This window comes from Qipengyuania sp. ASV99 (assembly GCF_047872805.1).
Taxonomy (GTDB): domain Bacteria; phylum Pseudomonadota; class Alphaproteobacteria; order Sphingomonadales; family Sphingomonadaceae; genus Erythrobacter.
The window spans coordinates 1-52,429 of record NZ_JBLQUK010000016.1 but is presented as its reverse complement, the minus strand read 5'-3'; the positions used below and the strand labels follow the sequence as shown (position 1 = coordinate 52,429).

The window sequence follows — 52,429 nt, the reverse complement described above, 5'->3', positions numbered from 1 at the left end:
GGGGGGGGGGGGGGGGGGGGGGGGGGGGGGGGGGGGGGGGGGGGGGGGGGGGGGGGGGGCGGGGGGGGGGGGGGGGGCGGGGGGGGGGGGGGGGGGGGGGGGGGGGGGGGGGGCGGGGGGGGCGGCGGGTTCGCCCACTGGGCCGCCCCCGCGCGGGGGGGCACCTCCCGCAGGATGGCGCTCTCTCGCCTGAGGCCCCCGCCTGCGCGGGGGATCGCAATCTTTTGGCGCTGGCGGTGGACGCTGCCCGCCACGACGCGACCCTCGGAGAAATCTCCGCCGCGATGGAAGAGGTCTTCGGCCGCCACGATGCTACGCCTGCGCCGGTGAGCGGCGTCTATGCCAGCGCCTATGAGTTCGACCGCCGCTGGGCGCAGGTGACGGACGGCGTGGAAGCCGTGGGCCGCCGCCTGGGCCGCAAGCCGCGCATCATGGTCGCCAAGATGGGCCAGGACGGTCACGACCGCGGGGCCAACGTGATCGCCTCGGCGTTCTCCGACATGGGTTTCGACGTGATCTCCGGCCCGCTGTTCCAGACGCCCGAAGAAGCCGCCGCAATGGCCTCGGAGAAGGACGTCGACGTGGTCGGCGCATCGAGCCTTGCGGCGGGCCACAAGACCCTGATCCCCGAACTGATCCGCCTGTTGAAAGAGGCGGGCCGCGCGGACATAAAGGTGACGGCAGGCGGCGTGATCCCGGCAAGCGACTACGATTTCCTCCGGGAGGCAGGGGTGCAGGGGATTTATGGCCCCGGTTCCAACGTGGTCGAATGTGCGGCGGATATCCTTGTGTTGCTAGGCCACAACATGCCGCCGCCCGGAGACTTGGGGGGCGAGGGGCTGGACGAGGCGGCGGAGTAGGGTCACCCCGCTCCCTCTTGCCGTCACCCTGAACTTGTTTCAGGGGCCATCCCGCCCCGAAAGCCGCAGTGCGAGAGGAAGAATGGATGCTGAAACAAGTTCAGCATGACGGGAGTAGGTATGGAGACGCTCTGGATTGCCGCGTCGCCTGCGGCTCCTCGCAATGACGTAGGGGTGGCTGAATGATTGTTGCTTATGTCGCTCATGAATGCGGCCCCGATGATTTGATGGGCCCACAGGAGCTTCCGGCTCTTCCGACGTTGGGGGCGATCATCAGCGGCCTTGACCGCAACTCAAACAGTTATCGCTTGAAAGTCACGTCTATTGAACTTTTGGCGGTTTCAACCGACTCTCAACGAAAGGAAATGCAACTTGCGTTGGGGGGTGACATTCGAATCCGCATTACCGGAACCTCATTTTATGACTGAAATCCGCACCGACTGGACCCGCTCCGAAATCGCAGGCCTCTTCGACCTGCCCTTCACCGAACTGCTGTTCCGCGCAGCCTCCGTGCACCGTGAGTTCCACCCGCCCACACAGGTCCAGCTCTGCACTCTGCTCAGCATCAAGACCGGCGGATGCCCGGAGGATTGCGGCTATTGCTCGCAGTCGGTTCATGCCGACAGCGGGGTCGAAGCGACCAAGCTGATGGACGTGCAGGCCGTGCTCCAGCGCGCGGCGCATGCGAAGGATGCAGGCTCGCAGCGGTTTTGCATGGGGGCTGCGTGGCGCAACCCCAAGGACCGCGACATGCCCGCGATCGTGGCGATCGTGAAGGGCGTGGCCGCGATGGGGCTGGAAACCTGCATGACGCTGGGGATGCTCGAGCCGCATCAGGCCGCGCAGCTCGCCGAGGCCGGGCTCGATTACTACAACCACAATATCGACAGCTCGCCCGAATACTACGAGCGCGTCATCTCCACCCGCGATTTCCAGTGTCGGCTCGATACGCTGGGTCACGTGCGCAAGGCGGGGATCAATGTGTGCAGCGGGGGGATCGTCGGCATGGGCGAGACGCGCGAGGATCGGGTGGGCTTCATCCACACGCTCGCCACCCTGCCTCAGCATCCCGAAAGCGTGCCGGTCAATGCGCTGGTGCCGGTCAAGGGCACGGTGCTGGGCAATATGCTGGCCGATACGCCGCCGGAGGATCGCGTCAAAAAGTGGGAAGCGGTTTTTGACACCAGCGATCCGACCACCAATAACACCACCCCGATGGCCAAGATCGACGATATCGAGTTCGTTCGCACCGTTGCGGTCGCGCGGATCACCATGCCGCGTTCGATGGTGCGGCTGTCGGCGGGGCGCGAGTCGATGTCCGAGGCCACGCAGGCGCTGTGCTTCCTCGCGGGCGCCAATTCGATCTTCACCGGCGACAAGCTGCTCACCGCACCCAACGCGGGCGATGACAAGGACGGCGCGCTGTTCGCCAAGCTGGGGTTGACGGCGCTGAAGGGTGAGGAGCCTGCTCGGGCGTGCAAGGCTGCGGTGGCGGCGTGACTTGTAGCAGAGCTCGTCATTGCGAGAAGCCGAAGGCTTCGCGGCAATCCAGAGCGTCTCGCGTGCCGCTCTGGATTGCCGCGCTACGCTCGCAATGACGAGCAAGGGATGACCCTCGGTTTCTCCGTCGATGCTCTGCTGCCCAAGGCGCGCGGGGGTGGGCAGTTGCGCATGGGGTTGGTGAAGCTGGAGGATCGCGACTGGCTCCAGCCTGCGCCTGATCTGGCCGCGCGGGCGGCGGGGTTCGCTGACTGGCCGCAAGGGGTGCAATTGACCCCGCAGGCGGACGCGCCGGGGCGCGAACTCGCCGCGATGCTTGGCGTTGAAGGCGCGCTGCCCGTAGCCGCGCTGGCGGCGCACGAGGACATGTGCCTGCTCACCCGGCGTGACGGCGAAGAGGTCTACCGTCTGATCGGAGCGGCAGTCGCGTGGCCGTCCGACTGGCACCCCGCCGAGAAAATCGGCCTGCCCCTGCGCGCGCTTCACGCCCCGATTGCGGGTTACGAAAAACAACTCGCCACGGGGGTTGATCGATTCATGGAGACGCTCAAACCCGGCCCGATTTACGCCCGCTGCAATTGGTTCATCGCGGCCACCGGGGAACGCCGCTGGCTCCCCGGCCGACTGCCGCAGGAAGCCTTCGCCCACGTCACGCCGGAAAACGCGGGCGAAACGCTGTTCGTGCGTTCGGAACGCCAGACGCTGCGGCGGCTGCCACAGACGGGTGTGATCCTGTTCGGCATCGGGATCTATGTCGAACCGCTCGGCAGCCTCTCCCCCGCCAACATCGCGATGCTGGGCAAGGCGGTGCAGACCCTCGTCAGCGGCGAAGGTGACCGCCGGGGCGCGCCCGCCTATGCTGCCAGCCTGATCGCCTATGCCGCCGCGCGAGCCTGACGTTGCCCCAAATCCGCTAGCTTGCCTGCCAGCGAAACCCCCGGCATAGCCAAACCAAGGAATTGCTATGGAGAGAGGTTTTCCCCGCTTGTCTGCGATGCTGCTGAACAGGGGTCACGCCGCGCTGCTGCGGAGCGCCATTATGGCGCTTGCGGCGGCGGCGGTGACTGTTGCGCCGGTCGAAGCTTGCCCGACCTTGCCGCGCGAGGTCAGCAAGCGAAACGCCGAACAATGGCGGCAGGATCGCTTGAGGGCGGATGTGGTCGTCGTCGGCACCTTTTACCGCGCTGAAAGTGAAGGTGAATGCGGGACTTACATCACAAAGTCCTGCACGGGAAAGATTGTGGCCGAGAAGGTTCGCCGCGGTGCTAAGCTAGCCGAATACACCGTTGGATATTATCTGGAATTCAACATGTGTGACGCGCGAAACATGGCCCCTCACGATGGTGCGCGCGCCAAATTCTATATCAATGGCTCCCCCGAGGCCGGATATTACCTGATGGAAACGGTCTGGATCGAAAGAGAGTAAATGTTCAAGAAAATCCTGATTGCCAACCGCGGCGAAATCGCCTGCCGGGTTATCACCACCGCTCGCAAGATGGGGATCAAGACCGTCGCGGTCTATTCCGACGCTGACGCCCGCGCGCCCTTTGTGGCGATGGCGGACGAGGCGGTGCATATCGGCCCTTCGCCCGCGGCGGAAAGCTATCTGATCGCGGACAAGATCATCGCCGCGTGCAAGCAGACCGGCGCAGAGGCGGTGCATCCCGGCTATGGCTTCCTGTCCGAACGCACCAGTTTTGCAGAGGCATTGGCGGCAGAAGGCATCGCGTTCATCGGTCCGCCAGTCGGCGCAATCGCTGCAATGGGTGACAAGATCGAATCGAAGAAGCTCGCCATGCAGGCGGGCGTCAACGTCGTCCCCGGCTTTGTCGGCGAGATCGACGATACCGAGCACGCGGTGCGGATTTCGGAAGAAATCGGTTATCCGGTGATGATGAAGGCCAGCGCCGGGGGCGGGGGCAAGGGTATGCGGCTCGCCTATAGCGAAGCCGACGTGCGCGAAGGGTTTGAGGCGACCAAGCGCGAAGGGCTCAACTCCTTCGGCGATGACCGCGTGTTTATCGAGAAGTTCATCCTCAACCCGCGCCACATTGAAATCCAGATCCTCGGCGACCAGCACGGCAATATTCTTTACTTGAACGAACGCGAATGTTCGATCCAGCGGCGTCACCAGAAGGTGGTGGAGGAAGCGCCATCGCCCTTCGTCACGCCCAAGATGCGCAAGGCGATGGGCGAGCAATGCGTCGCTCTGGCACGCGCGGTCGGATATTACAGCGCGGGCACGGTCGAATTGATCGTCAGCGGCGCGGACCCGACGGGGGAGAGTTTCTACTTCCTCGAAATGAACACAAGGCTTCAGGTCGAACATCCCGTGACCGAAGCGATCACCGGCATTGATCTGGTCGAACAGATGATCCGCGTCGCGGCGGGCGAGAAGCTCGCCATGACGCAGGACGACATCGGGATCGACGGCTGGGCGATCGAAAACCGCGTCTATGCCGAAGACCCCTATCGCGGCTTCCTGCCCAGCACCGGACGGCTGGTCGAATACGCACCGCCGGAAGCAGCATTCCGTCAGGGCCCTTACGCCCCTGATGTGAACCCCTGCGAAGGCGGGGGCCTCCCTCAGTCAGGCGAAACCGAAGATGGCCTGAGGTCCCCGCCTGCGCGTGAACTCGCCAAGGGCTACATCCGCGTGGATGACGGCGTGTTCGAAGGCGGCGAGGTGTCGATGTTCTACGACCCGATGATCGCCAAGCTCATCACCTGGGCCCCGACCCGCGACGCAGCCGCCGATTTGCAGGTCGAGGCGCTCGACCGGTTCCGGATCAAGGGATTGGGCCACAATGTCGATTTCCTCAGCGCGATCATGCAGCACCCGCGCTTCCGCTCGGGCGAACTCACCACCGGCTTCATTGCGGAGGAATATCCCGAAGGATTCAGCGGCGCGCCCGCCAGCGATGCGTGGCTGCGTCAGTTGGCCGCGTTGTTTGCGGGGGCAGAATTTACCCATCAGGTCCGCGCCCGGCAAATCTCGGGCCAGCTCAACGGCGCTGAAAACCCGCCGTCGCGCTGGATGGTCAGGATCGGCAAAACCAATTTCGACGTGCTGCTCGAGGTTGGCGGTGCCACCGTCGACGGCGAGCGGATCGACGGCACGTGGGATTGGGAAGTCGGCGAGACCTTTGCGTGGGTCACAGGCGACAATGAAATGGTCGTGCAAGTCGAGAAGATCGGGGTGCGCTGGCGCATGACCACGCGCGGCGCGGCGCATGAGGCGCTGGTGCTGCCCGCAGATCTGGCCCCGCTGGCCGCGCATATGATCGAAAAAGTGCCGCCCGATCTGTCGCGGATGCTGATCTGCCCGATGCCCGGAATGCTGATGAAACTGCACGTTGCCGAGGGCGACGAGGTGCAACCGGGTCAACCGCTCGCCACGGTCGAGGCGATGAAGATGGAAAACATCCTGCGCGCCGAAAAGGAAGGCGTGATCGCCAAGATCAACGCCGCGGAAGGCGAAAGCCTTGCGGTGGATGCGGTGATTCTGGAGCTGGAGTAGCTAACGCGGTAATCGATATTCGATTGTTAGGCTTGCGCCTTTGCCCTTTGGTGGTTGCGCGATAATGTTGTCTGTCGCCCGTTTGGCTTCAATCATTGCGTCACATCATCCCGGCATATTGTGTGTCTTGCCTGGATAGCCTCCAAGATCGCGATGGAGTTCGCCTGCGTTGAGGCGTTTCACGGATTCTCCTCGTCCCGTTGCGTCCCGCAACCGCTCAGCAATCAGTCTTGAGAAATCGGCTTTCGTTGGCATTTAACCCTCCACCATCGCCACCGCTCTGATCCAACCGGCGCTGGCACGTTCGATCTTTACCGGGAAGCAGCTGAACATGAAGCCGTGCGGCGGTAACGCCTCTAGGTTGGTCAGTTTCTCGATCTGGTAATAGGGGCGGATGCGGCCGGCCTTGTGGCCTTCCCAGATGATCGCGGGATCGCGCGTCTCGGCCCAGCGGCGCGCGGTATGGCTGAACGGCGCGTCCCAGGTCCACGCATCGGTGCCGACCACTTCGACGCCTTTTTCGGTCAGCCAGAGGGTCGCCTCAGCGCCGAGACCGACGCCCTGATCGGTGAAATTGTCGGTGCCATAGATCGCGCCTGACTGGACAAGCACGATGTCGAGCGGTTGCAGGTCGTATCCGATCCGCTCCAATTCTGCCTCGACCTGCGCCGCGCTGACAACATGGCCGTGTGGCAATGCTGAGAAATCGAGCTTCACGCCTGGACGAAAGAACCGGTCGAGCGGCGCCTCGTCGATGCTCGGGGCAGGAGCGGCTCCGGCATCGGTGGTTGAATGGTAATGCCACGGCGCGTCCATATGCGTGCCGTTGTGAGTGGACAGTTCCAGCATCTCGACCGCCCAGCCTTCGCCATCGGGCAAATCGTCCTTTTCCAGACCGGGGAAGAACATCGCGATCTGCGCCCAGGTGTCCTGATGCGTCATATAGGTGATCTTGGGGCGCATGACCTCGGGATCGGAGATCACGTCATTGGTGATCGGGATCGACAGGTCGACGAAGCGGGTCATGCCAGTTGCCCAAGCAATTGCTCATCCAGAAATGCGGCAATATCCGTAAGGTTCACGTCGCGCGCCAGATAGGCTGCGCCGATGCCGCGCAGCAACAGGAAGGGCAGGGTGGTGCCCTCGGCCTTCTTGTCGTGGCGCATGTGTTCGGCCAGCCGTGCGCCGCTGCAATCCATTCCCAGCGCGGCGATTTCAGACGGCAGGCCCGCCCCCGCCACGGCGGCGGCAGTGCGATCCGCATCGGCCCCCGACATCTTCCCGCGCCGCGCCGAATAACGCGCCGCCAGCACCATGCCGAGCGCCACCGCTTCGCCGTGGAGCAGCGCTTGCGAAAAGCCCGTCTCGGCCTCCAGCGCATGCCCGAATGTATGCCCCAGATTGAGCAGCGCGCGGCGGTCCAGTGTTTCGCGCTCGTCCTCGGCGACAATGCGGGCTTTGGCGCGGATGCTGGTGGCGATGGCGTGTTCCAGCGCGGCGGGTTCGCGCGCCAGCACGGCTGCGCCATTCGCCTCCAGCCAGTCAAAAAACTCGGCATCACCCAGCAGGCCGTATTTGAGCACTTCGGCATAGCCTGCGCGCATTTCGCGGGGGGGAAGGCTGTCGAGCACCAGCGGGTCGATCAGCACGGCTGAGGGTTGATGGAACGCCCCGATCAAATTCTTGCCCGCGCGCGTGTTGATCGCGGTCTTGCCGCCAACCGACGAATCGACCTGAGCCAGCAAGGTTGTGGGGATTTGCACAAACCCGCAGCCGCGCTTTGTCACGGCGCATGCAAAGCCGGTGAGGTCGCCCACCACCCCGCCGCCCAGTGCAAAGACATGGTCGCTGCGGGTGACGCCAAGCGCCAGCAACCAGTCGCACAGCCGCTCCAGCACCGCCCAGCTTTTGGCGCTTTCTCCCGGTTCGATCACGAACCAGTCGGCTTCCCACCCTTCGGTTCCGAGCGCCATTGCAACCTGGCCGGAAAAATGCCGGTGCGTGTTGGTGTCGGCCACGATGGGCACCTTGCGGCCCGCGCCGGGCAAATAGCCAGCCGCCGCCATATCCAGCCGGTCCAGCAGACCCGCCTCGATCGTCACATCATACCCGCGCCCTGCCAGCGCCACGGGGATCACAGCCATTCATCTATCGCCTTGATAATCGCCAGAGCGGTGTCGGTGTGGGGGTTGTTTTCGCCCCGCACCCGCAATTGCGCCTGTTCATAGAAGGGTTGTCGCCTTTCCAGCAATCCGGTGAGGATCGCCTTCGGGTCGCCGCCGCGCAGCAGCGGGCGGGTGTTGCGCCGCGCGGTGCGTTCCACCAGCGTATCAATGTCGCAATCAATCCACACCGCCAGCGCGCGTTCTAGGATCAGCGCGCGGGTCTGCGCATCGACGAAAGCCCCGCCGCCGGTGGCGATCACGCCGCGCTCTTCCTCGATCAGCCGGGCGATCACCCGGCGTTCGCCATCGCGGAAATAATCCTCGCCAAATTCGTCGAAGATTTCGGGGATGCTGCGCTGCGCGGCCACTTCGATGGCGTCGTCGGCATCGACAAACTGGCGCCCGAGCATATTGGCGAGCCGCCGCCCAACGGTCGATTTGCCAGCCCCCATCAACCCGACCAGCACAATCGGGCGGTCGAGCCGCGCGGCAATCGCGGCAATATCTGTTTGCGTCAAAGGAGCATCTGCGGTCATTGCGGCAAGGCCTATAGATGGGGTAGAGCGCGCGCAATATGTCTGACCGAACCCGCACACCGCTTTCACCGCTTGCCAATGCGCGCCGCCGCTGGCCGCTTTATGCGGCGATTGCCGCGTTGGCGATCCTGACGCTGGCGTATATTGATGGCGGCGAAGAGCCGATCCGTCCGATTGCGCAGGATATCGCGGCGCCTGCCAATAACGGGACTTTGGCTGGCAATACCAAGGGCGGGGTTGAGCGATGACGAGGCGCAGCTACTGGATCGGCGGCGCGGCTGCGCTGGCTTTGGTCGGGGCGGGTGCCGGCGGGACGATTGGCACGCTGGCAACCGCGCAGAACGCGCCCGAATCCTTGTTGCCGCCGGGTTTTGACGATCCGGCGCCTGCGCCCACGCCGACCCCAAGGCCGAGCGCGCTGCCCACTGCCGCGCCCGCTGGCCCCGCGTCTGGTCCCGCCCCGCAGGGCGGAGCGCAATCCCCCGCAACCGTGCAGCCCCTGCCGCCGGGTCCGCAGGTTTCCCAAGAGGAGCTGTCGGACCTGCCCTCGCTCGAAGAACTCGAAGGGCTTTCCACCGATCAACTGGACGATCTGCTTGGGCTGAAACCCAAATTCGACATTCCTCCCGCCGCGCGGCGATCCATGGCGCAGGCCGGAGTGCTGTCCATGGCAGAAGGCGGTTTGCCGACCCGCGCGCTGGCCAAACAGCCACCTGCTCTGGTGCGCGCGATCCTGACCGGCACCAATGGACCGCTGGTCTCGCGTTGGGGTCATATCCTGCTGCGCCGGGCCATGGCGAGCCGCCTGAACGCGCCAGAGGGCATGGACCCGATCGAATTTGCCAGCTTGCGCGCAAGGGTGCTCAATTCCTTGGGCGAGTTTGCGGTCACGCGCGCGCTGGCGCAGGATATTGACACCAGCAATTGGTCCACCGCGATGACCAGCCAGGCGCTCGCCGCCTACATCGCCTCGGCTGATCTGGTCGGCGCATGTCCGGCGGTGCGGTTGCAAGGCGGCGCGCGCGACAATCCGCGCTGGGTCATGATGCAGGCGATCTGCAATGCCTATGCAGGCGAAGGCGCGCTGGCCGGGTCGCAGCTCAACGCTGCGCAAAGCCGGGCAATCGCGCCCGAAATCGACCTGCTGCTGGCACAGCGCTACGCCGGGGCGGCGGGGCGCGGGCGCGGCGGCACTACGGTGAGCTGGGAAGGCGTGGAGGAATTGACCCCGTGGCGCTTTGCGATTGCCAATGCGGTGGGAGAGGACATTCCCGAAGGCCTGATCGAACGCGCCATCGCTGCGCCGCGCGGGATCTATTATCCGCTGTCGGCTGCGACCGCGCCGATGCTGACCCCGGCGCAGCGCGCGCTCTATGCCGATGTAGCGGCAGGCCAAGGTGTGCTGTCGGCGGCGGCGATGGTCGATATTTACAGCCAGGTTTATTCCGATGATGCCGGGGCCAGCGAAGTCTCCGCGCGCGCAGCCTTGCTGCGCGACGCCTATGTCGGATCCGATCCGGCGATCCGCATCACCGCCATGCAATCGCTCTGGGCGCAAGGTCTGACGGCGGAGGGTGCCGCAGTCGCGGCGGGTGACCCCGGATTTGCCGGCCACATCCTGACCGCCTATGCCGCCGCGCGCATCCCGCCTTCTGCTGATCATGCGGCGGCGGCGGGCGATCTGATTGCCTCGATGTTGACCGCCGGACTTGACCGCGATGCTGCCGCTTGGGCGGAAGTGGCCGAGCCGGGCTCGCTGGCATGGGCGCTGGTCGCGCTCAGCAATCCGCAAGGCGGCGACGTTTCCTCCGATGCGGTGCAAAGTTTCGTCAGCGGTGATGACAGCGCAGCGGGGCGCAAGGGCGCGTTTCTGCTCGCCGGACTGGCAGGGCTGGGGCGGATGTCGACGAGCGACGCGAGCGCGCTGGGCGCAGACCTGACCCGGCAGACGCGCTGGACGCGGATGATTGCCCGCGCCGCAGAGGTTGAAAACCCGGCGATGGTCGCGCTGCTCGCCGGATTGGGGATGCAGGGGACAAGCTGGGCGCAGATGACCCCGCTGCATCTGTATCACCTCACCTCGGCGCTGCGCCGCGTCGGGATGGAGGCCGAAGCCCGGATGATCGCCGCAGAGGCGGTCGCGCGCGGCTGACGCCCGGTGTCGGCCGCCACTCAGGCGTTTCTTGAAATGCTCGCAGCGGAACGCGGCGCGGCGGCCAACACGCTGGCGGCCTATCGCCGCGATCTGGACGGGGCAGAGGATGCGCTGGGCGATCTGGCAAAGGTTCCGCGCGCGGCGGTGGCACGGCTGGCGGGGGAATGGGCGACGCTGGCCCCTTCCACTGTGGCGCGCAAGGCATCGGCGCTGCGGCAGTTTTTCGGGTTTGCCGTGGACGAAGGCTGGCGCGGCGACGATCCGTCGGGGGCGCTGCCCAATCCGCGTCAACGCCGCCCCTTGCCCAAGGTGTTGGGTCACGATGCGGTGCGGGCGCTGCTTGAACGCGCCGAACTCGAAGCCGCAACCGGCAAAAGCGCGGCGGTGCGGCAATTGGCGCTGCTCGAAATGCTCTATGGTTCGGGGCTGCGGGCGACCGAGCTGGTCGGTCTGCCGTTATCCGCTGTGCCCCGCGATGCGCCGCTGATTACGGTGACGGGCAAGGGTGGGCAGGCGCGCATGGTCCCGGTGAGCGAGCGGGCGCGAGAGGCGTTGACCCGGTGGACCGCGCTGCGCCCATCCGATCCGCCGTCGAAATTCCTGTTTCCCTCACGCGGGGGCAAACATCTTTCCCGCGTGAGGCTGTTTCAATTGCTCAAAGAACTGGCTGCGCGTGCCGATCTCGATCCGGCGGGGATCAGCCCGCATGTCCTGCGCCATGCCTTTGCCACGCATCTGCTGGAAGGCGGAGCAGACCTGCGGGTGCTGCAAACCTTACTCGGCCATGCCGATATTTCGACCACGCAGATTTACACGCATGTCGATGCGGCACGGCTGGTGGAACTGGTAAATTCGCGGCATCCTCTTGCCCGCCGGGGCCGGACAGACTAGCGCCGTGACCATGATTTCTTATCTCGAATTCGAGAAGCCGATCTCCAGCCTTGAACAGCGCATCACCGAATTGCGCAGCGTCGATGCGAATCACGAGGTCGATGTCGCCGCCGAGATTGAGCGGCTGGAGGCCAAAAGCGCAGAGCTGCTCGCCAGCACCTATGCCTCGCTCACTCCCTGGCAGAAAACGCAGGTCGCGCGTCACCCGCAGCGCCCGCATTTCCGCGACTATATTGCGCATGCCTTTACTGATTTCATGCCGCTGGGCGGAGATCGCTATTTTGGCGAGGACGAGGCGATCATCGGCGGGTTTGCCCGGCTGGCCGGGGCCGATGGGACGAGCCGCCGGATCATGCTGATCGGGCACGAAAAAGGCCACGATACGCACAGCCGCATCAAGCACAATTTCGGCATGGGTAAACCCGAAGGGTATCGCAAGGCGATCCGGCTGATGGAACTGGCCGGACGGTTTGGCCTGCCGGTGGTGACGCTGGTCGATACTTCGGGTGCCTTTCCCGGAATCGAAGCCGAAGAGCGCGGTCAGGCCGAAGCCATCGCCCGATCGACCGAGGCTTGTCTGGCGCTGCCGGTGCCAATGGTCGCCGTGATCGTGGGCGAGGGCGGTTCGGGCGGCGCGGTGGCGCTGGCCAGCGCGGAACGGGTGCTGATGCTGGAACATGCAGTCTATTCGGTGATCTCACCCGAAGGCTGCGCATCGATTCTGTGGCGCACAGCGGAAAAGGCCGCCGACGCGGCGCAGGCGATGAAGATCACCGCACAGCACCTCAAACGGCTGGGGGTGATCGACAGAATTGTAAAAGAACCTGTCGGCGGGGCACACCGTGATGGCGCGGTCATGGCGAGAACACTTGGCAAGGTCCTGAGCGAAGAGCTTGATCTGTTAGACAAAATGGACAGTGCGGCATTGATCCGGCTGCGCGAGGAGCGGTTCCTGCAGATCGGCGGATAACCATCGCGGGGGTTGCTTGCTCCGCGGGATTTCCCGATAGTTGATCCTGCAGGGAAACACCCCCGGGAGAGACGCCATGGCCAAACATCTTCGCAGAATTCTTATCGCAGGCAGCGCGCCGCTGGCGCTAGCGCTGAGCGGCTGCACTGGCGCTCCGGTGCCATCAGCGTCAACCCCGATCACCACCAATGAGGCGCAGCAGGGCGCCGAATATCACCCGCAATTGCTCGCCCAATTCGGCGGTGCGATGAGCGGGTCGCAGGCGCAATATGTCGAACAGGTGGGCAAGAATATCGCGGTGCAATCGGGCCTCGGCGCGGCGCGTGAAAATTTCACCGTCAGCCTGCTCAATTCGCCGGTGAACAACGCTTTTGCAGTGCCGGGCGGCTATATCTATTCCACGCGCCAGTTGGTCACCTTGATGAACAACGAGGCGGAACTGGCGGGTGTGCTGGGACACGAGGTCGGCCATGTCGCCGCGCGCCATTCGCAGCGCCGACAGCAGACCGCGCAGCGCAATTCGATCCTCGGCGTGCTGGGCGCAATTGGCAGCTCGATCCTGCTGGGTGACAGCGGCCTTGGCGAGACATTGTCGCGCGGGTTTCTGCAAGGCTCGCAATTGCTCACGCTCAGCTTTTCGCGCAGTCAGGAAACCCAGGCGGACGATCTGGGGATTCAGTATCTGACCCGTGCCGGATACGATCCGCGTGCCATGGGCACCGTGCTGGCCAGTCTCGCCGCGCAGAACGCCCTCGACGCGCAATTGCAGGGGCGCGCCGATGCCAGCGTGCCCGAATGGGCCTCGACTCACCCCGATCCCGCCAGCCGGGTGCAGCGCGCGCTGAGTGCGGCGCAGGGATTACCGGGCAGCGTAACCAACCGCGACACGTTTTTGCAACGCATCGACGGCCTGCTGTATGGCGATGATCCTGCTCAGGGCGTGATCGAGGGGAGCACCTTCATCCACCCTGAACTGCGCCTGTCTTTCACCGCGCCGCAGGGTTTTTACATGGTCAATTCGGCCACTGCTGTCAGCATCAACGGGCAAGGCGGTCAGGCGCAATTGACGCTTGCCCCCTATGCCGGGGATCTGGACAGCTATGTGCGTCAGCAATTCACCAAGCTTGGCGGGCAGAATGCCAATCTTGCGCCGCAAAGCCTTGAACGCACGACGGTCAACGGCATCCGTGCCGCCTATGGTCAGGCGCGGGTGAACAACGGCAATTCACAGGTCGATGTGACGATCTTTGCCTATGAATTTGCAGGCGACCGGGCCTATCATTTCGCCGCGATCACGCCCGCCGGGCAGGTCAACCCTTTTGCTTCGATGTTCCGGTCAATGCGGCGGATTAGCGCCAATGAAGCGGCGCAGGTGATTCCGCGGCGGTTGCAGGTGGTGACGGTGCAGCGCGGCGATACCGTCGCGGGCCTCGCGCGGCGCATGGCCTATGACAGCGCACAGGTCGAACGTTTCCGCGTGCTCAATGGGTTGGGAGCCAGTGACCAATTGACCGCTGGCCAGCGGGTAAAGATCGTGGTGCGCGGCCGGTAATCGGGTTCCAGCAAAGCGCGAAAAAAACGGCGGGGAAAATCCCCGCCGTTTTCTTTTTGCGAAAAGTCTTGCGACTTAGGCAGCCATTTCGGTCTGAACTTCCGAGAAAGTGTCGCTCAGGGTGTTGCCCAGCGAACCCATTGCAGTGATTGCTGCAACAGCGATCAGAGCTGCGATAAGGCCGTATTCGATTGCAGTTGCGCCCTGCTCGTCACGAGCCAGCTTGTTGAAAAATTTCATGTGTAGTCTCCTGGTTTGGTCTTCGGTACCCGTGCCCGTCCACGATAAACGAACAGACAGTTGCAGTTTTAATTGGCAGCCATTGAGAAATTCCTAACTCGGAACCTTTCAAATTTATGAACCGTTCATTGCTGCCACAGACGCAGTCTCAACTTCGCTCCATGTTTCGATGGTCGCCTGGGCAACGCCCTGGAGAGCACCGATCATGGCAATGACGATGAGGCTAACGATCAGTCCGTACTCAACGGCAGTGGCACCTGAATTGTCGTTTCCAATGTGCTTAAGGAATGTCGTCAAATTCATGAGATCACCCGTCACTACGTTCCTGATGAACAGATAATTCGGCGCATCGCGTTAAGAAAAGGTTGAGAGCGGGCACAAAGATGGAAAAAATTCCGACATGACTATAGGTGCAGCAGGGGAACCGATGTGGGTGGTTGCAGGGGCGCTCAGGGCTTCAGAAGACACATGGCTTATGCACCGCAGACCTTTGGAAAAGGAACACGGGGGCCTATGGGAATTCCCGGGCGGCAAGGTCGAACCCGCTGAAATCCCAGTAAAAGCCCTGATACGCGAATTGCACGAGGAACTGGGCATTGTGGTCGCCGAAACCCACTGCAGACCCGCCGGATTTGCGCAGGAAGACCCGCAGCAATTTGTTGGAAAGAAGCGCGGGCCAATTGTCATCCTGCTTTACACAATCACCGCCTGGCAGGGTGAGCCTCGCGCAATCGAGGGCGGGCGAATCGGCTGGTTTACCGCGCAGGAGATCGTATCCTTGGCCAAACCGCCGCTCGACCGCGAGCTGGCACGCAGCCTGTTTGGCGGTTGACGGCGCTGCCCCGAAGAAAGGGCAAAGAACTATTGCCAAGCCGCGCACACCTGCCTATGTGCCGCCCCCTGACGCGCACCCGTAGCTCAGCTGGATAGAGCACCAGACTACGAATCTGGGGGCCGGAGGTTCGAATCCTTCCGGGTGCGCCAAACAAGCCCGTCCCCCTTGGGGCGGGCTTTTTTGGTCCGAACGCGCGCTATTCCGGTGCGATCTCTTCCAGCGCGTGCATATCCTCATCCGAAAAACCGAAATGGTGCCCCGCCTCGTGGATCACGACATGGTGCACCAATTCGTCAAAGCCGATGCCCGTCTCGCGCATTTCGCGCAGCAAGGGTTGGCGAAACAGCGAAATGACCGGCGGCATTGGCGCGTGATCCCAGACCGATTGTTCGGGCAGGGGCGTGCCTTCATACAGGCCGGTCAGGTCCCAGCGATTACTCAGATCGACCGAAGCAAGCTGATCGGGCCGGGCAAATTCCTCTATCCGCACCACGAGGCCGGATAATCTGTCGCGGAACTCCGGCTGCAACCGCGCCAGCGACCGGCGCGCCGCCGCTTCAAATTGCGCGGCATCCGGATCAGGTCGCTGCGCGGGGGTGAAATCTGGCTCCATGTCACCGCCCGATATGGGAACGCCCCGGCCCGCGCGCAATCCTGCGACCAAAGGCAGGGCAATGGTCAGCCTGACCAGAGTTGCAAATTTTTGCCGGAACCCTTTGATGCCACGCGGATTTTCACACCTGAGCCCATCAAGACCAGCCGCGTTGACCCGCTCCGCGCAAATTTCGACTGCTAGGAAAACCAGTGCCATGAATTACATATGCGCGCATGATGACGATGAATTTGACCCGGAGAACCCTTTGAACAAGCCTGATGTGCCCGATGAAGTCCAGGAAGCGGTCCGCACTTTGCTGCGCTGGGCCGGCGATGATCCGACCCGCGAAGGGTTGATCGACACACCCAAACGGGTGGGCCGCGCGTGGCTTGAATATTGTCAGGGCAATCAGGAAGATCCCGCGATCCATCTCAGCCGCATCTTCGAGGAGGTCGGCGGATATGACGAGATCGTATTGCTCAAAGGCATTCCCTTCCATTCGCATTGCGAACATCACATGGCCCCGATCAAGGGCAAGGCGCATATCGCCTATCTGCCCGATCAAAAGGTCGTGGGAATTTCCAAACTGGCCCGCGTGCTGCACGGCTTTGCCAACCGGTTGCAGGTGCAGGAACGCCTGACCGCAGAAGTCGCGCAGTGCATCTGGGACAATCTGGAACCGCGCGGCGTCGCCGTGGTGATCGAGGCCGAACATGGCTGCATGGCCGGACGCGGGGTCAAGGTGCACGGGGTCGAAATGCTCACCAGCCGGATGATGGGCTGTTTCCTTGAAGACCACCGTAGCCGCAAGGAAGTGATGAGCCTGATGGGGTATTGATCGCGCGCCGCCGCCTGCGATTTTCCTACACGAAACAAATCGGTTAAACGCACAGCGCCCCCGATCCCAAGGGACCGGGGGCGCGGTTGATTGGTTTTCGCTCTTTCTTATCGTCCGGCGCCAGAGACACTTGAGAAAGTGATTCTTGTAGGAAAAGTGTCAACCGCGCGTCTGAGCATGGGAATGGCGGTTTTCCGCCATCTATCGCCCGAAAACGCCCGGAAATCCGGTTGACACATGGGCGAATGTGTCAACCGGTTCCGCCCATTCTTCACAGGGCTACGATCAAAGCTGACCCAGCATATGTTCCGCGCTCGACACTTTGAAATCGCCGGGGGCTTCGACGTTGAGCTGTTCGACCACGCCGTCATTCACCACCATCGAGAACCGCTGACCGCGCGTGCCCATGCCGAATCCCGAACCGTCCATGGTCAGTCCGACCGCTTCGGCAAAGCTGGCATTGCCATCGGCCAGCATTGTAATGTCGTCGCTGCCTGCGGCCTTGTTCCATGCGCCCATCACGAAGGCATCGTTGACCGCGGTGCCGACGATTTCATCAACGCCTTTCGCTTTGAGTTCGGAGGCCTTTTCGACAAAGCCGGGCAGGTGCTTGGCCGAACAGGTCGGGGTAAAGGCACCAGGGACCGAGAACAGCGCAACCTTTTTGCCCGCGAAATATTCGCCGGATTGCACCTGTTGCGGACCTTCGGCGGTGGCTTTCACCAGCGTCACATCGGGGAGTTTGTCGCCAACTGAAATTGTCATCACGCAATATCCTTTCAAACAGGGGGTTCGTCCGGGGCCGATATAGTCAGCCTGTCGTTCGGGGCAACAATTACAGATATAAAGATAAGTTTATATTTGCTTGTCAGGGGGCGCGCGGCTAGGGCGAGGCGCAAGAATTCAAGGAGACATTGACATGGCAACCATCGCCCCGACTGACATCGCCCCGACTCAGGAATATATCATCAAGGACATCGGCCTGGCGCAATATGGCCGCGATGAAATCCACATTGCCGAAACCGAAATGCCCGGCCTGATGGCCTTGCGCGATGAATATGGCGCAGCGCAGCCGCTGAAAGGTGCGCGCATCACCGGGTCGCTGCACATGACGATCCAGACCGCGGTGCTGATCGAAACGCTGGTTGCGCTGGGGGCAGAGGTGCGCTGGGCGACGTGCAACATCTTCTCCACACAGGATCACGCCGCCGCCGCCATCGCTGCACAAGGCATTCCGGTGTTCGCAATCAAGGGCGAAACGCTGGCGCAATATTGGGATTATGTGGGCCGCATTTTTGACTGGTCGACCGAGGAAAATCCCGACCTCACCACCAACATCATCCTCGATGATGGCGGCGATGCGACCATGTTTGCGCTGTGGGGTGCGCGGATCGAAGCGGGTGAAGAAATGCCTGCGCCGGGCAATGCCGAGGAAATCGAATTTCAGCGCGCGTTGAAAGCTTTTGTCGCCGCCAATCCGGGCTACCTCACCAAGAGCGTGAAGACCATCAAGGGCGTGTCGGAAGAAACCACCACCGGCGTAATGCGGCTTTACCAGATCGCCAAGCAGGGCAAACTGCCGTTCCCCGCGATCAATGTGAATGACAGCGTGACCAAATCGAAGTTCGACAATCTCTATGGCTGCAAGGAAAGCCTTGTCGATGCCATCCGCCGCGCGACCGACGTGATGCTGGCAGGCAAAGTCGCCTGCGTTGCCGGTTACGGCGATGTCGGCAAGGGCTCTGCCGCTTCGCTGCGCGATGGCGGAGCGCGCGTCATGGTCACCGAGATTGACCCGATCTGCGCGCTTCAGGCGGCGATGGACGGGTTTGAAGTCGTCTCGATGGACGAAGCCTGCAAGCGCGCCGATATTTTCGTCACCGCCACCGGCAACGAAGACGTCATCACCGGCGAGCATATGAAAAACATGAAGAACATGGCGATCGTCTGCAACATCGGCCATTTCGACAGCGAGATTCAGATTTCCGCGCTCGACAATTACGAATGGAAGGAAATCAAGGAGGGCACCGATATGGTGACCCTGCCCGATGGCAAATCTTTGTTGATCCTTGCCAAGGGCCGTCTGGTGAACCTCGGCTGCGGCACCGGCCACCCGAGCTTTGTGATGAGCGCGAGCTTTACCAACCAGACTTTGGCGCAGATCGAATTGTTCACCAAGTCGGACGAATATGAGAATGACGTCTACGTCTTGCCCAAGCATCTCGATGAAAAGGTCGCCGCGCTGCATCTGGAAAAGCTGGGCGTGCAGTTGACGCAGCTCAGCCAGAAACAGGCCGACTATATCGGCGTGCCGCAGTCTGGCCCGTTCAAACCGGATCATTATCGCTATTGATCGGGAGGAATGACCCCAAATTGCCGGGGTTTTAGCCGAGCGAAGCGGTTGCAAGCCGCTCACGCTCGGCATAGCTGACGGAAATGGAACTTTCGCCGCTGGCCCTGATTGCGATTGCCCTGCTGCTGGCGGGATGGACGATGGCGGCGGCGGTGATGGTGCTGAAAGCGGGGGCCAGCATCCGCCGCGCCAAGGCGCTGCAATCCACGCTCAAGCGGATGCAGCACATGCTCGACGTGGCGCCCGCGATCCCGCTGCTTGTGCGGGTCGATGGGCGGATCGAAGCGCCAGAGCGGCTGGCACGGTGGCTGGGCCTAGAAGCGGTGCCGAGCTATCTGAGCGAGCTTGCAAGCGCCGATGGCACTGGCCTGTCTGCCCGGCAGGTCGAGGAACTGAACGAAAAGGTCCGGGTGACGCAGAAAAGCGCGGCGCCGTTTCAGATGGTGCTCACCCCTCCGGGTTCGCGCCGCAGTCTGGCCTTGCAAGGCGCGCTGGCCGATCCGCAGGTGTCGCCGGGCGGGGCGGCGATTGTGTGGGTGTTCGATTTCACGGCGAGCGAGGATGAGCTGGCCGATCTGCGCGAAACGGCAGCGCGGGCCGAGGCAGATTTCGCGGCGCTGATCGGGTTGATCGAGGCTGCGCCGATGCCGATGTGGTTCCGCGACACCGATATGCGGCTGCGGCTGGTTAACCGCGCCTATGTCAGCGCGGTGGGCGCGGAAAGCCTGCAAGCGGTAATCGAGGGGCAGGTTGAGCTGCTTGAGCCCGATGGCGGCAAGAGCCCCGCCGACATTGCCCGCGAAGCCTTGACGCAACAGGCCGAGGTGCAGCGCAACGACGCGGTGACGATTGACGGGCAGCGGCGATCCTTGCGGGTCAGCGATCTGCCGCTGGGCAAGGACGGCGTCGCCGGATACGCTTTTGACATAGAAGAACAGCAGCAGGTTTCGCGCGAATTCAAGGCGTTCCGCGATGCCCAGCGCGCAATGCTCGATCAACTTTCGGTCGGGGTTGCGCAGTTCAATTCACAGGAGCAGCTGACATTCGCCAACCGTCCGTTTCGCCGGCTGTTCGGGCTAAGCCCCGGCACGGTTGAGGCGCAGATCGCGTTCGAACGGTTCCTCTCCGATGCTCGTGAGCATGGCAGCACGCCCGAAGTCCGCGACTTTCCCGAATGGCGCCGCGAACACCGAGCATGGTTCGATAGCACCGAATTGCAGGAGGAGAACTGGCCGCTACCAGGAGGCACGCATCTGCGGATCGTTGCCCAGCCCATGCCCGACGGAGGGCTGGTGATGATCGCAGAGGATCGCACCGAACAGCTCGCTTTGTCCGCGACCCGCGACACTTTGCTGCGCACCCGCACCGCCACGCTCGACAGCCTGATTGAAGCGCTCGCCATCTTTGCGCCTGATGGTTCGGTGCAATTGTGGAACCGCAGCTTTGCCGGGACATGGGGACTGTCCGGAGAGTTTCTCGATACGCATCCCGCCGCAGAGGCGCTGCTCGAAGCCATCGCGCGCAATCTGGCGCGGCCAGAGGAAGCGGAATTGATCGGCGGCGTGGTGCGTGCCGCGACGCTTGATCGGCGCGAAAAGCAGGGGCAGGTGGCGCTGAACGATGGACGCACGCTGAGGTTTGCAGGGGTGCCGCTGCCCGATGGCAATGGCCTGCTGACCGTGCTCGATATCACCGATTCGCAGAAGGCCGAAACGGCGCTGCGCGAACGCGCGGTTGCGCTGGAAGAGGCGGATGCGGTGAAAGCCCGCTTCCTCGCCAATATGTCCTATGAATTCCGCACCCCGCTGACCTCAATCGGCGGCTTTGCCGAGCTGCTCAAAAGCGGAGCGGCGGGCGAGATTGGCACGCAGGCAGGTGAATATGTTGATGCGATCCTGACCTCCGCCGCGCGGCTGACCGAACAGGTCGAAAATGTTCTCGACCTGTCGCAGAGCGAGGCGGGATTGCTGCCCATCGACAAGCAGGAGATCGACCTGCTGGTGTTCCTCACCGCGATGGTGAGGGAGCGCGAACAGGTGATTGTCGCCGCCGGGCTTGGGCTTGATCTGAAAGGGCGGCGCGGGCGCACGGTCGATGCTGATCGTCGCCAACTAGGCCGGGCGGTGGGCAATCTGCTCGACAATGCCATTGCCGGGACGCCGCGCGGCGGCAAGATCGTGATCGAGATACCCCCGCCGGGCGCAGGCGATGATTGGCGCGCGATGATTGTGATTACTGATAATGGGGCAGGGATGACAGCCGACGAACTGGCGCGTGCGCAGGGCGATCTCGCCAGCCGCGCCGCGCCCGGTGAAGAGGTAGGTGAAGAGCCGGGAAGGGCCACCGGACTGGGGATCAGACTGGCCCGGCAATTGGTTGAAGCGCATGGCGGCATGCTGGAACTCGCGAGTGAAAAGGGCGTGGGCACGGTTGCAGCGATCACCCTGCCGTGACCGGGGGCGCGCGCCACGACTTGCCTGATCTGGCGGCGATGGCAGCGTTTGGCGCGCGCATCGCTGCGCAGCTGCGCCCCGGCGATGTCGCAGCGCTTGAAGGGGAATTGGGGAGCGGCAAGACCACTTTGGCACGGGCCATTATCGCGGCACTGGGTTATCCTAGAGAAGTTCCTTCGCCAACTTTCACTATCATCGAAACCTACGATGCACCGCCCTTGCGACTGCCGATCGTCCATGCCGATTTCTACCGGCTCAAGAGCCCTTATGAAGTCGCCGAAATCGGTCTGGATGATTACCGCGAAGGGGCGGCCCTGATCGCTGAATGGCCGGATCATGCTGGCGGATTTGCGCATGAAGCGGCGTGTCTTTCCATTCGCCTCGAAACTGCGGACCAAGGCCGGATTGCGACTGTGAAATCGGGGGCCGATTGGCTAGGGCGAATGCCATGAGTGATTTGCCTGAGGGTTTGATCGAGTTTGTAAGGCGTGCGGGCTGGGGTGGGGCAGCGGTTGAGGCGATCCCCGGTGATGCCTCGTTCCGCCGTTACTTCCGCCTGCGCCGCGGTGATGGCGCGGCTGCAATGCTGATGTATGCGCCGCCGCCAGAGGAAGACCCGCAGCCGTTTTTACTGGTTGCCCAGTGGCTTAGCGGCAATGGGATGCGCGCACCCGAGATTCTGGCCCAGAATCCAAGAGAAGGGTGGCTGCTGATCGAGGATTTTGGCGAGGACCGGATGCGCGACTGGCTCGATGCGCATCCCGAAGATGAACTGGCCGCCTATGAAAGCGCGATTGATGCGCTGGTTGAACTGCACCGCCTGCCGCCGGGACCGTTTTCGCCCTATGATATCGACACTTATCTGCGCGAAGCCTTGCTGTTCACGCAGTGGTATGTCCCCGCGATTGCACTGAAGGTGGACGAGACCGGTTTCGAAGCCGCCTGGCGCGAGGTGCTGGTCCCGCTTGCAGCGCGGCAATCGCCGGGGGTTACGGTGCTACGTGATTATCATGCGGAAAACATCATGCTGCTGGATGGATCGCCCCACTCACCTCAAGGGCTGATTGATTTTCAGGACGCGCTGGTTGGTCATCCGGCCTACGATCTTGTCTCATTGTTGCAGGACGCGCGCCGCGATGTTCCGGTCGAACTGGAGGCTGTAATGCTGGCGCGTTACACGGCCAGCATCGGTGCCGACCACGAATTTGGCGGTGATTATGCGCGGCTTGGCGCGCAGCGCAACGCCAAGATCGTCGGTATATTCACTCGCCTCCATCGGCGCGATGGCAAACCGCGTTATCTTTCGCTGATTCCGCGCGTTTGGGCCGCGATGGAACGCGATCTGGCGCATCCCGCGCTGGAGCCGGTCGCGCGCTGGTTCGACGCCAACATACCCGAAAACTTGCGCCGCAGCGGCGGAGGAACGATCGTATGAGCGGCGCGGCAGCATTGGTGACTGACACTGCGATGGTGATGGCGGCGGGGATGGGCAAGCGGATGCGCCCGCTCACCGCCACCACGCCCAAACCGATGGTGCGCGTCGCGGGCAAGCCCTTGATCGACCACGCGCTGGACCGGCTGGCCGAAGCAGGAGTGACGCGGACAGTGGTCAATGTCCATTATCTCGCCGATGCGCTGGAGGCGCATGTGACCGGGCGTGTGATGCCCCGGGTCACGATTTCCGATGAGCGGAGCGAATTGCTGGAAACCGGCGGCGGTTTGATCAAGGCGCGCGCTCTCCTGCCCGATCCGTTTTTCTGCCTCAACGCCGACAACATTTGGATCGACGGTCCCGGCAATGCCTTTGCCGAACTATCGGCGCGGTGGGACCCGGCAAGAATGGACGCGCTGCTGTTGGTGGTGAGTCATGCACGCGCGGCCAATTTCGATGGGCCGGGCGATTTTCACATGGACCCGCTGGGTCAAATCTCGCGCCGCCACGGAGGCCGGATCGCACCGTTTATCTACACCGGCATTCAACTCGTATCGCAGCGGCTGCTGCGCGATGCACCGGCAGGCAAATTTTCGACCAACATCTTGTGGAACCGGGCGATCGAGGAAGGGCGGCTTTACGGCGTCCCGTTCACCGGGCTGTGGTTCGAGGTCGGCACGCCGCAGGCCATTGCGCCGACCGAATATGCGCTGCGCAATGGGTGAGGGCGCCGCGCTTTCGGTTTACTCAATCGCCGCACATCGCGGGTTTGCTGATGCGCTCGTTGCGGGTCTGGTGCCGCGCTACGGCGAGCAGGATTTGGGTCTGGCGCGGCTGACCTTACTGGTGCCCAGCAGCCGTGCGGCGCGCACCATTTCCGAAGCCTTCATTCGCCATTGCGGCGCGACCGGTGCGGCGGGCATGTTGATGCCGCGCATGGTGACGGTCGGTGATCTCGATCTTGATGAGGCATTGGGCGCGCTGCTCGATCCCTTGGGCGCGAGCGATATTCCTCCGGCTGTGGAGCCGACCCGGCGCTGGCTCGAAATTGCCGAACTGATCGCGCTGGAACACGCTGCGCAGGGCGACACGCCGCTGCCGGGCGCGGCGCGATTGCGGCTGGCGCGCGAAATGGCGCGGGTCATGGATCGGTTGCTGGTCGAGGAAAAAGCGCCCGAAGACCTCACCAGCCAATCGGTGCTCGACATGCTTGGCGACTTGTCGGGTCACTGGCAGAATTCATTGCGCCTGTTTGCCCGGGTGCAGGCGCGCTGGCGCGGGCGGCTGGATGAACTGGGAGCAGTCGATGCTGCGACCCGGCGCAATTTGCTGTTCGCGCGGGCCACGCGCAAATGGCGTGAGACGCCGCCTGAAGCTCCGATTGTTGCTGCCGGCGTTACCAGTGCTTCCCCGGCCTTGGCGCGGATGCTGCGGGTCATTGCTGGATTGCCGGGCGGCGCGGTGGTGTTGCCCGATCTTGATCTTTCCTTGAGCGAAGATGCATGGGCAGAGCTGGGCCGGGCAGGCGCGTCGCCCGAACCGGGCGGTCAGACATTTGGCGCGCGCGACGCGCTGACCCATCCGCAATACCATCTCAAATTGCTGCTTGGGCGGATGGGAGTGGCGCGCGCCGAGGTGCGCCCATGGCACCGCAAAGGATTGTCCGCCGCACCGCCAGCGCGCAGCCGTGCAATCAGTTCGCTGTTCCTGCCGCCGCAAGCGAGCAAGGCATGGATCGACCTCGATTCTGACGAGCGCCGTCTCTCGGGCGTTCGGATCATGACCAACGCGACTGGCGAAGAGGAAGCGCAGGCCATCGCGCTGATTGTGCGTGAAGCGCTGGAGACGCCGGAAAAGCGCGTCGCCGTGATGACCGCAGATCGGTCGTTGGCGCGGCGGGTGGCGCAGCATCTGGCGCGCTGGAATATCGATGCAGACGACAGCGCGGGCCAGACGCTATCGCTGACGCCCGCGGGTCGGCTGCTCGGCTTGCTCGCGGAACTGGTGTCGCATGGTCCCGATCCGGTGCGGGTGATCGCTGCGCTGTCCCATCCGCTGGTGCGCAAGGGCGATGATGAGGCGCGACGGGAGTGGCTGCGGTCCCTGCGCGTCTTTGACCGCCGATTGCGCAGGCAGACACCCGCGCCCGGGCTGACACCTTTGCGCGAAATCGCGCGCGGCGGCGGGGTGGCAGAATGGTGGGACGAAGCCGAAGCAGTCATTGCGCCTTTGATCGATGATAGTGCCGCAATGGGGCTGGCCGATGCGCTTGACCGGCTTGCCATGGCTGCTGAGGCGTTGGCGGGAGAAGCGGTCTGGTCACGCGAAGATGGCCGCGCGCTTGGCGCAATGGTCGAGGATCTGCGTCGCCTCGCTAGGGACATTGGCACGATCGCCGCGCCCGCTGACATCGCTGATGTCCTGCGCGATGCGATGGACGAAATTGCCGTGCGCCCGCCCTATGGCGGGCATCCGCGCGTGGCGATCTATGGCTTGCTCGAAGCGCGCATGACCCGCGCCGATCTGGTGATTTGCGGCGGCCTTAACGAAGGGAGCTGGCCGCAGGCACCGGGCGGCGATGCGTTGCTTGCACCGGGTGTTCTGCGTGCGCTCGGCGTGCCGGGGGCGGAGTATCGTATTGGCCTGTCAGCGCATGATCTTGCCGGAGCGCTGGGAGCGCCCGAAGTGGTGCTCAGCCGGGCGCAGCGCGATGCCGAGGGGCCGACGCTGCCGTCGCGGTTCCTGCTGCGGGTTGAGGCGTTGCTTGGCAGAAAAACAGCCGATGCGCACCGCGAAACGCGCATTCCTGCGATGCTGGCGCTGCTCGACCGCGAAGCTGATCCTGCGCCGGAATATCCGCGCCCGATGCCGCGCCCTGATGGCCGCCTTCGCAAAGTCGATGTCAAAGTCACCGCGCTCGACCGGCTGCGCGGCGACCCATATCAATTCTATGCGCAGGAAATCCTTGGCCTGAGCAAACTTGGGCCCCTTTCAGCGGATCCTTTTGACGACCCGGCTTTGCGCGGAACTCTGGTGCATAAAATTCTGGAGGCTTGGCACAGGGCTCGCGCGGTTCAGCCGGACCTGGCGCTGGTGCCTTTTGCCACGCGCAAATTTGCCGAGGCCCGGCTGCATCCGCTGTTCACGGGACTATGGCAGCCGCGCATACTCGCCGCGCTTGAAACGTTCGGGCAATGGATTGACAACGCGCAGGGCGAGGGCCGCAGCGTGATAGCATCCGAAGCTGACGGCGCGATGAAGGTCCAAGGCATCACGGTGCGCGGGCGCGCCGACCGGATCGACCGGCTGGCCGATGGGACATTGGCGATTGTCGATTACAAGACCGGTCCTCCGCCCAAGATGAAACAGGTGGTCGCGGGCTATGCGATGCAAATGGGGCTACTCGGCCTGATTGCACGCGATGGCGCGTTTTCCCAAGGCGCGATCAGCGGCGAGGCTGGCAAGTTTGAATTCTGGTCGCTGGGCAAGGACAAGGACAAGGACAAGGACGCTTTTGGTTATCGTCTGGAACCAGTAAAGATTAACAAGAAACGCACCGGCCTTACCCCCGAGGAATTCTTGCCCCGGCATGCTGATTTCCTTGACGAGGCGATCAGCAAATATCTGCTTGGCGATGCCCCGTTTACTGCCAAGGAAAACCCCGATTACGACGGCTATTCCGATTATGATCAACTGATGCGGCTCGAAGAATGGGCGATCCGTTTGAGCAACCAGCAGCGAGATGAAGCATGAGCGGTGCGGTTTTCAAACTGCTCGACAATCAACTTGCCGCCGCCAATCCGCGCGACAATGTCTGGCTATCTGCATCGGCGGGAACGGGCAAGACGCAGGTGCTGTCGGCGCGCGTTCTGCGTTTGCTGCTGACCCCGGGTGTCGATCCCTCACAGATATTGTGCCTCACCTTTACCAAGGCAGGTGCGGCGGAAATGGCGAACCGCATCAATGACGTGCTGGCGCGCTGGGTGCGGCTGGAGCCGGGGCGGCTGGGCAAGGATCTGGCGCATCTGGGTGCAGAGGTTGACCCCGAAACTCAGGCGCGCGCGCGGACGCTGTTTGCCAGCGTAATCGATTGCCCTGGCGGCGGTCTGCGGATCGACACGATCCATGCGTTCTCGCAGTGGTTGCTCGCCAATTTCCCCGAGGAAGCGGGCTTGCCACCTGGCGCACGCCCAATGGATGACCGTGACCGCAGCTTGCTCGCCCGCGAAGTGCTCGCCGAAATGTTGGTTGATGCAGAGGCGCGCGGGGATGCGGCGCTGATCGAGGCGGTCGGCGATTTTGCCCGCGTAAAGGAACCCGCGGCGCTGCGCGATTGGCTGATGCGCTGCGCCGGAGCGAACGAGCTGTGGAACGGGACCGCTGGTTGGCAACCGCCGATGCGCGCGCGGGTTTTGCGGCTGCTCGATATGCCCAGCGATGCCGATGAGGATTGGGTGACGGAGGGGCTCGGTCCTGATTTCTTCCCCGATGCTGAATTGCGAGCAATGCTGCCTTTGATGCAGCAATGGAAAGCCAAATTGGGGGCGGAAACTGCGGCTTTCATCACCAGCTGGTTAGACTTGGACATTCCCGAAAGATCAGACGCGCTTGGCGGTTTTCTGGACACCGTTCTAAAAAAGGACGGAGAAATTCGGGCCATGAAAAATCCGACCAAGGATGAACCCCGGTTGCCCGATTGGCAAAATATGATCGCGCAAGCTGTGGCAATGGTAAATGACCGCCGCGCATTGTTGGCGCTCGCCGATTTCCTTACCCCCGCGCTTGAAATTGGCCGCGCTTTTGCGCTGCGCTGGGAGGAAGCAAAGGCGCGCGAAGGACTGCTCGATTTTGACGACCTGATCCGCATGGCTGCGCATTTGCTCGGCTCAGCGACCGCAGCGGACTGGATCCGTTACAAGCTTGACCGCAGTTTCGACCACATCCTGATCGACGAAGCGCAGGACACCAACGCTGCGCAGTGGGACATCGTCTTCGCCTTGATTGACGATTTTTTCAGCGGCGAGGGCGCGCGCGGCGATCATCTGCGAACCATCTTTACCGTGGGCGATTACAAACAGGCGATCTTTGGCTTTCAGGGCACCAGTCCGGAGAATTTCTCGAATGCGAAGCGCAAGGTTGAGGCGCGCATCAATGCAGCGCGGGCGCATGCCCATGAAATGCGCGACAACCGCCGCCTACCGACGTGGAATGATCTGGATCTGGGTCGCTCGTTCCGCACCTCGCTCCCAGTGCTGGATTTCGTCAACCGGGCTATCGCAGCGATCGGACACGGCGAATTCGGGCTGATCGAAGCGCCTAAGGAACATGTCGGCGATGACCGAGCGGGACTGGTGACGCTGTGGAACCCCGTAACCGCAGGTGCCGAAGAAGCCGAAGACGAAGGCGAAGGCGGCGGAGACACTGATGACGAGCGCGGTTGGCTACCCGCGCATTACACTGTTCTGGCCGAACAAATCGCTGAACAGGTCCGCCGCTGGGTCAGCGATGAAGAGCCTTTCGTGCTCGAAAAAGGCGAGCGCCGCCATGCCCGCGCGGGCGACATCATGGTGCTGGTGCGGCATCGCAAACAACTTGCTGCAGAGATTGTTGCCAAACTGCACGCCAAAGGGGTGGCGGTGGCCGGGGTTGACCGCCTGCGGCTGGGCGCGCCGCTCGCGGTGAAGGATTTGCTGGCGGCACTGCGCTTTGCTGCGCAACCACTCGATGATCTCAGCCTTGCCAATCTGCTCGCCTCGCCGCTCATCGGCTGGAGCCAGGATGATTTGCTAGAGCATGTGCCCCGCGCGCCCAAATTGCCGTTATGGGACCATTTGCGCGCCTCTGAATATCCGCTGGTGGCGCAGACGAACGCGAAATTGCGCGACCTGCTGGCGCGGGCGGATTTTGAAACACCGCAGGCTTTGCTCGCTTGGCTGCTGACCGGCCCATGGCAGTCGCGGCGCGCTCTGGTTGCGCGCCTGGGGCGCGAGGCGAACGATCCGATTGACGAACTGGTCAACGCTGCCTTTGCCTATCAGAGCGCGCACACGCCCAGCCTTGCGGGATTTATCGAATGGTTCGACGCGGGCGAGGGGGAGCTCAAACGCGATCCCGACAGCGCGGGTGGTCAGGTGCGGGTGATGACCGTCCATGGATCAAAGGGATTGCAGCGTCCGATCGTCATCCTGGCCGATGCGACCGGTAAACCGGGTCAGAGCCGGGATCTTGAATTGCGCGATGATCCTTTGGGCGGAGATGAAAAGGATGCGCGCAAGGTTCCGTTGCCTCCGTTGAAAAAGGATCAGCAGGTCGGCCCAGTTCGCGCTGCGGCGGAACAGGCAGCGGTCACGGAAATGCAGGAGCATTGGCGCCTGCTTTATGTGGCGATGACCCGCGCGGAAGAAGCGCTGTTCATCGGTGGGTCACTGGGCCCGAAGGAAGCGAAAAAGGGCGTCCCCGAAGACAGCTGGTATGCGCATCTGGAGCCGATGTTCGACAGCCCGCTGCTCGCCGATCCGATCTGGGGCGCGCGGCGTGAATGGGGCGTGCGGGCCGATCCGCTGACGACGGGCGCTAAGAGTGATGTGGTGCATACCAGCGTGGATGTCCCCGCTTGGCTGAACACCCCCATCGGTCCAGAGCCGCGCCCGCCCAAACCGCTTGCGCCCAGCGGCGCGGGGGAAGAACGGGGTGCCGACCCGCCGCTTGCGCCCGATGCAGCGGCAATTGCGGCGCGCCGGGGGACATTGATCCACCGATTGCTCGAACGTTTGCCCGATCTTGATGCGGACAGCCGTCGCTCAGCCGCAGAAGCGTGGCTGACGCGGCAGGCTGGCGACCTTTCCTCCGAAATTCGCACTGAGATGCTGGAAAGCGCGCTGGCGGTGCTGGCGGAGCCGGAATTTGCCGCAATATTTTTGGGCGACGCTTTGGCCGAAGTGCCGCTGGCGGCAAACGTCGGCGGCGTGGTGGTTGCGGGCACGGCGGACCGGCTGCTGGTGGGGGCGGACATGGTCACTGTGGTGGATTTCAAGACCACTCGGCGGCCACCCGTCACGCTCGAAGCGATTCCAGCGGCGACGCTGCGCCAGATGGCGGCCTATGTCGGTGCGCTGGAGGCGATCTATCCGGGCCGCACCATCCGCGCCGCGATCCTCTACACTCAGACGCCGCGTCTGTTCGCAATCCCGGCTGATATATTGAACCGGCAAAAGGATCGGTTGGGAGAGGCGCAGGAAAGCTATACGCCCGAACCTATTGAGTGAAACCCGCTGCCACCCTAGTTGCTACACAACGAAACTTATGGAGAAGCCGATATGGCCACTGTCACCGTCACCGATGAAAATTTCAAGACCGATGTTCTGGAAAGCGACAAGCCTGTGCTGGTCGATTTCTGGGCGGATTGGTGCGGGCCGTGCAAAATGATCGCTCCGGCGCTTGAGGAAATCAGCGAAGAACTGGGCGAGCAGGTCACCATCGCCAAGATGGACATTATGGAAAACACCGGCATTCCCGCGGAAATGGGCGTGCAGTCGATCCCGCTGATGGTGCTGTTCAAGAACGGCGAAGCGGTCGCGCGCAAGGTCGGCGCTGCGCCCAAAAGCCAGCTGAAATCATGGATCGAAAGCGAGCTTTAATTTCGTATTGATCGAGGGCCGGGGGTTGCCGCGTCAGGCGAGCACCCGGCCCACAAATTCATCCCAAATTGCGGGGCTGGAGGCGCCGACCAGACCGGGCTTACCGTGTTCATCGACGCGGTATTCGCTACCGTCGAGCCGCGCGGCCTTTCCGCCTGCCTCATTAAGCCACAAGACCCCCGCCGCATGATCCCAGGCAAATGTTCGCTTGAAGCTCGACACGTCGTTTTCGCCGAGCGCTAGGCGCGGATATTGCTCAGCGGCGCAGCGCGGGATGTCGACCAGCGTGTAATGCGGGGCGAGCTTTGCATCGACCACTGCGGATTGCTCCGGGGTCAAAAAGATGCGGCTGACGGCGGTGATGGGGCGTTCCAGTCCGGTTGTTCTTGCGACGATTCTTTCGCCGTTGACATAGGCACCTTCGCCCGCCCTTGCATGGCACAGCCGGTCGGAATTAGGATCATATAGCCAACCTGCAACCGCCTTTCCTGCATCGGCGAGCGCGACGATAATGCCGAACGGTTCCTTGCCCTCGGTGAAATTGGCCGTGCCGTCCAGCGGGTCGATGATCCAGCATTGCCCGGAAAGGTGATCGAGCACCTCAGCATCGGCGGCGGCGGCTTCCTCTCCCACCACGGCGACACCCGGCGCGAGTTTGGTCAGCGCTTCGGTCAGAAAGGTTTCCACCTCGCGGTCGACCACAGTGACAGGATCGTCCTTGCCCTTCATTTCGATCTCGCTGGCGGCCAGCGCGCGGAACCGGGGCAGGATTGACCGCCGAGCGGCAAAACGCAGCAAATCACGAATTTCAATGTCGAGCGAGGTCATTCCATTATTGTCCATCCTAGCTGCGATAATCCGCGTTGATGGAAATGTAACCGTGGGTCAGGTCGCAGGTCCACACAGTCGCGCTGCCTTCGCCAATGGCGAGTTCGACCGCGAGGTCGATCTCTTGCCCTTTGAGGTGCAGCGCCACCGGGGACTCGTCATAATCATCGACCGGCATCCCGTCGCGGGCGGCCCAGACACCGCCGAATGCGATGGAGAGCCGGTCGCGGTCGGCAGGCTCGCCAGCCTTGCCGACCGCCATGACCACGCGGCCCCAATTGGCGTCCTCGCCCGCAATCGCTGTTTTCACCAGCGGAGAATTGGCGATGGACAGCGCGATGCGGCGCGCACTGTCATCGCTGACTGCGCCCGACACTCTCACTGTAATGAATTTGGTCGCGCCTTCGCCGTCGCGCACCACCAATTGCGCGAGGCTGCGGCAGATGTCGTTCAGCGCGGCGGCAAAGGCATCGGCGCCGGGGCTGTCCCACCCTTCTATGCGCGCGTGACCCCCCATGCCGGTGGCAAAGGCCAGCACGGTATCGCTGGTCGAAGTGTCTCCGTCCACCGTGATACAGCCAAATGTGCGGGAGTTGGCGCTTGACAGCAATTCCTGGAGGAAAGCGGGCGCGATATTGGCGTCGGTAAAGATATAACCCAGCATCGTCGCCATGTCGGGAGCGATCATGCCTGATCCTTTGATGATCCCGCACAGTTCTACCTGCGTTTCGCCGATCATCGCAGAGGCATACGCGCCCTTGGCGAAAGTGTCGGTGGTGCCGATAGTGTTGGCGGCATCTTCCCACCCGCAAGGATCAGCGGCGATTGCGGCGGCAACTCCGGCGCGCGCCTTTTCCTTGGGCAAGGGTACGCCGATCACCCCGGTGGAGGAGACAAGCACCTGCTGGGCTGCGCATCCCAACGCTTCGCTGACCTGCGCCGTGATCGCTTCCACCGCGTCGCGCCCGCGATAGCCGGTGAAGGCGTTGGAATTACCCGCATTGACGATCAAAGCCCGCGCCGTTCCGGATTTCACCGCCTCGCGGCCAAGCTCAACCTCGGATGAGGCGCAAGCGCTGTTGGTGAACACGCCCGCAACGCTGGTGCCTTCATCGAATTCGGCGAAGGTCAGGTCGCAGCGGTCCCATTCCTTGTAGTGCGCCCGCGCCACGCGCAGCTTCACCCCGGCAATCGGCGGCATGTCGGGAAAGGGCAGAGCGAGCGGCGAAATTTCAATTTCCATACGCGGCGCAATAAGTCGGCATGGCGGCCCGGTAAACGCCCAAATGTGCTTGCTCGCATCGCAAACCGCGCGCGTTGGAAAACTGCATGGGCAAAGGTGGACGTAGAGCCCAGGATGCACTATCTGTCCGCGATCATGATGCGCCGCCATCTGCTTACTCTGTTTGCCCTTTTCAGCGGCTTTGCTGCGCTGCATGCGCCTGCCAGCGCGTCTTCGCTGGAAACCATGGTGTTCGACGCGCGCGCGTTTGCCCGTGCAAACGACACTTTAGCGAGCGAGAATTGCATTTGCCCGGTGCGCGCCCAGCAACGCAGCATCCGTTGCCGCGCCCGCGAGAAACAACAGCCGCAGCGCCGCCTGCCTGCCGCTTTGCGTCCACCAATCGTGTTTGGCAGTGAGCGCGCGCTGGAATAGCGCAGCCGCATAGTTTGCTGTTGTTTCGCCCGGCAATGACCGGCGCAGACCCCCATCCCATTTCTGCATTCGGGCAGGCTCCGCGCAGCGCGGCACCCTTGCCTTACAGGTACAAATTCAAAGGTTTAACCGCCCATGTTCAACACTATCGTCAAATCTGTGTTCGGTTCATCGAACGATCGTTACGTCAAATCGCTCGGCAAGATCGTTGATAAGGTCAACGCGCTCGAAACCATCATTGAAGGGTTGTCGGACGATGCCCTGAAAGCGCAGACCGACAAATTTCGCCAGCAACTCGACAGCGGCAGCACGCTGGACGACATCTTGCCCGAAGCTTTTGCAACTGTGCGCGAAGCGTCGAAGCGGGTGCTGGGAATGCGGCATTTCGATGTGCAGTTGATCGGCGGGATCGTGCTGCATCGCGGCGAGATTGCCGAAATGCGGACCGGTGAAGGTAAGACGCTGGTGGCGACGCTGGCGACTTATCTCAACGCGATCGAGGGCAAGGGCGTCCATGTCGTGACCGTTAACGATTACCTCGCCCGGCGCGATGCCGAATGGATGGGGCAGCTTTACAACTGGCTCGGCCTGACTGTCGGCGTGATCGTGCCCAACATGCCTGAATCTGGTAAGCGCGACGCCTATAATGCCGACATCACTTACGGCACCAACAACGAATTCGGCTTTGATTACCTGCGCGACAATATGAAGCATGAGCGCAGCCAGATGGCGCAGCGGCCGTTCAATTTTGCGATTGTCGATGAGGTGGATTCGATCCTGATCGACGAAGCGCGCACGCCGCTGATCATTTCCGGCCCGACCGAGGATAAATCCGACCTTTATGTAAAGCTGGATCAGGTCGCCAAAGAAATCCCCGAAGAATGGTATGAAAAGGATGAAAAGTCCAAGAACATCCAGCTGACCGAAGATGGGCTGGAAGCGGTTGAGAAGATGCTGCTCGATAAAGGCTTGCTCGAGACAGAGAACCTTTACGACATCGAGAATACGCAGGTTGTTCACCATCTCGATCAGGCGCTCAAGGCTGTTCACATGTTCAAGCGCGATGTTAATTACATCGTGAAGGACGGTAAGGTCGTTATCATCGACGAATTTACTGGACGCATGATGGATGGCCGGCGCTGGTCAAACGGCCTGCATCAGGCGGCTGAAGCCAAGGAAGGCGTCAAGATCGAGCCGGAAAACCAGACCATGGCTTCGATCACCTTCCAGAATTATTTCCGCATGTATCCCAAGCTTTCCGGCATGACCGGCACCGCCGCCACCGAAGCTTCGGAATTCTGGGACATCTACAAGGTCAATGTCGTCGAGATCCCGACCAATGTTCCAGTCCAACGGATCGATGAGGAAGACGAGTTTTACAAGAACACGCTCGACAAATTTCAGGCGATTGCCAAAGCCATTGCCGAAAAATCGCGCATTGGTCAGCCGATCCTCGTGGGCACGGTGTCGATCGAGAAATCCGAATTGCTCAGCCAGTTCCTCGACAAGGAAGGCGTCAAGCACGAGGTTCTGAACGCCCGCCAGCACGAACGCGAGGCGCATATCGTGGCGCAGGCCGGTCGGTTAGGCGCGGTGACGATTGCCACCAATATGGCCGGGCGCGGGACCGATATTCAGCTCGGCGGGAATCTCGAATTCCGCATCAATGATGAATGCGGCCAGATGGAAGACGGCCCCGAAAAAGACGCCGCGATTGCCCGGATCAGGGAAGAAGTCGCCACTGAAAAGCAGCAAGTGCTCGATGCAGGCGGGCTGTTCGTGCTGGGCACCGAACGCCACGAATCGCGCCGCATCGACAATCAGCTGCGCGGTCGTTCAGGGCGTCAGGGCGACCCCGGCCTGTCGCGCTTCTACCTCTGTCTCGAAGACGATCTGCTGCGCATCTTTGGCCCTGACACGCTGTTTTCCAAGATGATGAATTCCAACCTCGAAGACGGCGAGGCGATTGGATCGAAATGGCTCTCCAAAGCCATTGAGACCGCGCAGAAAAAGGTCGAGGCGCGCAATTACGACACGCGCAAACAGGTCGTCCAATATGATGACGTGATGAACGATCAACGCAAGGTGATCTACGAACAGAGATCGGAAATCATGGACAGCGAGGCGGTCGATGATGTCGTCGTCGATATGCGCCACGATACGATCAATTCGATTATCTCCAGCACCTGCCCTCCCGGCTCCTATCCCGAGCAATGGGACGTCGCCGGGCTGAAGGAAAAACTGCAGGACGTATTCGGACTGACCCCACCCATCGACGATTGGCTTGAAGAAGACGAGGTCGATCAGGAAATCTTCGAAGAACGCATCCGCACCCAGACCGATGAAATGATGGATGCCAAGATGGCCAAGAACGATTCGGGCATCTGGCGTCTGGTCGAAAAGGACATCCTGCTGCGTCAGCTCGATTTCCACTGGAAAGAACACCTCGCCACGCTCGATGCTTTGCGGCAGGTTATCTGGATGCGCGGGATCGCGCAGAAGCAGCCGATCAACGAATATAAGCGCGAAGCGTTCGGCCTGTTTGAATCGATGCTCGATACCTTGCGCGAGGAAGTGACCAAGCTGCTGTTCAAATCCGAACTGCGCATCGCTCAACCCGAAGCGCAAGCGCTGCCTGATTTGCCCGATTTCCTGACCGGCCACATTGACCCGCTGACCGGGCTCGACAATTCGAATGATGGCGATGGATCGGAGCTGCGGCCCGAATTGTTCGGATCGCTCGCCGCAAGTGTGCGCGCCGGATCGGGGCCGGGCGGGGCGAACACCGACAATCCCTATGCCAATCTGGATGTCAGCCGCAATGCGCCATGCCCCTGCGGATCGGGCAACAAATACAAACATTGCCACGGTGCAGCGGGCGCGCGGCAAAGCGCCTGAGTTTGGCTGATTCGCCGGGTAAGGAGCACGGGTGATGCCGCTAATCGTGCTGCTAGCCGCGGCGTTTTTCTTGACCGCGGTGCTCTATGCCAGCGTGGGGTTTGGTGGCGGGTCGACCTATTCCGCGCTGCTGGCACTATCAGGGATAGATTACCGGATTTTGCCGCTGATCTCGCTCGCTTGCAATATTGCGGTGGTGGCAGGATCAACGCTGCGCTTTGCGCGGGCGGGGGTGACGCCGTGGAAAGGCGCGCTGGTGCTGACTGCGCTTGCCGCACCCGCAGCGTTTCTGGGCGGAATGGTGCCGATTGAGCGCGAGACATTCCTGCTGCTGCTTGGGGCAAGTCTGGTGTTGACCGGCGCAACGATGATGATCCCGGTCAAAGAAACGGTGCAGGGTGAGCCCTCTGTCGCTGCAAAGGCCATACCCTTTCTCGCTGCTCCCATCGGGTTTCTCGCCGGCCTGGTCGGGATTGGCGGAGGGATTTTTCTCGCTCCGCTGCTGCACCTCACCCGCTGGCACAACGCCCGCGCGATTGCCGCCACAGCGAGCCTGTTTATCCTCGTCAATTCGCTGTTCGGGCTGGCCGGGCAATTGGCGAAGCATGGTCCGGCAATGTTTGGCGGCGCGATGGTGGAGGCGCTTCCGCTGCTGATCGCGGTAGTCGTGGGCGGGCAGATTGGCAGCCTGATGGCGGTGCGGTTTCTGCCGCTGCGCTGGATTCGCTGGCTCACAGCGGCGCTTGTGACTATCGTGGGGGTCAGGTTGTTGATCGGGGTTTGATTGGTTACGGTTTTGCAGGGAGTGGTGCCGATGCGCGGGTCTATGTTGGGTTTTGTTGTGCTGTCGATGGGGCTGAGCCCTGCGCAGGTGCTGGCCAATGAAGCGCTAGCCACTGCCGAAAGCGGCACGACTTGCGCGGCCGATGCGGCGATCATCGACAAGGACTTTCCCACTGGCGCCTATGCCCACTGCACCGCGAGCGGCGGCAAGCGATTCAATCTGATGATCGCGCCCGAAGACGAGGGCGATATCAATTGCAGCGCCTGGTATGCTTTTCGCATAACGCCGCTGCGCGCGGCGCGGATCACCATCAATCTCGATTACGAAACCTGTGGCCATCGTTACTGGCCCAAGACCAGCACGGACGGCGTCAACTGGACCGCTGTATCCCCCGATGATGTCAAAGTGGAGGGCGAACGCGGCGCGCGCACCGCTCAAATCAGACTGCGGACGGGCGTTCAGCCGGTGTTCGTCGCGGCACAGGAAATCCTGCCGCCATCGGTTTATGATGCGTGGCTCGACGGGTATTCGGCAAAACCATTTCTCACCCGCAGCGTGCTGGGCCAATCGGCGGAGCAGCGCGATATTGAGATCGTCAGGATCGCCGATCCCGCCGCCACTCCGCTTGAGAGCGTGGTGCTGGTGGGCCGTCAGCATCCCCCGGAAATAACCGGAGCGCTGGCAATGTTTGCCTTTGCCGAAACGATCATGGGCGATAGTGATCTGGCGCAGGCCTATCGCGCGCGGTTTGAAACGCTGATGGTTCCGCTGCTCAACCCTGATGGCGTAGTGCGCGGCCATTGGCGGCACAACACTGGCGGAGTGGACCTCAATCGCGATTGGGGGCCGTTCACACAGCCAGAGACGGCCCTGATGAAAGGTGTGCTCGATTCAATCGCCGCCGATCCGCTGCGCCAATTGCGCGGGGTGATTGATTTCCATTCGACCAATAAGGATGTATTCTACACGATCCCCGATGATCTGCCGACCGATCCCGAATTGTTCACGCGCAACTGGCTCAATCTGTATCAGGAACGGATGCCGGACTACACGGTCAACCGCGAGGCGCGCCATGACGTCGGGCGTCCAATTTCCAAGGCCTATGCCTATGACACTTACGGAGTGCCGGGTATCACCTTTGAAATTGGCGATGAGACCGACCGCGCCTTGATCCGCCGCATTGGGCGTGAGGCAGCGATTGCCATGATGCAGGTGATGCTGGAGACGCCTATGCCTGCTGCGGCGGCGGAATAACCCTACTCAGTCAGAAGATCGGCCAGACGCTCACCCGATCCCATCGCCAGCGTCCAGCCCAGCGCGCCGTGTCCGGTGTTGATCGCCAGTGTCCTGCTGGCTCGCCGGATAATCGGCTGCGAATGGGGCGAGGTGGGGCGCAGGCCGGTCCAGAACTTCCCGGCTTCGGTATAATCGCCGCCCTCTGGCAGGCATTCGCGCGCCGCGTCGATCAGCCATGCAATTCGCTCTGCGTCTATCGTGCGCGTCCAGTTGCCAAGCTCTGCAACCCCGGCAACCCGCATCCGGTCGCCCAGATTGGTAAAGACCAGCCGCCGTCTGGCATCGGTCACCGACAGGGCTGGCGAGCCCGGTGTCAGCGGCATTTCAAACGAATAACCCTTCATCGGTTGGATTGGCGCAGCTTCTCCCAGTGGGGCGAGCAGGCGGTTGCTGTCGATGCCTGATGCGACCACCACCAGATCGGAGTTCAGCTGTTCCCCGCTAGCCAGCGAGGCGCTGGCTTGTCCGCCATCCCCGCCAATTGCGGCGACGTCTGCGTCAAAGTGGGTCTTGACCCCGTATTCGGCAATCAGCACCTCCAGCAAGGCGCGGCTGAACAATAGGGGATCGCCAACCAATTCGGACGGAGTTGAGATTGCCGCCACCACATCCCTGTCCAAACCGCCAAGGGCTGGGTCGAGCGCGGTGAAGTCTGCGCGCGGCACCAGTTGCTGCTCGCACCCGGCCCGGTGCTTTATCGCGCGTAGCTTTTCAGCAGTCTCAATGTCCTTTGCCGAATAAAGCAAATGAATCTTTCCAGCGACCCGGTGCCCGAATTGCAGATCGTGGTGAGCGCACAGGCTCTCCATTGCTGCCCGCGATTGGGCCGCCAGAGCGAGCACCGCCAAAGTGTTTTCGCGAAACCGCGCCGCCGAGCAATTGCGTGCGAATTGCGCCAGCCACGCAAGATAATCGGGCCGCAGGCTGACGCCGAACGTCACGCCGCCTTGGCCCCATAAAAAACGCGGCAACGCCCCCAGCACCTCAGGGCGGCCAAGCGCATCGGTAAAGCAATAACTCAGCTGCGCGCCATTGGCGTGGCTGGTTCCCATGGCAGGACCGCTCTCTCGGTCGATCAGCGTGACGTTCCAGCCTCTGCTTGCCAGCGCATAGGCAGAGCAGACCCCGATAACACCGGCCCCGACAATAATTGCTGTGCGCGCCAATTTACGATCCCTTCGCCGATAGCTGCCTTGCATCGTAGTGACCAAAAGCCGCTGCGTCATGAGCGATTGACGGACATGGCATAAATGCGGTCTATGGCGGGAGGAGAGGGGCATTTGTGACAAGTATTTCTGCCAAGGGCCTGGCGGTCCTGCGTTCGGCCTTGATGCATTGCGCGGCGGTGGCGCTGATCGCGGTTCCGGTGGGGGCTGCGGCGTGTTCGCCGGCCTCTGTCCGCGATCTTTATGGATATGAGGCGCAGACCCAGATCATTCTGGATGTTGAAGCTGCCATGGCCCGCGCGCAGGCGCAGCACGGCGTCATCCCCGCCGAAGCCGCGCAGGACATAACTGTCCATGCCCGCGCGGAATTGGTCGCTGAGGCCGACTTTGACGCCGAATATGGGACCGTCAACCACCGGATGGTGGCGCTGCTCAACGTCTGGCGTCGCAGCCTGTCGCCGATGGGCGATCAATATGTGCATTACGGCGCGACCACCGTGGATATATACGGCACGGCCACGATCCTTCAGGTCGACCGCTCGCTTGGCGCGCTGGATGATTGTCTGGCTGAAAGCCTCGCGGTCATGGCGCAGCTGGCCGCAGAACATGCGCAAACTCCGATGATCGGGCGGACATTGGGTCAGCATGCGCAGCCCATCACCTTTGGCAAAAAGGTCAGCGCGTGGGTCGGCGAATATGCCCGCCACCGCGAACGGCTTGCCAATTTGCGCAGCCGGTTGCGGCGCTCGGCAATCCTGAAAGGCGCGGTGGGCAATTACTCCGGATTAGGCGATGCTGCGATTGCTGTCGAACAGAGCTTTGCCGCCGAGCTTGGCTTGGATGCTCCCTATGCCGCCGATTGGAATGGAACCCGCGATGTGCTGGCAGAATATGGGCTGGTGCTGGGACTGATCGCACGATCGCACCAACGGATCGGTCAGGAGCTGTTCCTGTTGCAAGGCACCGATATAGGCGAAGTGCGCGAGGCCCTGCCCGCTGGAGTGGTCGGGTCCAGTTCGATGCCGCACAAACGCAATCCCATCGCCCCTGAAAGCCTGGTCCATGCCGGGCGCACGATCCCGCGACTGGCCGAAGTGCTCGGCGATGATGTCGTCAATCTGTTTGAACGCGACAACACCTCCCGCATGACGCCCGTGATCGAGGAGATCTCGGTGGATTCCGTAGCCGCAGCACGGACACTGAACCGGCTGCTGGGCGGGCTTGAGGTTGACCGGGCAAGGATGCTGGAAAACATCTCAAAGACGCGCGGATTTGCCATGTCTCAGCGGATCGCCTTTGCTTTGGCCGATCATATGCCGAGGGAAGAAGCAGAGGCTCTGGTCAAACAGGTTATTGCCGGCGCCTATGCCAATGACACCGATTTTGCAGCCGCATTGGCTGCAGAACCACGCGTCTTGCAGCACCTTGACCCGCCGACAATTGCCATTCTGCTTAACCCGCACAGCATAGAACTGCCCGCGATCGACCAGATTGGCCGCGTAATTGCAGAGGCCGATGCCAAGGAATATGCACCATGAGTGAAACAGTATCCGGGCGTCCGGCCTCAGCCATCTGGGCATATCGGCTTGGTGGTTTAGCGATTGCCGCATTGGTCTATGCGCTGCTCGGTTCGGCGGATATGTCGGGCGACGCCCGGGTTGTTGCTGCCATCGCGACGCTGATGGCGGTGTGGTGGATGACCGAGGCGGTGCCGCTGTCGGCGACGTCGTTGTTGCCGATCATTCTGGTGCCTGCGCTGACGGAGCGGACGGTTTCAGAAACCACCGCATCCTATGCCAATCCCATAGTGTTCTTGTTTTTGGGAGGATTTTTGATCGCGATTGCGATGGAGAAATGGGGGCTGCACCGCCGTATCGCGTTGTTTACACTAAGTAAGGTGGGGGTGTCGCCGCGCCGGATCGTGCTGGGCATGATGCTGGCGACCGGATTTCTTTCGATGTGGGTTTCTAACACCGCGACCACCTTGATGATGCTGCCTATCGGATTTTCGGTCCTTGCGCTGGTATCAGGGCGCGCGATGTCCGGCGGCGGAGCGGGTCCTTCGGCAACCCAAGACGCAGCAGTGGCAGGCGACGGAGCCAATCCTGAGATAGACAATTTTGCGATCTGTCTGGTGCTCGCCATCGCGTGGTCGGCTAGCATGGGGGGGCTCGGCACGCTGCTCGGCAGCCCGCCCAACGCCATCATCGCAGGTTATGCCAGCGATGAGCTGGGTGTAGAGATCGGCTTTGTCGACTGGATGATTTTGGGAGTGCCGCTAGCATTCACCTTCATCGCAATAGGCTGGGTGTTGATGACACGGGTGCTGTATCGCTTTGATATTGACGAAATTCCAGGAGGCAAACAGCTGATTTCAGGCGAAATTGCCAAGATGGGGTCGATGTCGCAGGGCGAAAAAATGGTTGCGCTGGTGTTTTCGGGCGCGGCGTTTCTGTGGATCGTGCCGGGCCTGTTATCCGAATTTCCTGCGATCAGTGCGGCTGCGCCGTGGCTGGGCGGGTTTGACGATGCCGCCATTGCAATCGCGGCGGGCCTTGCGCTGTTCCTGCTGCCCGGGCGCGACAACAATGTGATGGTGCTCGATTGGAAAGATGCCGAAACCGGCCTGCCGTGGGGCGTGCTGTTGCTGTTCGGCGGGGGATTGAGCCTTGCCGGAGCGGTGGCGGGCACCGGCCTTGACGATTGGTTCGGCCAGCAGGTTACCGGCCTTGCGACGTTGCCGGCTGTGCTGCTGATCGCTGCTGTAGTCACGATTGTGCTGTTCCTGACCGAAGTCACCAGCAATACGGCGACCGCCGCGACCTTTATTCCTGTTCTGGGCGGAGTTGCCATGGGCGTCGGTGTCGATCCGATGGGTCTTTTGATTCCAGCCGCGTTGGCGGCGACCTGCGCGTTTATGCTGCCGGTTGGAACCCCGCCCAACGCCATCGCCTTCAGCACCGGGGTGGTGACGATTGGTCAGATGGCGCGCGGAGGATTGGTGCTCAATCTGGTCGGAATCGCCTTGATAACGGGTTTTGTCTATTGGCTTGGCGGAATGGCTCTGGGCCTGCAACTGGGATAGCCGCAGCGCCTGCTATTCGATCAGCGCAACCGCTCCCGCTGCCATCCCGGAATTTGAATGGGCCACGCCGGGAACGCGCCGAATTTGCCAGCCAAATTCCCATCCGCGCTGTGCGGCATAGGCGCGGGCGGCTTCGTAAAAGGCCACTCCGCGGGCAAACCGGTGCGGACCCTGCTGCATCGCGCCTTCGCTGCGGTTGAGCGAGCGGTGGTTCGGGTCGGTATCCTGATCGCCCAACAGCACCAAGACATCCTTGGCAAGCGCCAAACGCAGACCCTCTTCGGTGGCAGCGGTGCCCCCCAGTCCGAACGGGAAGGCGATGGCAGGATCGGCAAAAGTGTACCATCCTGCATTGGCGGCTATGTAACGCCGGGCACGTGTCTCAGGCTTCATGAACAGAAAGCGGTGCACGAATTGTGATCCGGCGGAATGGCCGTAAAGGGTGTAATGCGTTTGCGATCCCCCTAGCCGGGCGACGATTTCATCAAAGATCGGTTCGATAGCGGAATAGCTCCACAGGGCTTCGGGGCGAGGTGCGCCGGTTTCTTCATCGAACATCGCGCCCAGATTGTAGCCCGCAGCGCGCGGGAAGTTGCCGTTCGAAAATTCGGGTGCGACGACGATGAAGCCGCCTTGCTTGGCGTTGTCGATCCATTCATCGCGGTAACGCCAGCCATCGCGGTTGACACCGTGCATGACCATCACGATCGGGGCCGCAGTCCGGTCTATTCCTTCCGGAACATAGGTCCACACGGTGATTTCTGGGCCATCCCAGCCAGAGAACGTAAATTTGCCGCGCTTTTCCGAAAGTTCGATCTGGCTATCATCAGCCTGTGCTGCTGCTGGCCCGGCAGCGAGGATCGCCGCTGCGAATATCAGCGCGGCGAACCGCAACAAACCGCCCAAAAACCCATTCTCTGCGCGCATACATGACACCTCGATAAGCCCGAACAGCCCATTTGACTGCGCCCAATTCGCCCAAAGCGCAAGCAGGCTGGACGGTCGAAGCTCGCTCTAATGCGCGGTGCCAAACGCCTCCGCCGCCAGCGCCATATCCGCCGAGTAATAATTGCAGTGAAACCCGCTGGGGATCCGGTAAGGCACGATCACCCGAGCAATCGGGCCCGCCGCCACGTCCTTTGCCGCAAAAATCGTCAGTTCGGTGCGGTGCGAATTGGCCGGGTGCACGAGCGACATGGCATAGCCATCGGCTTCGTCCTTTGCCCCCATCCTTGGCGCGAAGACGAACTCGCCGCAGCCTGCGCCATTGCCGAAATGATAGATATCTTCCTTGCCCGTATCGGTGTCGAAATGGATCACCGCGTCCATCCCATCGACCCGCCCATCTATCGAATTGAGGTTGAGGTTGGCGTATCCATGGCGCGTTTTGCGGGTCATCAGGCGATCATCAGGGCGCGGGAACTGAATGTCGCGGTCGTTGATCGTTTCTTCTGTCACCTCATCGCTCGCGCCGGTCAGGTCGATGGTCCAGCGGCGCAGTTCCAGCGTTGTGTCGAGATGGGTGTTCTGGGTGCCGTCGTCATTGGGGAACAGGGCTGTGCCATTGGCCGCGGCAACATCGGCGATCAACTTGCCGTCCTCTTCCCAGGCGTTGAGTTCATGGAACATGTGGCGGCCGGGCATTTCCAGCCAACGGATCTGATCTGTATCGCCATTGCGCGGCATCAGCGCGAGCCGGGAATTGCGGCCTTTGACCCATGAATTGAGCGGTCCACCCCTCATCGCACGCTCAACACTGACCTCAAGCGGGTTGAATGGAAACACGACCCAGTTTTCGGTCACCAGAAAGGTGTGCACCAGGCTCATGTAAGGCGCGTCGAAACGCACGTTCTTTTTCACCGCGCCGGTCTTGTCGATGATGTCATAGCGGATTTCGGGCTTGCCCATCGGGCCGTTGATCATCCAGCCAAAGCTGAGCATTTCGCCAGTGAACTGGTCAACCGTCGGATGAGCGGAGAAGGGGCCGGTAATGGTCCCGCCGTAATCGAGATAGTCGCGCGTATCCAGGCTGCGCGGGTCCATTTCAATCGCGGGTGCGCCCTCCATCAACGCCAGCAATTTGCCGCCATGCAGGATGATATTGGTATTGCCAGTGTTGTACCGCATCCCATGAACGCTGGGGTCGCTGGTCGAAGGGTCACCGAACACCCCGAACAGCCGTCTGCCTGCAGCCAATTCAGCCTCAAATTTCTCCGTGCGCACCCATTTGTTGCGCATCGAGACACGGCCGTCCTCGAAATAGAACCCATAGACCATGCCGTCGCCGTCGAACCAGTGATAGCCCTCTGGCGGGTCGTAAAGCGGTTCGGCTCCGGTCCGGTAGAACACACCGTTGAGGTCCGCTGGCAGATCTCCTTCGACGATCAGATCGGGTGCATGCGCCTCAAATCGCATCGGCTGGTGGTGACCGGTCAGATAGGGATGATTTTTAAAGGGCAGGGCCATGTTTCAACTTTCCAGATCTGAGTGTGATTTCCGCATCCAAAGCCTTTTGAAGAGGCAATTTTTCAATTCGAGACATTCGTAGAGACCGTGGCAAGTGCCGTCGCGCCTCAGTCCGCCAGCATTCTATCCAACTCAACCGCGCGACTAGAGTTTGAGCGAGATGAGCGTGACCAGCCACCGCCTAAAGAAATAGCGGGGAACGCCGCAACGCCATTTGGCGGCTTCTCAGACGACGAACCTCTTCAAAAAGGCGACTTGCGATTGAACGAAGGCATTCCCAAGCGGGGTTCCGCCCATGTCAAAACCATGGATCGCGCCGTCCACTTCGGCGTAGATCGTCTCGACATTCGCTGCGATCAACCTTTGAGCATAATCTCTATCCTCATCCAAAAACAGGTCGCACGTTCCCACGCCCAGCCATGCAGGCGGCAGACCGGTCAGATTGTTGCGCCGCGCCGCAACCGCGTAATCCGGGCAATCCTGCCCCGGCTGCTGCCCCAGAAAGCTTGCCCATCCGAACAGATTGTTGCGGTTGCTCCAAACCCTGTGGCGCGGTTTGTCGAGTTCGCGCCGGGTCGCCGTTCGGTCATCAAGCATGGGATAGACCAGCACTTGCGCCGCAGGTTGAACGCCGCCTTCGTCGTGCAATCGGTGGATCAGATTTGCCGCCAGCCCCCCGCCCGCGCTGTAGCCGGCAATTGCGATCTTGCCGGGGTCGATATTGAGATCACCGGACCGGGCAAGAACGGCGTGCCAACTCGCATGGCAATCATCCAGCGGTGCCGGAAAGCGCGCCTCTGGCGATAGGCGGTACCCGGCGCAGATCACCGGCACTCCCAGCTGCCGTGCAAAAAACGCTGCCTTGGGCAAGATGTCTTGCGGGCTGCCAATCACATAGCCGCCGCCGTGGATCAGCACCAATGCACCGCTGCCGCTGCGCTCATCAGGCGAAACCATGATCGTGCCCGCGCAAAGCTCCGGATCGAGATCGATACTGAGGCCGGAAGCATCCCATTCGGGCGCTCCTATCCGGCCCAACATCCGCATCAGCCGGTAGGTGTAGCGGTTGATGATAAGCCATCCGACCTTGCGGTCCAGTTCCGCCAGCTCTGCCGCGATTTCGCCCGGTCTCGCAGAGCAAAGATTGTCATCGGGGGTAGAGCGAAGTGCCCGGTAATCATGTTCTGACATAGTCTTTTCAGGGCTTTCTCAAGGTGACCAAAAACAGGCGGATGCGTCCCAAGGGATCGCATCCGCCCATAGTGGCAATCGGGGGAAGAGTGCCCCGATTAGAACTTGAAGCCAACTTCGACAAAGACTTGTCGCCCGCGGTTTAGCGTCACCAGCCGATCATCGGTGCCCGGCGCGCCGAACGGCGGCGGCGCCGAAGTGTTGATGAAGATTTCGTCAGTCAGATTGGTGCCGATCAACGACAGCGTCCATTTCCCGTCAGGATCACCGATTGAAACCGCTCCATCAATCGTAAAGTAGCTATCCTGAACCAGATCACCGATGTTGGTTGCCGGATCAAATGCCTGAGGGTTTGTGGTTGTGGTGAAATAGTCGTCGGTATAGGCGACCACCGAATTGATCCCGAATTCGAGCGAATTGCTGATCGGGATATTCCAATCCACCGCGACATTGCCCGACCATTGCGGTGCCCGCGCGGCGTCGCGTCCATCGAGATCCAGCCCCTGAACCGAAATGAAGGTGTCAGTAAATTCGGCATCCAGATAAGACAGCGCCCCGCTGATGGTCAGCCCATCGACCGGGGTCGACCAACGCCAATCAACGTCAACCCCTTGCGTGGTGGTCTGCCCTGCGTTGAAGGTCGAAAAGTTGAAGATCGCCACATCAAAATTCTGGATCTGCTGATCGTCGAACACGTAATAGAACACGGTAGCATTGAGTGTCAGCGAACGATTGGCCAATTGCGACCGGATACCGATCTCGCCGCCAATCGACGTCTCCGAATCGAACCGCAAAGATTCCGCTGCAGCATCGGCAACCGCCGGGTCCGAATCATTGAGCAAGAGTACCGCCCCGGTCGGCAGGGTGTTGTTGTCAACGCCGCCTGACTTGAACCCGGTCTTGAACGCGGCATAGATGTTGAAATCGTCGTTTGGCGTGTATTTCAGCACCACTTCGGGCGAGAAGTTGCTGTCGCTGAATTCAATCGGACCCGCGAAAAAGCCTGAAGGAACCGCACCTAGAGGACCCGAAATGAACGAGTGGACATAGGGGAATGCAATCGTTGTGCTCTTTTCCTCATCGGTCCAGCGTATCCCGCCCGACAGATTGACGGTGTCGGTCAGATCGAGCGAGCCGCTGACGTAGAAAGAGATCGCTTCGGCGGAAAGTGGACGGTCAGCCAGCCAGTCAAAGGTGAACCCGGTGGCTGGATCGGGGCCCAGCACGATGGACGGCAGAAACGCATTTTGCGCGGTCAACAAGCCGCTCTCCCGGCTTTCGTAGAAACCGCCAACCTGAAAATTGAATGGCCCGGCAAAATCGCTCGAGATGCGGATTTCCTGGGTGTATTGTTCCAATGTGTTGACGAACGGAGCAGCAAAGCCAGCAGCGGCGCCCGTGGCGGTCTGACCTGTCGAGTTGAACGTGTCGTTGTAAATATTGTCGAGCTCGACATAACCTGACAGCAATGTGAGCGTGAGCGTATCGGAAAGTCCGATGTTTGCCTCCAGGCTCGCCAAGAACAGGTCGGTGTCGTTGAACGCCTGAGTGATGTCACGATTGCCAATGTCGAGCCCGGTCGGGACAACCGAAATGCTGGCGAGACCATCCGGGCCGGGGTAGCGATTGTCGTTGATGTTGCAATCATGCGTGGGCGCAAAGGCCAATCCGAACACGGCCAGGAACGAAGGTTCCGGCGCGTTGTTGGGACCGCAGAACAGATCGGTGAACCCGTTGAGTGTTTCCGAACGCTGTTCGTTGTAATTGATTTTCAACGTCGCATCGAAATTATCAGTGGGTTCAAACGCCAAGGTTAGCCGCCCGACAAAATTGGTCAGCCCCTTGTCGCGGTCTTGCGCCGGAACAATCGGCAGCAGTTCGACAAATTTGTCGATATCCTGATATTCGGCGGCGAGCCTGATGCCTAGCGTGTCGGTCAGCGGGCCCGAAACATAGCCGCCAATGGTATAACCTTGTTCTTCGAATTCATACGAGGCCCTGCCGGCCACTTCCCAATCGGGGGTTGGATTGGCGCTGCGAATGGTGAGCACGCCTGCCGAAGTTGACTTGCCGAAGAACAGCGGCTGCGGCCCTTTCAAGACTTCGACCTGAGCGACATCGAAGAACGCGGTTTGCAGGATCCGCTGAGTGCTGACCGCTATACCATCGACGTTGATGGCCACCGCCGAATCGAAAGCGTTTGAAATGTTGGAGGAATTGATCCCGCGGATACCGATCTGCGCACCCGCGCCTGATCCGCCGACCTGCACTGACAATGCGGGAATTCGGCTGACAAGATCGGCGGCCTCGTCGATCCGGAAATCGTCGATGGTTTCGCCGCTGATGACCGCGACTGCGACGGGAACGTCTTGCAGCGATTCTTCCTGTTTGCGCGCGGTTACGATGATGAGGTTGTCATTCTCGGCCTGCGCCAGCGGAGCCTCCGCATCCTGCGCATAGGCGGCCGGAGCGACCATCATTGCAGCTCCGATGGCGGCAACTGAACCAGAGGCCTTGAGCAAACGGCGCGCGTTATTTGTCAGTGTGGTCATTATGGTTTTCCCTCCCTCAATGCGATCAGCAATTATTTTTGGTGCCAATTCGCGTTTCTTCGAACTCCTAATGGGCTATCCAACTGCCATGAAACCCCGCTGGCACTCTGGCCGGCAGATGAATTTTGGCGATCGGATCATCGGAGAGGTTCGCCGCATCAAGGATGGCGAGGTGGCTCGCATCTTCCTGTGCGTCGTAAATGTAGCTCAGCAAATACCCGTCATCCTCGCCCGCCGCATTGTGTGCGGGAACGAAGGACGCTTCGCTGCCGGTGCAGCCTTTGGCCAGCATATGCGACTGGCGCGCGCCCGTTTGCAGATCAAATTTGTGATAGCCCTCGACGGTGGGGGCCGCCTGACCGAATTGGGCAAAATAGCCAAAGCGATGCTGTTGTCCGACAAGCGCGTCAGGGACTTTGGGAAAATCAATCCCGATATCGTCAATCTGCGTCTGAGTAACCGCGCCAGTTTTGAGATTGAGCCGCCATTGATAGAGCTGCGGTATCGGCGGCTTGACCATTCCCTTGGCCATATATCCGACCATCCGGCAGCCTTCGATCACCACCTCGTCGCCGTCATCATAGGCGTTCAACGTGTGATAGACGTAGCACGGCTCAATTTCGAACCAGGTGACATCGTCCGATACGCCATCGCGTGGCATTACTCCGAAACGCGCGCCGTAAACATCATCGTGACGAATACCCAGGCCGCCCCTCGCGCGCTCCGCCATGTCAAAGACGACGGGCAAATCCATGAACACCACTTTGCTACCAGTGATGCAGAAATCGTGCATCATCGTCGGGCCTTTGACCGCAATTTCCTCTTGCTGGATCAATTGGCCATCAGCCGATACGCGGTAGTACTTCAGGAACGGGGGCTGCACCGAATAGCCGAAAAACAGCAACTCTCCGGTCATCGGGCATACTTTTGGATGAGCGGTCATGTTGCCGTTCAGCGCGCCGCCAAAATCATATGGCCCGACGGTTTCAAGCTCGCGCGTTACCTCGATCGGCAAGTTCATTTCCGCCAGCGCCAGTATCTTGCCCGCGTGACCGATTACATGGGTATTGGCGAGCGAGTTTTGCAGCACCCGGCGGCTTTCGGCGCTTGGCATTTCTTCATCGAGCAAGGCGGTTCGCACATAGCGATTGCGGTACCAGCGCGGCTCTCCATCAGAAATGTCCACACCGTGCAGCATCCCGCAACCCAGAAACCAATCCATGCTTTTGCCGGATGGCGGATTGGCGCCGTTCCTGACGTAAAGGCCGCTCAGCTCTTTGGGGATTTCACCAGTGACGCGCAGCGTGGCATCGGAGCGCTCTGCGTGAACCGGCGCAAAATTACCTGCCAACCAAAAGGGAGTGGTGTGTTCATCAATCACCATTAGCCCTCCCTGTCCTGGCGATGAATTGCAGCCATCTGACGCTACGGCAATGGGAGCGTAGCGGGCTTTTCATCGCTTCTATGACAGAAACTATCGCAAAGGCTGCGCCGCGATACTCACAAAACTAATACGGGGCCCGCGCCATCTTTTCCCGGCGTCGGGCGATGGTTTTTGCGTCCAAGCCGGGGCCGTTTCGATGTCAGGGCCAAGGGGGCTGTGCGCAAATCCGCGCCGCTTCACGCGCGCCGTCCGAAGGCCACGGACGCGCAGCGCGCCACCCGTAAGTCACGGAATGGCCAATCAAATTACAAGAAAGTGGCTCCCCGAGTAGGATTCGAACCTACGGCCAAGTGATTAACAGTCACCTACTCTACCGCTGAGCTATCGGGGAGCAGCCCGAAGGCGAAACGCGCCTATATGGGCGCGCGTTTCGCAATGCAAGGGGATATAGCGCGCAATATTCAATCGACCGCGAATTGTTCCGACACGATCCGTTCCGCCAGCGATTGGCCCGGATCGAACAGCAATTCGAGTTCCCGGTCGTGGGCGATTTCGATTGTCACCTCGGCAATATCGCGCAGCTCTTTTTGATCGGCCACCGCAGAGATCGGGCGTTTGTCCGGTTCCAGCACGCGAAACTTGATCGGCATTTCGTCGGGCAGGATCGCCCCGCGCCAGCGCCGCGGGCGAAACGGGCTGATCGGGGTCAGCGCCAGCATCCCGCTGTCGAGCGGCAGGATCGGACCATTGGCGGAGAGGTTATAGGCGGTCGATCCCGCCGGCGTCGCCACCAGCACGCCGTCAGCCACCAGTTCCTCCACCCGCACGCGGCTGCCGACGGTGATCTCGATTTTGGCGGTCTGGCGGGTTTCGCGCAGCAGCGACAATTCGTTGATCGCGCACATCTGGTGGACCTTACCGTCGCGCGTGGTCGCGTGGATCCGCAGCGGCGCGATAGTCTTGCTGCGCGCACGGGCCAGCCGTTCGACAATTCCGGTGCTGAGGTCATTGGGGTTCATCAAGAACCCGACCGTGCCCAAATTCACCCCGTATGCCGGGATCACTCGCCCGGAATCGAGCATCGCATGCAGGGTTTGCAACATGAAACCGTCTCCGCCCAGCACGATCGCCGCATCCGCCTGTTCAAGCGGTGCCCAATCGCGCTGCGCCCACAGTTTCGCAAACGCCTCTTGCGCGCCCGGAGCATCGGAGGCGAGCAAGGCAATCTCGCCGAACGCGTTTGCGGCACATTGTTCCGGAGAATCCGGAGACCCTTTGGCATTGGATACGTCTTTTCCGGTCGAAGCCGCCCATTCCATTGTCATTCTCCGCAAGGATTACAGTGATGCCGGGCAATCACCGGACCGCCGCCGGCAAATCTCTGCTCATTTTAACGCATTGCCATTGCGTTTGCATTCTATGGTCAGGCTGGCTTAGTTTCAGCGGTCAGTTGCGCCCCCCGTGGCACCTGTCTGACGCTCTGATGTTCCAATTTCGGGCGGATTGCAATTGGAGAGCGCAATGTGCGCAATGTGACGCTAGAGCAAAATATATGAGCAATGCGCGATCATCTGCACCGGGGAACAGCGGCCGGTCCAAAATTGGAACTCTTGCACATTCGCTGCGAGGTCCGGTGCGCGGCAGTTTTCCCGGGGTAAAATCGGCAGCGCTTGAAACCGATTTGCTGCGCGCGCTCGACCGGCGCGAGATTGAGGTGCTGTTTCAGCCGCAATTTTCCTGCCGCACCGGCGCGGTCGTGGGCGCGGAGGCGCTGGCGCGCTGGCAGCACCCTTCGCTGGGGGAGATCGGCGCGCGCGATCTGTTTGCAATTGCGGAACGCGCCGCGCTGGTCGCGCCGCTCTCGCGCCATGTGGTTGCTCGCGCGCTGGAGGATGCGGCGAGCTGGCCCGATGAGCTAACCCTGTCGCTCAACATTACTCCCGAAGAACTGGGCGACGCCCGCTTTGCCGCCGATTTCGCCGAGCTTATCAGCAAGAGCACCATCGCGCCCGGTAGATTGATGCTGGAGATCACCGAGGATCTGCTGGTGCGCAATCTGGCGCAGGCTTCTAGCGCGCTGGCGGCGCTGCGTGGTCTGGGATTCCGCACGGCACTCGACGATTTTGGCGCGGGCTTCTGCAATTTCCGGTATCTGCGCGAATTGCCGCTGAACGCGATAAAGCTCGACAAGATCATGATCGACGGCGTCCCCGGCGATGCCAAGGCGCTGGCGGTGCTGCGCGCGATCATGACACTGGCCAAGGCGTTGGAACTGGATGTTTACGCAGAAGGGATCGAAACCGACGTGCAGCGCGCGACGATCATCAGCGAAGGCTGCGATTACTGGCAAGGCTTCCTGCGCGCTCAGCCGATGAAAAGCGGGGACGTGCTGGCGCTGTCGAAGACGGCGCGAGGGGCGGGGCACGGGTAGGGGGCGCTACGCTGACTGGAGCTGGCGAGACGGAGGGGGTTCTCGCATGACCGGGACTGGGTGGGTTACCGCCGCCTTGCATAGCCTCTTCACCCACCCCCGCTCAGCCTGAGCTTGTCGAAGGCCATGCGCCGAGGCTACTCACCGGGAATGGAGTTC

The 52,429-nt window shown here is 61.6% G+C and carries 44 protein-coding genes and 2 tRNA genes; 29 read left to right on the top strand and 17 right to left on the bottom strand.

What is annotated here, in order from left to right; translation table 11 throughout:
* The 6 genes from ACM64M_RS14115 to ACM64M_RS14090 all read left to right on the top strand — a co-directional run.
* Nucleotides 1-860 (top strand): cobalamin-dependent protein (locus ACM64M_RS14115; RefSeq protein ID WP_416229350.1); only part of this gene is annotated, 860 nt, incomplete at its 5' end.
* A gap of 182 nt (nt 861-1,042) precedes the next feature.
* Nucleotides 1,043-1,288, top strand: a complete 246-nt coding sequence (locus ACM64M_RS14110; protein ID WP_416229349.1) for a hypothetical protein — start codon at nt 1,043-1,045, stop codon at nt 1,286-1,288.
* A complete protein-coding gene (bioB, locus tag ACM64M_RS14105) occupies nt 1,281-2,360 on the top strand; it encodes a biotin synthase BioB (RefSeq protein WP_416229348.1) in 1,080 nt (359 codons plus the stop codon). Before ACM64M_RS14110 ends, bioB begins: the two co-directional genes overlap by 8 nt.
* 108 nt (nt 2,361-2,468) lie before the next feature.
* A complete protein-coding gene (locus ACM64M_RS14100) occupies nt 2,469-3,257 on the top strand; it encodes a heme-dependent oxidative N-demethylase family protein (protein ID WP_416229347.1) in 789 nt (262 codons plus the stop codon).
* A gap of 97 nt (nt 3,258-3,354) precedes the next feature.
* A complete protein-coding gene (locus ACM64M_RS14095) occupies nt 3,355-3,786 on the top strand; it encodes a hypothetical protein (RefSeq protein WP_416229346.1) in 432 nt (143 codons plus the stop codon).
* Nucleotides 3,787-5,880 carry a biotin carboxylase N-terminal domain-containing protein gene (locus ACM64M_RS14090; RefSeq protein WP_416229345.1) on the top strand — a complete coding sequence of 698 codons (2,094 nt, stop codon included), beginning with the start codon at nt 3,787-3,789 and terminating at the stop codon, nt 5,878-5,880.
* A gap of 255 nt (nt 5,881-6,135) precedes the next feature.
* Here ACM64M_RS14090 and ACM64M_RS14085 read toward each other — a convergent pair whose 3' ends face one another.
* From ACM64M_RS14085 to ACM64M_RS14075, 3 genes are read right to left on the bottom strand one after another with little or no spacing between them, the layout of a single operon-like run.
* Entirely contained in the window at nt 6,136-6,906 is a 771-nt protein-coding gene (locus ACM64M_RS14085; RefSeq protein ID WP_416229344.1) for a cyclase family protein, read from the bottom strand.
* Nucleotides 6,903-8,024, bottom strand: a complete 1,122-nt coding sequence (aroB, locus tag ACM64M_RS14080; RefSeq protein WP_416229343.1) for a 3-dehydroquinate synthase — start codon at nt 8,022-8,024, stop codon at nt 6,903-6,905. Before aroB ends, ACM64M_RS14085 begins: the two co-directional genes overlap by 4 nt.
* Complete coding sequence (locus ACM64M_RS14075; RefSeq protein WP_416229342.1) at nt 8,015-8,581, bottom strand: shikimate kinase; 567 nt, start codon at nt 8,579-8,581, stop codon at nt 8,015-8,017. The genes aroB and ACM64M_RS14075 overlap by 10 nt, the downstream gene beginning before the upstream one ends.
* A 38-nt stretch (nt 8,582-8,619) precedes the next feature.
* Here ACM64M_RS14075 and ACM64M_RS14070 point away from each other — a divergent pair, with 38 nt between their 5' ends.
* The 5 genes from ACM64M_RS14070 (at nt 8,620) to ACM64M_RS14050 (ending at nt 14,149) form a co-directional block, all read left to right on the top strand.
* Nucleotides 8,620-8,829 (top strand): hypothetical protein, encoded by a 210-nt coding sequence (locus tag ACM64M_RS14070; RefSeq protein ID WP_416229341.1) that lies wholly within the window; start codon nt 8,620-8,622, stop codon nt 8,827-8,829.
* On the top strand, nt 8,826-10,733 hold the full coding sequence (locus ACM64M_RS14065) for a hypothetical protein (RefSeq protein WP_416229340.1): 1,908 nt from the start codon (nt 8,826-8,828) through the stop codon (nt 10,731-10,733). The genes ACM64M_RS14070 and ACM64M_RS14065 overlap by 4 nt, the downstream gene beginning before the upstream one ends.
* A 6-nt stretch (nt 10,734-10,739) precedes the next feature.
* Nucleotides 10,740-11,627, top strand: a complete 888-nt coding sequence (locus tag ACM64M_RS14060; RefSeq protein ID WP_416229339.1) for a tyrosine recombinase — start codon at nt 10,740-10,742, stop codon at nt 11,625-11,627.
* 10 nt (nt 11,628-11,637) lie between these two features.
* A complete protein-coding gene (locus tag ACM64M_RS14055) occupies nt 11,638-12,597 on the top strand; it encodes an acetyl-CoA carboxylase carboxyltransferase subunit alpha (RefSeq protein ID WP_416229338.1) in 960 nt (319 codons plus the stop codon).
* A 76-nt stretch (nt 12,598-12,673) separates the two neighbouring features.
* Nucleotides 12,674-14,149 carry a M48 family metalloprotease gene (locus tag ACM64M_RS14050; protein ID WP_416229337.1) on the top strand — a complete coding sequence of 492 codons (1,476 nt, stop codon included), beginning with the start codon at nt 12,674-12,676 and terminating at the stop codon, nt 14,147-14,149.
* A gap of 75 nt (nt 14,150-14,224) precedes the next feature.
* On the opposite strand, the gene ACM64M_RS14045 is transcribed toward ACM64M_RS14050, so the two are convergent.
* Both ACM64M_RS14045 and ACM64M_RS14040 read right to left on the bottom strand, forming a co-directional pair.
* Nucleotides 14,225-14,389 (bottom strand): Flp family type IVb pilin, encoded by a 165-nt coding sequence (locus ACM64M_RS14045; RefSeq protein ID WP_416229336.1) that lies wholly within the window; start codon nt 14,387-14,389, stop codon nt 14,225-14,227.
* Between the two features lie 114 nt (nt 14,390-14,503).
* On the bottom strand, nt 14,504-14,707 hold the full coding sequence (locus tag ACM64M_RS14040) for a Flp family type IVb pilin (RefSeq protein WP_416229335.1): 204 nt from the start codon (nt 14,705-14,707) through the stop codon (nt 14,504-14,506).
* Between the two features lie 82 nt (nt 14,708-14,789).
* Between ACM64M_RS14040 and ACM64M_RS14035 the strand changes: the two genes are divergently transcribed.
* The gene (locus ACM64M_RS14035) at nt 14,790-15,221 is read left to right on the top strand and encodes an NUDIX domain-containing protein (RefSeq protein WP_416229334.1); all 432 of its coding nucleotides are present in this window, start codon (nt 14,790-14,792) and stop codon (nt 15,219-15,221) included.
* A gap of 75 nt (nt 15,222-15,296) precedes the next feature.
* Nucleotides 15,297-15,373, top strand: a tRNA-Arg gene (locus ACM64M_RS14030).
* Nucleotides 15,374-15,420: 47 nt separating this feature from the next.
* Here the strand turns inward: ACM64M_RS14030 and ACM64M_RS14025 are convergent.
* A complete protein-coding gene (locus ACM64M_RS14025; protein WP_416229333.1) occupies nt 15,421-16,035 on the bottom strand; it encodes a metallopeptidase family protein in 615 nt (204 codons plus the stop codon).
* Here ACM64M_RS14025 and folE point away from each other — a divergent pair.
* Nucleotides 16,034-16,657: a GTP cyclohydrolase I FolE gene (folE, locus tag ACM64M_RS14020; RefSeq protein ID WP_416229332.1), complete on the top strand. Its 624-nt coding sequence runs from the start codon at nt 16,034-16,036 to the stop codon at nt 16,655-16,657. The two genes, ACM64M_RS14025 and folE, sit on opposite strands and share 2 nt — an antisense overlap.
* Nucleotides 16,658-16,942: 285 nt before the next feature.
* On the opposite strand, the gene ACM64M_RS14015 is transcribed toward folE, so the two are convergent.
* The gene (locus tag ACM64M_RS14015) at nt 16,943-17,422 is read right to left on the bottom strand and encodes a peroxiredoxin (RefSeq protein WP_416229331.1); all 480 of its coding nucleotides are present in this window, start codon (nt 17,420-17,422) and stop codon (nt 16,943-16,945) included.
* A 154-nt stretch (nt 17,423-17,576) separates the two neighbouring features.
* Here ACM64M_RS14015 and ahcY point away from each other — a divergent pair, with 154 nt between their 5' ends.
* From ahcY to trxA, 8 genes are all read left to right on the top strand, one after another.
* Nucleotides 17,577-19,010: an adenosylhomocysteinase gene (ahcY, locus tag ACM64M_RS14010; protein ID WP_416229330.1), complete on the top strand. Its 1,434-nt coding sequence runs from the start codon at nt 17,577-17,579 to the stop codon at nt 19,008-19,010.
* A gap of 83 nt (nt 19,011-19,093) precedes the next feature.
* Nucleotides 19,094-21,463: a PAS-domain containing protein gene (locus ACM64M_RS14005; protein ID WP_416229329.1), complete on the top strand. Its 2,370-nt coding sequence runs from the start codon at nt 19,094-19,096 to the stop codon at nt 21,461-21,463.
* Nucleotides 21,460-21,915 (top strand): tRNA (adenosine(37)-N6)-threonylcarbamoyltransferase complex ATPase subunit type 1 TsaE, encoded by a 456-nt coding sequence (tsaE, locus tag ACM64M_RS14000; RefSeq protein WP_416229328.1) that lies wholly within the window; start codon nt 21,460-21,462, stop codon nt 21,913-21,915. Before ACM64M_RS14005 ends, tsaE begins: the two co-directional genes overlap by 4 nt.
* Nucleotides 21,912-22,898 carry an aminoglycoside phosphotransferase family protein gene (locus tag ACM64M_RS13995; RefSeq protein WP_416229327.1) on the top strand — a complete coding sequence of 329 codons (987 nt, stop codon included), beginning with the start codon at nt 21,912-21,914 and terminating at the stop codon, nt 22,896-22,898. The genes tsaE and ACM64M_RS13995 overlap by 4 nt, the downstream gene beginning before the upstream one ends.
* Nucleotides 22,895-23,620, top strand: a complete 726-nt coding sequence (locus ACM64M_RS13990) for a nucleotidyltransferase family protein (protein ID WP_416229326.1) — start codon at nt 22,895-22,897, stop codon at nt 23,618-23,620. The genes ACM64M_RS13995 and ACM64M_RS13990 overlap by 4 nt, the downstream gene beginning before the upstream one ends.
* Nucleotides 23,613-26,648: a double-strand break repair protein AddB gene (gene addB, locus ACM64M_RS13985; RefSeq protein ID WP_416229325.1), complete on the top strand. Its 3,036-nt coding sequence runs from the start codon at nt 23,613-23,615 to the stop codon at nt 26,646-26,648. The genes ACM64M_RS13990 and addB overlap by 8 nt, the downstream gene beginning before the upstream one ends.
* Entirely contained in the window at nt 26,645-30,160 is a 3,516-nt protein-coding gene (gene addA, locus ACM64M_RS13980) for a double-strand break repair helicase AddA (RefSeq protein WP_416229324.1), read from the top strand. The genes addB and addA overlap by 4 nt, the downstream gene beginning before the upstream one ends.
* A 51-nt stretch (nt 30,161-30,211) precedes the next feature.
* Complete coding sequence (gene trxA / locus ACM64M_RS13975; protein WP_416229323.1) at nt 30,212-30,532, top strand: thioredoxin; 321 nt, start codon at nt 30,212-30,214, stop codon at nt 30,530-30,532.
* Nucleotides 30,533-30,565: 33 nt separating this feature from the next.
* Here trxA and ACM64M_RS13970 read toward each other — a convergent pair whose 3' ends face one another.
* The gene (locus ACM64M_RS13970; protein ID WP_416229322.1) at nt 30,566-31,375 is read right to left on the bottom strand and encodes an inositol monophosphatase family protein; all 810 of its coding nucleotides are present in this window, start codon (nt 31,373-31,375) and stop codon (nt 30,566-30,568) included.
* A gap of 1 nt (nt 31,376) precedes the next feature.
* On the bottom strand, nt 31,377-32,603 hold the full coding sequence (argJ, locus tag ACM64M_RS13965) for a bifunctional glutamate N-acetyltransferase/amino-acid acetyltransferase ArgJ (RefSeq protein WP_416229321.1): 1,227 nt from the start codon (nt 32,601-32,603) through the stop codon (nt 31,377-31,379).
* 114 nt (nt 32,604-32,717) lie between these two features.
* Here argJ and ACM64M_RS13960 point away from each other — a divergent pair, with 114 nt between their 5' ends.
* The 4 genes from ACM64M_RS13960 (at nt 32,718) to ACM64M_RS13945 (ending at nt 37,953) form a co-directional block, all read left to right on the top strand.
* A complete protein-coding gene (locus ACM64M_RS13960) occupies nt 32,718-33,017 on the top strand; it encodes a hypothetical protein (RefSeq protein WP_416229320.1) in 300 nt (99 codons plus the stop codon).
* 135 nt (nt 33,018-33,152) lie between these two features.
* Nucleotides 33,153-35,915 (top strand): preprotein translocase subunit SecA, encoded by a 2,763-nt coding sequence (secA, locus tag ACM64M_RS13955; RefSeq protein WP_416229319.1) that lies wholly within the window; start codon nt 33,153-33,155, stop codon nt 35,913-35,915.
* Between the two features lie 34 nt (nt 35,916-35,949).
* A complete protein-coding gene (locus ACM64M_RS13950) occupies nt 35,950-36,699 on the top strand; it encodes a sulfite exporter TauE/SafE family protein (protein ID WP_416229318.1) in 750 nt (249 codons plus the stop codon).
* A 42-nt stretch (nt 36,700-36,741) separates the two neighbouring features.
* Nucleotides 36,742-37,953 carry a M14 family zinc carboxypeptidase gene (locus tag ACM64M_RS13945; RefSeq protein ID WP_416229317.1) on the top strand — a complete coding sequence of 404 codons (1,212 nt, stop codon included), beginning with the start codon at nt 36,742-36,744 and terminating at the stop codon, nt 37,951-37,953.
* 2 nt (nt 37,954-37,955) lie between these two features.
* Here the strand turns inward: ACM64M_RS13945 and ACM64M_RS13940 are convergent, their stop codons facing one another.
* Nucleotides 37,956-39,161 carry an FAD-dependent oxidoreductase gene (locus ACM64M_RS13940; RefSeq protein ID WP_416229316.1) on the bottom strand — a complete coding sequence of 402 codons (1,206 nt, stop codon included), beginning with the start codon at nt 39,159-39,161 and terminating at the stop codon, nt 37,956-37,958.
* 116 nt (nt 39,162-39,277) lie between these two features.
* Here ACM64M_RS13940 and ACM64M_RS13935 point away from each other — a divergent pair, with 116 nt between their 5' ends.
* Both ACM64M_RS13935 and ACM64M_RS13930 read left to right on the top strand, forming a co-directional pair.
* On the top strand, nt 39,278-40,699 hold the full coding sequence (locus tag ACM64M_RS13935; protein ID WP_416229315.1) for a lyase family protein: 1,422 nt from the start codon (nt 39,278-39,280) through the stop codon (nt 40,697-40,699).
* Nucleotides 40,696-42,246: an SLC13 family permease gene (locus tag ACM64M_RS13930; protein WP_416229314.1), complete on the top strand. Its 1,551-nt coding sequence runs from the start codon at nt 40,696-40,698 to the stop codon at nt 42,244-42,246. Before ACM64M_RS13935 ends, ACM64M_RS13930 begins: the two co-directional genes overlap by 4 nt.
* 12 nt (nt 42,247-42,258) lie before the next feature.
* Here ACM64M_RS13930 and ACM64M_RS13925 read toward each other — a convergent pair whose 3' ends face one another.
* The 7 genes from ACM64M_RS13925 to ACM64M_RS13895 form a co-directional block, all read right to left on the bottom strand.
* Nucleotides 42,259-43,173 (bottom strand): hypothetical protein, encoded by a 915-nt coding sequence (locus ACM64M_RS13925; protein WP_416229313.1) that lies wholly within the window; start codon nt 43,171-43,173, stop codon nt 42,259-42,261.
* Between the two features lie 87 nt (nt 43,174-43,260).
* Nucleotides 43,261-44,712: a carotenoid oxygenase family protein gene (locus ACM64M_RS13920; protein WP_416229312.1), complete on the bottom strand. Its 1,452-nt coding sequence runs from the start codon at nt 44,710-44,712 to the stop codon at nt 43,261-43,263.
* A gap of 225 nt (nt 44,713-44,937) precedes the next feature.
* Complete coding sequence (locus tag ACM64M_RS13915; RefSeq protein WP_416229311.1) at nt 44,938-45,903, bottom strand: alpha/beta hydrolase; 966 nt, start codon at nt 45,901-45,903, stop codon at nt 44,938-44,940.
* Nucleotides 45,904-46,001: 98 nt separating this feature from the next.
* Nucleotides 46,002-48,455, bottom strand: a complete 2,454-nt coding sequence (locus ACM64M_RS13910; protein ID WP_416229310.1) for a TonB-dependent receptor — start codon at nt 48,453-48,455, stop codon at nt 46,002-46,004.
* Between the two features lie 67 nt (nt 48,456-48,522).
* A complete protein-coding gene (locus tag ACM64M_RS13905) occupies nt 48,523-49,839 on the bottom strand; it encodes a carotenoid oxygenase family protein (RefSeq protein ID WP_416229309.1) in 1,317 nt (438 codons plus the stop codon).
* A 316-nt stretch (nt 49,840-50,155) separates the two neighbouring features.
* Nucleotides 50,156-50,230 (bottom strand) — tRNA-Asn (locus ACM64M_RS13900).
* 70 nt (nt 50,231-50,300) lie between these two features.
* Nucleotides 50,301-51,158: an NAD kinase gene (locus ACM64M_RS13895; RefSeq protein WP_416229308.1), complete on the bottom strand. Its 858-nt coding sequence runs from the start codon at nt 51,156-51,158 to the stop codon at nt 50,301-50,303.
* Nucleotides 51,159-51,472: 314 nt separating this feature from the next.
* On the opposite strand from ACM64M_RS13895, the gene ACM64M_RS13890 reads away from it, so the two are divergent.
* Entirely contained in the window at nt 51,473-52,270 is a 798-nt protein-coding gene (locus ACM64M_RS13890) for an EAL domain-containing protein (RefSeq protein WP_416229307.1), read from the top strand.
* Nucleotides 52,271-52,429: the final 159 nt, after the last annotated feature.

What these genes read in the sequence shown, in the direction of transcription:
- argJ (WP_416229321.1), bottom strand. Translation starts at nt 32,603, where the DNA reads ATGGAAATTGAAATTTCGCCGCTCGCTCTGCCCTTTCCCGACATGCCG.
- bioB (WP_416229348.1), top strand. Translation starts at nt 1,281, where the DNA reads ATGACTGAAATCCGCACCGACTGGACCCGCTCCGAAATCGCAGGCCTC.
- ACM64M_RS13960 (WP_416229320.1), top strand. Translation starts at nt 32,718, where the DNA reads ATGCACTATCTGTCCGCGATCATGATGCGCCGCCATCTGCTTACTCTG.
- ACM64M_RS14100 (WP_416229347.1), top strand. Translation starts at nt 2,469, where the DNA reads ATGACCCTCGGTTTCTCCGTCGATGCTCTGCTGCCCAAGGCGCGCGGG.
- ACM64M_RS14090 (WP_416229345.1), top strand. Translation starts at nt 3,787, where the DNA reads ATGTTCAAGAAAATCCTGATTGCCAACCGCGGCGAAATCGCCTGCCGG.
- ACM64M_RS13970 (WP_416229322.1), bottom strand. Translation starts at nt 31,375, where the DNA reads ATGGACAATAATGGAATGACCTCGCTCGACATTGAAATTCGTGATTTG.
- secA (WP_416229319.1), top strand. Translation starts at nt 33,153, where the DNA reads ATGTTCAACACTATCGTCAAATCTGTGTTCGGTTCATCGAACGATCGT.
- addA (WP_416229324.1), top strand. Translation starts at nt 26,645, where the DNA reads ATGAGCGGTGCGGTTTTCAAACTGCTCGACAATCAACTTGCCGCCGCC.
- ACM64M_RS14085 (WP_416229344.1), bottom strand. Translation starts at nt 6,906, where the DNA reads ATGACCCGCTTCGTCGACCTGTCGATCCCGATCACCAATGACGTGATC.
- ACM64M_RS14110 (WP_416229349.1), top strand. Translation starts at nt 1,043, where the DNA reads ATGATTGTTGCTTATGTCGCTCATGAATGCGGCCCCGATGATTTGATG.
- ACM64M_RS14035 (WP_416229334.1), top strand. Translation starts at nt 14,790, where the DNA reads ATGACTATAGGTGCAGCAGGGGAACCGATGTGGGTGGTTGCAGGGGCG.
- ACM64M_RS13925 (WP_416229313.1), bottom strand. Translation starts at nt 43,173, where the DNA reads ATGCGCGCAGAGAATGGGTTTTTGGGCGGTTTGTTGCGGTTCGCCGCG.
- ACM64M_RS14005 (WP_416229329.1), top strand. Translation starts at nt 19,094, where the DNA reads ATGGAACTTTCGCCGCTGGCCCTGATTGCGATTGCCCTGCTGCTGGCG.
- ahcY (WP_416229330.1), top strand. Translation starts at nt 17,577, where the DNA reads ATGGCAACCATCGCCCCGACTGACATCGCCCCGACTCAGGAATATATC.
- ACM64M_RS13920 (WP_416229312.1), bottom strand. Translation starts at nt 44,712, where the DNA reads ATGGCCCTGCCCTTTAAAAATCATCCCTATCTGACCGGTCACCACCAG.
- aroB (WP_416229343.1), bottom strand. Translation starts at nt 8,024, where the DNA reads ATGGCTGTGATCCCCGTGGCGCTGGCAGGGCGCGGGTATGATGTGACG.
- ACM64M_RS13905 (WP_416229309.1), bottom strand. Translation starts at nt 49,839, where the DNA reads ATGGTGATTGATGAACACACCACTCCCTTTTGGTTGGCAGGTAATTTT.
- ACM64M_RS13910 (WP_416229310.1), bottom strand. Translation starts at nt 48,455, where the DNA reads ATGACCACACTGACAAATAACGCGCGCCGTTTGCTCAAGGCCTCTGGT.
- ACM64M_RS14055 (WP_416229338.1), top strand. Translation starts at nt 11,638, where the DNA reads ATGATTTCTTATCTCGAATTCGAGAAGCCGATCTCCAGCCTTGAACAG.
- ACM64M_RS14070 (WP_416229341.1), top strand. Translation starts at nt 8,620, where the DNA reads ATGTCTGACCGAACCCGCACACCGCTTTCACCGCTTGCCAATGCGCGC.
- ACM64M_RS13945 (WP_416229317.1), top strand. Translation starts at nt 36,742, where the DNA reads ATGTTGGGTTTTGTTGTGCTGTCGATGGGGCTGAGCCCTGCGCAGGTG.
- ACM64M_RS14075 (WP_416229342.1), bottom strand. Translation starts at nt 8,581, where the DNA reads ATGACCGCAGATGCTCCTTTGACGCAAACAGATATTGCCGCGATTGCC.
- trxA (WP_416229323.1), top strand. Translation starts at nt 30,212, where the DNA reads ATGGCCACTGTCACCGTCACCGATGAAAATTTCAAGACCGATGTTCTG.
- ACM64M_RS13990 (WP_416229326.1), top strand. Translation starts at nt 22,895, where the DNA reads ATGAGCGGCGCGGCAGCATTGGTGACTGACACTGCGATGGTGATGGCG.
- ACM64M_RS13915 (WP_416229311.1), bottom strand. Translation starts at nt 45,903, where the DNA reads ATGTCAGAACATGATTACCGGGCACTTCGCTCTACCCCCGATGACAAT.
- ACM64M_RS14025 (WP_416229333.1), bottom strand. Translation starts at nt 16,035, where the DNA reads ATGGCACTGGTTTTCCTAGCAGTCGAAATTTGCGCGGAGCGGGTCAAC.
- ACM64M_RS13930 (WP_416229314.1), top strand. Translation starts at nt 40,696, where the DNA reads ATGAGTGAAACAGTATCCGGGCGTCCGGCCTCAGCCATCTGGGCATAT.
- ACM64M_RS14050 (WP_416229337.1), top strand. Translation starts at nt 12,674, where the DNA reads ATGGCCAAACATCTTCGCAGAATTCTTATCGCAGGCAGCGCGCCGCTG.
- addB (WP_416229325.1), top strand. Translation starts at nt 23,613, where the DNA reads ATGGGTGAGGGCGCCGCGCTTTCGGTTTACTCAATCGCCGCACATCGC.
- ACM64M_RS14065 (WP_416229340.1), top strand. Translation starts at nt 8,826, where the DNA reads ATGACGAGGCGCAGCTACTGGATCGGCGGCGCGGCTGCGCTGGCTTTG.
- ACM64M_RS14045 (WP_416229336.1), bottom strand. Translation starts at nt 14,389, where the DNA reads ATGAAATTTTTCAACAAGCTGGCTCGTGACGAGCAGGGCGCAACTGCA.
- ACM64M_RS13950 (WP_416229318.1), top strand. Translation starts at nt 35,950, where the DNA reads ATGCCGCTAATCGTGCTGCTAGCCGCGGCGTTTTTCTTGACCGCGGTG.
- ACM64M_RS13895 (WP_416229308.1), bottom strand. Translation starts at nt 51,158, where the DNA reads ATGGAATGGGCGGCTTCGACCGGAAAAGACGTATCCAATGCCAAAGGG.
- ACM64M_RS14015 (WP_416229331.1), bottom strand. Translation starts at nt 17,422, where the DNA reads ATGACAATTTCAGTTGGCGACAAACTCCCCGATGTGACGCTGGTGAAA.
- ACM64M_RS13995 (WP_416229327.1), top strand. Translation starts at nt 21,912, where the DNA reads ATGAGTGATTTGCCTGAGGGTTTGATCGAGTTTGTAAGGCGTGCGGGC.
- ACM64M_RS14095 (WP_416229346.1), top strand. Translation starts at nt 3,355, where the DNA reads ATGCTGCTGAACAGGGGTCACGCCGCGCTGCTGCGGAGCGCCATTATG.
- folE (WP_416229332.1), top strand. Translation starts at nt 16,034, where the DNA reads ATGAATTACATATGCGCGCATGATGACGATGAATTTGACCCGGAGAAC.